At 61.6% G+C, this 56358-nt stretch carries 52 protein-coding genes (2 of these 52 only partly in view); 35 read left to right on the top strand and 17 right to left on the bottom strand.

Annotation, left to right across the window (positions count from 1 at the left end; all coding sequences use genetic code 11):
• Positions 1-885, top strand: the 3' portion of a protein-coding gene (locus tag HF682_RS13185; RefSeq protein WP_168877787.1) for an NADP(H)-dependent aldo-keto reductase. The gene continues 159 nt to the left of window position 1, outside the view; the window shows 885 of its 1044 coding nt (coding positions 160-1044); its start codon lies off the left edge, out of view; it ends in the stop codon at positions 883-885.
• Between the two features lie 20 nt (positions 886-905).
• Positions 906-2306, top strand: coding sequence for a siroheme synthase CysG (gene cysG / locus HF682_RS13180; RefSeq protein ID WP_168877786.1), 1401 nt, complete (start codon positions 906-908; stop codon positions 2304-2306).
• On the opposite strand, the gene HF682_RS13175 is transcribed toward cysG, so the two are convergent.
• Positions 2303-4507 (bottom strand): hypothetical protein, encoded by a 2205-nt coding sequence (locus HF682_RS13175; RefSeq protein ID WP_168877785.1) that lies wholly within the window; start codon positions 4505-4507, stop codon positions 2303-2305. The two genes, cysG and HF682_RS13175, sit on opposite strands and share 4 nt — an antisense overlap.
• 8 nt (positions 4508-4515) lie before the next feature.
• Positions 4516-5718, bottom strand: coding sequence for a DUF3142 domain-containing protein (locus HF682_RS13170; RefSeq protein ID WP_168877784.1), 1203 nt, complete (start codon positions 5716-5718; stop codon positions 4516-4518).
• A 244-nt stretch (positions 5719-5962) separates the two neighbouring features.
• On the opposite strand from HF682_RS13170, the gene HF682_RS13165 reads away from it, so the two are divergent.
• The 20 genes from HF682_RS13165 to HF682_RS13070 all read left to right on the top strand — a co-directional run bounded on the left by HF682_RS13165 (position 5963) and on the right by HF682_RS13070 (position 23557).
• Entirely contained in the window at positions 5963-6421 is a 459-nt protein-coding gene (locus tag HF682_RS13165) for a hypothetical protein (RefSeq protein WP_168877783.1), read from the top strand.
• A 67-nt stretch (positions 6422-6488) separates the two neighbouring features.
• Positions 6489-7112 carry a beta-ketoacyl synthase chain length factor gene (locus HF682_RS13160; RefSeq protein ID WP_168877782.1) on the top strand — a complete coding sequence of 208 codons (624 nt, stop codon included), beginning with the start codon at positions 6489-6491 and terminating at the stop codon, positions 7110-7112.
• Entirely contained in the window at positions 7067-7888 is an 822-nt protein-coding gene (locus HF682_RS13155; protein ID WP_168877781.1) for a lysophospholipid acyltransferase family protein, read from the top strand. Before HF682_RS13160 ends, HF682_RS13155 begins: the two co-directional genes overlap by 46 nt.
• Positions 7875-8135, top strand: coding sequence for a phosphopantetheine-binding protein (locus tag HF682_RS13150; RefSeq protein ID WP_168877780.1), 261 nt, complete (start codon positions 7875-7877; stop codon positions 8133-8135). Before HF682_RS13155 ends, HF682_RS13150 begins: the two co-directional genes overlap by 14 nt.
• 26 nt (positions 8136-8161) lie before the next feature.
• On the top strand, positions 8162-8413 hold the full coding sequence (locus tag HF682_RS13145; protein ID WP_240947274.1) for an acyl carrier protein: 252 nt from the start codon (positions 8162-8164) through the stop codon (positions 8411-8413).
• Positions 8410-8988: a COG4648 family protein gene (locus HF682_RS13140; RefSeq protein ID WP_168877779.1), complete on the top strand. Its 579-nt coding sequence runs from the start codon at positions 8410-8412 to the stop codon at positions 8986-8988. The genes HF682_RS13145 and HF682_RS13140 overlap by 4 nt, the downstream gene beginning before the upstream one ends.
• Positions 8985-10244 (top strand): AMP-binding protein, encoded by a 1260-nt coding sequence (locus HF682_RS13135; protein ID WP_168877778.1) that lies wholly within the window; start codon positions 8985-8987, stop codon positions 10242-10244. Before HF682_RS13140 ends, HF682_RS13135 begins: the two co-directional genes overlap by 4 nt.
• The gene (locus HF682_RS13130; protein ID WP_168877777.1) at positions 10241-10606 is read left to right on the top strand and encodes an ApeI family dehydratase; all 366 of its coding nucleotides are present in this window, start codon (positions 10241-10243) and stop codon (positions 10604-10606) included. The genes HF682_RS13135 and HF682_RS13130 overlap by 4 nt, the downstream gene beginning before the upstream one ends.
• A complete protein-coding gene (locus tag HF682_RS13125; protein ID WP_205882083.1) occupies positions 10603-12282 on the top strand; it encodes a glycosyltransferase family 2 protein in 1680 nt (559 codons plus the stop codon). The genes HF682_RS13130 and HF682_RS13125 overlap by 4 nt, the downstream gene beginning before the upstream one ends.
• A 96-nt stretch (positions 12283-12378) precedes the next feature.
• On the top strand, positions 12379-13881 hold the full coding sequence (locus HF682_RS13120; RefSeq protein WP_205882082.1) for an HAL/PAL/TAL family ammonia-lyase: 1503 nt from the start codon (positions 12379-12381) through the stop codon (positions 13879-13881).
• The gene (locus tag HF682_RS13115) at positions 13865-14281 is read left to right on the top strand and encodes an acyl-CoA thioesterase (protein WP_168877775.1); all 417 of its coding nucleotides are present in this window, start codon (positions 13865-13867) and stop codon (positions 14279-14281) included. Before HF682_RS13120 ends, HF682_RS13115 begins: the two co-directional genes overlap by 17 nt.
• On the top strand, positions 14269-14886 hold the full coding sequence (locus tag HF682_RS13110) for a LolA family protein (RefSeq protein ID WP_168877774.1): 618 nt from the start codon (positions 14269-14271) through the stop codon (positions 14884-14886). The genes HF682_RS13115 and HF682_RS13110 overlap by 13 nt, the downstream gene beginning before the upstream one ends.
• Positions 14886-17219, top strand: a complete 2334-nt coding sequence (locus tag HF682_RS13105; RefSeq protein ID WP_168877773.1) for an MMPL family transporter — start codon at positions 14886-14888, stop codon at positions 17217-17219. The genes HF682_RS13110 and HF682_RS13105 overlap by 1 nt, the downstream gene beginning before the upstream one ends.
• Positions 17204-17764, top strand: a complete 561-nt coding sequence (locus HF682_RS13100) for a DUF3261 domain-containing protein (protein ID WP_168877772.1) — start codon at positions 17204-17206, stop codon at positions 17762-17764. Before HF682_RS13105 ends, HF682_RS13100 begins: the two co-directional genes overlap by 16 nt.
• Positions 17761-18951: a beta-ketoacyl-[acyl-carrier-protein] synthase family protein gene (locus HF682_RS13095; RefSeq protein ID WP_168877771.1), complete on the top strand. Its 1191-nt coding sequence runs from the start codon at positions 17761-17763 to the stop codon at positions 18949-18951. Before HF682_RS13100 ends, HF682_RS13095 begins: the two co-directional genes overlap by 4 nt.
• On the top strand, positions 18948-19415 hold the full coding sequence (locus tag HF682_RS13090) for an ApeP family dehydratase (RefSeq protein ID WP_168877770.1): 468 nt from the start codon (positions 18948-18950) through the stop codon (positions 19413-19415). The genes HF682_RS13095 and HF682_RS13090 overlap by 4 nt, the downstream gene beginning before the upstream one ends.
• Complete coding sequence (locus HF682_RS13085) at positions 19412-20143, top strand: 3-ketoacyl-ACP reductase FabG2 (RefSeq protein WP_168877769.1); 732 nt, start codon at positions 19412-19414, stop codon at positions 20141-20143. The genes HF682_RS13090 and HF682_RS13085 overlap by 4 nt, the downstream gene beginning before the upstream one ends.
• Positions 20140-21360, top strand: a complete 1221-nt coding sequence (locus tag HF682_RS13080; RefSeq protein WP_168877768.1) for a beta-ketoacyl-ACP synthase — start codon at positions 20140-20142, stop codon at positions 21358-21360. Before HF682_RS13085 ends, HF682_RS13080 begins: the two co-directional genes overlap by 4 nt.
• Before the next feature lie 3 nt (positions 21361-21363).
• Entirely contained in the window at positions 21364-22584 is a 1221-nt protein-coding gene (locus HF682_RS13075; protein ID WP_168877767.1) for a beta-ketoacyl synthase N-terminal-like domain-containing protein, read from the top strand.
• Positions 22585-22648: 64 nt separating this feature from the next.
• Positions 22649-23557 carry a DMT family transporter gene (locus HF682_RS13070; RefSeq protein ID WP_168877766.1) on the top strand — a complete coding sequence of 303 codons (909 nt, stop codon included), beginning with the start codon at positions 22649-22651 and terminating at the stop codon, positions 23555-23557.
• Positions 23558-23564: 7 nt separating this feature from the next.
• Here HF682_RS13070 and HF682_RS13065 read toward each other — a convergent pair whose 3' ends face one another.
• The 6 genes from HF682_RS13065 to HF682_RS13040 are packed head-to-tail and all read right to left on the bottom strand — an operon-like array spanning position 23565 to position 28225.
• Positions 23565-24722 carry an AAA family ATPase gene (locus HF682_RS13065; RefSeq protein WP_168877765.1) on the bottom strand — a complete coding sequence of 386 codons (1158 nt, stop codon included), beginning with the start codon at positions 24720-24722 and terminating at the stop codon, positions 23565-23567.
• A 4-nt stretch (positions 24723-24726) separates the two neighbouring features.
• Positions 24727-25089, bottom strand: coding sequence for an adenosylmethionine decarboxylase (speD, locus tag HF682_RS13060; protein ID WP_168877764.1), 363 nt, complete (start codon positions 25087-25089; stop codon positions 24727-24729).
• On the bottom strand, positions 25086-25238 hold the full coding sequence (locus HF682_RS13055; RefSeq protein WP_168877763.1) for a hypothetical protein: 153 nt from the start codon (positions 25236-25238) through the stop codon (positions 25086-25088). Before HF682_RS13055 ends, speD begins: the two co-directional genes overlap by 4 nt.
• Complete coding sequence (locus HF682_RS13050; RefSeq protein WP_168877762.1) at positions 25238-26764, bottom strand: DUF4178 domain-containing protein; 1527 nt, start codon at positions 26762-26764, stop codon at positions 25238-25240. Before HF682_RS13050 ends, HF682_RS13055 begins: the two co-directional genes overlap by 1 nt.
• Positions 26765-26768: 4 nt before the next feature.
• On the bottom strand, positions 26769-27809 hold the full coding sequence (locus tag HF682_RS13045) for an SPFH domain-containing protein (RefSeq protein ID WP_168877761.1): 1041 nt from the start codon (positions 27807-27809) through the stop codon (positions 26769-26771).
• A gap of 29 nt (positions 27810-27838) precedes the next feature.
• Positions 27839-28225 (bottom strand): DUF350 domain-containing protein, encoded by a 387-nt coding sequence (locus HF682_RS13040; RefSeq protein ID WP_168877760.1) that lies wholly within the window; start codon positions 28223-28225, stop codon positions 27839-27841.
• An 82-nt stretch (positions 28226-28307) separates the two neighbouring features.
• Between HF682_RS13040 and HF682_RS13035 the strand changes: the two genes are divergently transcribed.
• The 3 genes from HF682_RS13035 (at position 28308) to HF682_RS13025 (ending at position 32532) form a co-directional block, all read left to right on the top strand.
• The gene (locus HF682_RS13035; RefSeq protein WP_168877759.1) at positions 28308-29819 is read left to right on the top strand and encodes a polyamine aminopropyltransferase; all 1512 of its coding nucleotides are present in this window, start codon (positions 28308-28310) and stop codon (positions 29817-29819) included.
• Positions 29819-31426: an NAD(P)-binding protein gene (locus HF682_RS13030; RefSeq protein ID WP_168877758.1), complete on the top strand. Its 1608-nt coding sequence runs from the start codon at positions 29819-29821 to the stop codon at positions 31424-31426. The genes HF682_RS13035 and HF682_RS13030 overlap by 1 nt, the downstream gene beginning before the upstream one ends.
• Positions 31427-31530: 104 nt before the next feature.
• A complete protein-coding gene (locus HF682_RS13025; RefSeq protein ID WP_168877757.1) occupies positions 31531-32532 on the top strand; it encodes an alpha/beta hydrolase family protein in 1002 nt (333 codons plus the stop codon).
• Positions 32533-32541: 9 nt separating this feature from the next.
• Here HF682_RS13025 and HF682_RS13020 read toward each other — a convergent pair whose 3' ends face one another.
• On the bottom strand, positions 32542-33402 hold the full coding sequence (locus HF682_RS13020; RefSeq protein WP_277346197.1) for an ADP-ribosylglycohydrolase family protein: 861 nt from the start codon (positions 33400-33402) through the stop codon (positions 32542-32544).
• Positions 33403-33501: 99 nt separating this feature from the next.
• Entirely contained in the window at positions 33502-34896 is a 1395-nt protein-coding gene (locus HF682_RS13015; protein ID WP_168877756.1) for an FAD-binding oxidoreductase, read from the bottom strand.
• Positions 34897-35083: 187 nt separating this feature from the next.
• Here HF682_RS13015 and HF682_RS13010 point away from each other — a divergent pair, with 187 nt between their 5' ends.
• From HF682_RS13010 to HF682_RS12995, 4 genes are all read left to right on the top strand, one after another.
• Positions 35084-36289, top strand: coding sequence for an NAD(P)H-dependent flavin oxidoreductase (locus tag HF682_RS13010; RefSeq protein WP_168877755.1), 1206 nt, complete (start codon positions 35084-35086; stop codon positions 36287-36289).
• A complete protein-coding gene (locus HF682_RS13005) occupies positions 36264-36806 on the top strand; it encodes a hemerythrin domain-containing protein (RefSeq protein ID WP_168877754.1) in 543 nt (180 codons plus the stop codon). Before HF682_RS13010 ends, HF682_RS13005 begins: the two co-directional genes overlap by 26 nt.
• Positions 36807-36949: 143 nt before the next feature.
• Complete coding sequence (locus HF682_RS13000) at positions 36950-37285, top strand: cupredoxin domain-containing protein (RefSeq protein WP_168877753.1); 336 nt, start codon at positions 36950-36952, stop codon at positions 37283-37285.
• Positions 37286-37340: 55 nt separating this feature from the next.
• Positions 37341-38198, top strand: a complete 858-nt coding sequence (locus HF682_RS12995; RefSeq protein ID WP_168877752.1) for an FTR1 family iron permease — start codon at positions 37341-37343, stop codon at positions 38196-38198.
• Between the two features lie 52 nt (positions 38199-38250).
• Here HF682_RS12995 and HF682_RS12990 read toward each other — a convergent pair whose 3' ends face one another.
• Positions 38251-38838 (bottom strand): LexA family protein, encoded by a 588-nt coding sequence (locus HF682_RS12990; protein WP_168877751.1) that lies wholly within the window; start codon positions 38836-38838, stop codon positions 38251-38253.
• A 125-nt stretch (positions 38839-38963) separates the two neighbouring features.
• On the opposite strand from HF682_RS12990, the gene HF682_RS12985 reads away from it, so the two are divergent.
• A complete protein-coding gene (locus HF682_RS12985; protein WP_168877750.1) occupies positions 38964-39806 on the top strand; it encodes a hypothetical protein in 843 nt (280 codons plus the stop codon).
• A gap of 58 nt (positions 39807-39864) precedes the next feature.
• Positions 39865-41229, top strand: coding sequence for a prephenate-dependent tRNA uridine(34) hydroxylase TrhP (gene trhP / locus HF682_RS12980; RefSeq protein WP_168877749.1), 1365 nt, complete (start codon positions 39865-39867; stop codon positions 41227-41229).
• A 54-nt stretch (positions 41230-41283) separates the two neighbouring features.
• On the opposite strand, the gene HF682_RS12975 is transcribed toward trhP, so the two are convergent.
• The gene (locus tag HF682_RS12975; protein ID WP_168877748.1) at positions 41284-46866 is read right to left on the bottom strand and encodes a non-ribosomal peptide synthetase; all 5583 of its coding nucleotides are present in this window, start codon (positions 46864-46866) and stop codon (positions 41284-41286) included.
• Between the two features lie 227 nt (positions 46867-47093).
• On the opposite strand from HF682_RS12975, the gene HF682_RS12970 reads away from it, so the two are divergent.
• Positions 47094-47783, top strand: a complete 690-nt coding sequence (locus tag HF682_RS12970) for a pirin family protein (RefSeq protein ID WP_168877747.1) — start codon at positions 47094-47096, stop codon at positions 47781-47783.
• A 7-nt stretch (positions 47784-47790) separates the two neighbouring features.
• Here the strand turns inward: HF682_RS12970 and HF682_RS12965 are convergent, their stop codons facing one another.
• The 5 genes from HF682_RS12965 to HF682_RS12945 form a co-directional block, all read right to left on the bottom strand.
• Positions 47791-48588, bottom strand: coding sequence for a GNAT family N-acetyltransferase (locus HF682_RS12965; RefSeq protein WP_168877746.1), 798 nt, complete (start codon positions 48586-48588; stop codon positions 47791-47793).
• A 98-nt stretch (positions 48589-48686) separates the two neighbouring features.
• Positions 48687-49916 (bottom strand): glycolate oxidase subunit GlcF, encoded by a 1230-nt coding sequence (gene glcF, locus HF682_RS12960; protein ID WP_168877745.1) that lies wholly within the window; start codon positions 49914-49916, stop codon positions 48687-48689.
• 7 nt (positions 49917-49923) lie between these two features.
• Entirely contained in the window at positions 49924-50979 is a 1056-nt protein-coding gene (glcE, locus tag HF682_RS12955) for a glycolate oxidase subunit GlcE (protein WP_168877744.1), read from the bottom strand.
• 2 nt (positions 50980-50981) lie between these two features.
• On the bottom strand, positions 50982-52445 hold the full coding sequence (locus HF682_RS12950) for an FAD-linked oxidase C-terminal domain-containing protein (protein ID WP_168877743.1): 1464 nt from the start codon (positions 52443-52445) through the stop codon (positions 50982-50984).
• Between the two features lie 82 nt (positions 52446-52527).
• Entirely contained in the window at positions 52528-52728 is a 201-nt protein-coding gene (locus tag HF682_RS12945) for a DUF2061 domain-containing protein (protein WP_168877742.1), read from the bottom strand.
• An 88-nt stretch (positions 52729-52816) separates the two neighbouring features.
• On the opposite strand from HF682_RS12945, the gene HF682_RS12940 reads away from it, so the two are divergent.
• From HF682_RS12940 to HF682_RS12930, 3 genes are all read left to right on the top strand, one after another.
• Positions 52817-53413 carry a DUF1287 domain-containing protein gene (locus HF682_RS12940; RefSeq protein ID WP_168877741.1) on the top strand — a complete coding sequence of 199 codons (597 nt, stop codon included), beginning with the start codon at positions 52817-52819 and terminating at the stop codon, positions 53411-53413.
• A 201-nt stretch (positions 53414-53614) separates the two neighbouring features.
• Positions 53615-55399, top strand: coding sequence for an ABCB family ABC transporter ATP-binding protein/permease (locus HF682_RS12935; protein ID WP_168877740.1), 1785 nt, complete (start codon positions 53615-53617; stop codon positions 55397-55399).
• Positions 55400-55484: 85 nt separating this feature from the next.
• Positions 55485-56358, top strand: the 5' portion of a protein-coding gene (locus HF682_RS12930) for a serine hydrolase (RefSeq protein ID WP_168877739.1). It continues 140 nt past the right edge of the window; the window shows 874 of its 1014 coding nt (coding positions 1-874); it begins with the start codon at positions 55485-55487; the stop codon falls past the right edge of the window.

The raw sequence follows: 56358 nt of genomic DNA, 5'->3' as shown, positions 1-56358 counted from the left end.
CCGGTACCGGCGCGTGCCGAGACTGCTGGTCGAACCGAGCAGTATTTGGGCAGCTGGTTGGTACAGCAGGCGCGGGACCGGTTCATCATCGCCACCAAGGCGGCAGGCCCCACCCGGGGTATGGACTGGTTACGCCCGCATGAGACCATCCAGTACACCCGGCAGCAATTGCAGCAAGCCGTCGACAATAGCCTGCGCCGCCTGCAAACCGACTACATCGACCTCTACCAGCTGCATTGGCCCGCGCGCTATGTGCCGATGTTTGGCGGCACCCGTTATCAAGCACAAAGTGACCCGGCGGATACGCCCTCGGTGCATGCCCAGCTGGAAGCCCTTTCCGCGCTGGTGGCGAGTGGCAAGGTGCGCTACATCGGGGTGTCCAACGAAACCGCGTGGGGGGTGATGCAATTCGTGCGGCTAGCCGAGCAATACGATTTGCCCCGCATTGTCTCCATTCAGAATGCCTACAGCCTGGTCAACCGCAGCTTTGAGTCGGCACTGGCCGAAGTGGCGGACCGTGAGCGTGTACCGCTGCTGGCCTACAGCCCGCTCGCCTTTGGCGCACTCAGCGGCAAATATCTGGACGATCCGGCTGCAAGCGGGCGTTTGTCGGCCTTCCCGGCCTTTGGGGGGCGCTATCGCAAACCTCAGGCACAGCAAGCGATTGCCCGCTATGTGGCCTTGGCCCGTGAGCGGGGGCTGGACCCCGCGCAAATGGCACTGGCCTTTGTCCGCCAGCAACCCTTCGTCGCCAGCACCATCATTGGCGTGACCACCTGCCCGCAACTGCAGTCGGCGCTGGATAGCCAGCAGCTGACGCTGGATGCCGAGCTGCTCGCTGCCATCGACATGATTCAACAGGATTCCCCCAATCCAGCCCCCTGAAGGGCTGCTCAGGACTCAATATGGACTATTTCCCGGTTTTCTTTCAGCTGCGCGATCTGCCTGTGCTGGTGGTGGGCGGTGGCGAGGTGGCAGCGCGCAAGGCACGCTTGCTGCAGGATGCACATGCGAAGGTGGAGATTGTTGCGCCAGAGTTGTGCGACGCGCTGAGAGCCGAAGTCGCGGCAGGGCGCATGCGCCATCAGCCGGCCTGTTTCCTGCCGGAGCACCTGCAGGAAGTGCGGCTGGTGATTGCAGCAACCAATGACCCAGCGGTGAACCGAGCGGTATTCGAGGCGGCTGAAGCACAACGTATCCCGGTCAATGTGGTGGACCAACCCGAGCTGTGCCGTTTCATCATGCCCGCCATTGTCGATCGCTCCCCGCTGGTGATTGCCGTCTCGACTTCAGGTGGGGTGCCGGTGCTGGCGCGTCATCTGCGAACCCGGCTGGAAGGGCTGATCCCCCACGGCTATGGCGAGCTGGCCAAGCTGGCGGGCTCCTTCCGCAGCCAGGCCAAACAGAAACTGCCGGACCCGGCCAGCCGTCGCCTGTTTTGGGAGGACGTGCTGGAAGGCACGGTGGCCGAGCAGGTGTTCGCCGGTCAACTGGAGGCGGCCCGTGAGACGCTGACACGGCAACTGGAGGCGGCGGATGCCGCCCAGCTGCAGCAGGGCTGTGTCTATCTGGTGGGCGGGGGGCCCGGCAATCCGGATCTGCTGACCTTCCGCGCCTTGCGCCTGATGCAACTGGCGGATGTGGTGCTGTACGACAATCTGGTGGCCCCGGCTATTCTCGAGCTGGTGCGCCGCGATGCGGACCGGGTGTACGTCGGCAAGCGCAGCAACAACCACGCGCTGCCGCAACAGGACATCAATCTGCTGATGGTGGAGCTGGCGCAGCAAGGCAAGAAGGTGCTGCGCCTGAAGGGCGGCGACCCCTTCATCTTTGGCCGAGGCGGCGAAGAGATCGAAACCCTGGCCGAGCATGGCATCCCGTTTGAAGTGGTGCCAGGCATCACCTCGGCTGCCGGGGCCTCCTGTTATGCCGGTATCCCGCTGACACACCGCGACTACGCACAAGCCTGTACCTTTGTCACCGGTCATCGCCGCGAGGGAGAAACCCGGCTGGACTGGGCGCGGCTAAGCCACCCCAGCGAAACGGTAGTGGTCTATATGGGCGTGGCACAGGCGCCGGACATCTGCCGTCAGTTGATCGAGCATGGCCGCTTGCCGGAAACACCGGTCGCCGTGGTTGAGCAGGCCACCACCCGGCAGCAGCGGGTACGCACCGGCACCTTGGCGGACCTGCCCAGCTTGATCGAGACGCACGGCATTCGCTCGCCGGCGCTGATCATCATTGGTGACGTGGTGCGGCTGCACGACAAGCTGCGCTGGCACGACGACCGCGCCGATCCGCTCTAACCCGGGCGACGCTTGCGCCAGCGTTGCCACAAGCCGGGGCCAGTGAGCAGCATCAGCAGCAGGCCCAGCCCGACCAGTGACACCCGGTTCTGTGCTGCCCACTGTCCGGCAGATTGCAGGTATTCGGTGCGTGCGGCCTGTGCGGCCGCGTCAAAGTCCGGCTCAGGGCAGTGGGTACCAAAGCGGATGTTCTCGCTGTCCAGCAGCATGCCCCCCTTGCCATCGAGCAAGGCGCCGTGCTGGAGATAGCGCAAATAGTAGGTACGGGATTGATCCGGATCGCTTCGTTGCACCCATGCTCCGGCCTTGCACAGCAGGGTGGCGTAGGCTTGTGTGTGAGAAGGGACGGCATCTGCCGCCTGCTCGGCCAGCCGGGCGGCTGTATGGCGATAGTGGAAACGCAGCTCCGGTGGCGCGCTCTCACGCCAGTTGGCGCGTCGTTCGCTATGTCCTACAAAGGCATCATTCGCCTCCAGCGGTACTTCGGGACCCTCGTACTGGCCGCCATTGGAGAAGTAATCTGGCGCCATTTCATAGCCCATCATCTCCATGCCGTGGTCACGCGCCAGCCGAGCCGCCCGGTATAGCGCTTCGGCGCGCCCGGCGCGGGTCCAGGCGCTACGACTGTCTGCCAGTGCTGACGCATAGGCGTCGACATGCTCCCTGACCTGCGGGTCCGCAAACCAGGCATTGTCCGCCGCGTGGAAGTAGGGCAGGGCCTCGGTGTAACGGCCATGCCGCACCAGCCGGCGTGCCAGCAAGTCCCGCAGCTGGGCGGCGGGCTGGGTGGCTGGCCAGCGCATGGCCGGGTTGTACTCGGGCTGCTTCTGGCCATCCACCATGCGGTACGCGGGTGAGGGTGGTTGCGGCACCTTGCGGTCCACAAACGCTTTCAGCTCCTCCACCGTCAAGACCCGCTCGGCCAGATACGCCGCATCCATCCAGTGCTGGTCGGCTTGCTGGTAGAGCAGCTGGAAGGCTTTAAGCGTTTCATCCCGCGAGAGGTGCAGCAGCGCGGCCTCGCCTTGCAGTTGCAGGCGGGTGCGGTCACTGTCGGCAGAGGTGAGCAGACGCAAGGCAGCTGCATAGTGTTGGGCTGCACGGCGCTGATTGCTTTCACGCAGGGCCAGCTTGGCCAGCACCCAGTGGTTCCACGCGCCTTTGCCACGTTCCGCCCAGGTTTGGGCCAGGGCATAGTCTCCCCCGCCGTAGGCGGCTGCGGCCAGACGGCCCGATTCGGGAAAGTCTGCCAGCCCGGCAGACTGGACTAGCAGGGTGAGCTGACGCAGTGGGGAGTCCTGGGTCCGCAAGTCGCTCAGATCGGGCTTATCGCCAAAGGTGGTTTCCCACTGCAGCCGGTTGCCGGCATGATCCAGCACATAGGCGGCCAGCAGACGTTGAACCAGTGGATTGTGCAGGATGAGGCGGGTGTCTTGCGGTTGTTGCAGCAGGGTGCGGGCCAATTGCTTGAGGGAGCTGCGCCCGCTGGCATCCCCATAGCTGGCCTGGGTGGCATACAGGGTGAGGGCGGCTTCCAGCTTGCCCTGGTCCAGCAGCAGGCGTGCCTCTTCACCATAGCTGGCCACCGCCAGAAACAGCGGGTCCGGCCAGCCTTGGGCGGCACGTTCCCGGCTGCGCGCAAATGCCGCGTGCGCCTGGGGGGCATCTCCATTCAGGCTGTAGAGTTTGCCCAGCATATAGTTCGCCCAGACGCCGCGACTGCGCTGTTCTGCCTCAGGTAACTGCGAGATGGCAGTAAAGCGCTGGAGAGCGGTATCAAAGCCATGTTCGCGATAGTCGACGGCGGCCGCGGTGTAGAGCCGTATGGCTTCCGGCAGGCCTTGACCCAGTGCGTAGGCGCGCTCACCGTTGCGCTCGGCGCGCATGGCTTGTACCTGTTTGAACTGACTGGCGCTCAAGGTTTGCTTGTCGATGGATTCCCGATCCGGCAAGGGAGGCAGATCATACAACCCTTGCTCCCACTCTTTTTCCAGATCACGCCCTACGGGTAATTTCAACGCGGGCTTGGGCACCAGCCGCTGCGCATCGTGGCGAAAACCGCTGCTCGGGGGGGCTTGCAGGGTGAAACGCCGGTCGCTCAGCAGCAGGTTGAATTCCGGACCGCAGGCATAGACCACCAGTCCAAGCAGGACGGAGCTGGCCAGCAACAGGCGTGGGGACAGCGGGAGACGAAGGCGCATGGGTGGGCTCAGTCGTGAATGATGAGGGAGGAAGGTGGGGCGCTGCAGCGTAACCAGCCAATATTGAGCCGCTGGCTGGGGCGTAACAGACCGGCTTGCTGACGTTGCAACAGCAGGCCGTTGACACCCTCTTGCGCGCGGTAGGGGCCGATGCCATCACCCGTGCCGCAGGTGGAGGGGGCTTCCAGCATGGCAGGCAGGGGCGCATCCACATTGCCATCGTTGATTAAAGTCAGGTCGTGCAGTCCCGCGCTGTCACGGGCCGTCAGCCCGACCCGTATCCGGGGCAGCAAAGGCTGGTTGTGGATCACCGCTTGCAGGGTAGCCAGCTGCCAGGCACGCTGGTCCTCGCGCGTGGGCAGGCGAAACCAGACGAAGCCGCTCAGGCCTTTGGGCGGGTCCTGTCGCAAGCGCTGCAGCAAGGCGGCAACCTGGGCGGGCGGTACAATCAGCTCCTGGCGTTGTGCGCCGGTCACGCCGGTGCGGGCTTCACTCTCAATACCGACCAGATTGCCCCAGTCATCAAAACTGACCATCGAGCCATAACTGGGCAAGGCAACCCGAAACGGTTGATCTGTCGAGCGGGACAGGCGGCGAATCCAGTCTTCGGCCTGTTGCGAGTGAAACAAGCCCTTGCGCGGGTTTTGCACGGCATGCACCTGCAGTACGCGCTGATCACTGGCCGCGATGATGTGGCCCAGCTGCGGGCTATCCAGCCAAGCAGGCAGCATGGTGATCGACAGCGGTAACTTGCCTTTGAGCTGTTGCCGCAGGGTCTGCAGAAAGTGGGCATAGCCGGGCAGGCTGTTCTCACCACAGTCATGGTCGATTTCCAGCCCGGCCAGCGGAATACCCAGACTTTGCCACTGCGCCAGGGTGTCCATGATGGTGCGCAGGGTGTCCGCCGCATTGTATTGGCCGAGCGCCCCGTTCATCCGCACTACCAGCCACACCGGGTGCGCCGAGTGTTGCAAGGCGGCAGCCTCCACCTTGACCCGGTACCAGCTGCCGGACCGTGCGTCGCCCTCCAAACCTAGCACCCGCCACTGCTGGAACAACGCCCCGCCCTCTTGCACCGACTGCAGCAGTGCCGGACGCCAGGCACGCTGCCAGATATAAGCATCATGCCCCCACTGCGGAGCGGCCTGCTCCGGCTGGCACGCCAGCAACAGGCAGCACGACAAACCGCACAACAAACGATAAAACCACATGAGGCCAACCCGGAGCAGACGCAGTGAACCAGAATGCGCTGAGTATAAGGGCTGCCACCGTGACACGGTGTGAAGGTTTACGCCGGGGGCGTGAGAGGGGCTTAACAGTCTACGGTCATGGCTGGCATGACATGCGTTAGAAAAAAAATTGCTTGTCATGAACGAGTTGGAAAAGAGTCATAAATCCATGTTATAGTTGTGGGTTTATATATTTCTTTGGCTTAACTTCAGGAGTGTGTACGACATGAAAGCAATTTTTGCCGGTTTACTGTTGACCTTGGGCGTGATGTCTGCCGCGCAGGCTCGCCAATCGGCCCCGGTGATTGACTGGATTGACATCCCTGTGGCGACCGCGTCCGGCAAGCCGGTCAAGGCTGAGCAAGTGCGTGAGGCGATCATCGCAGCAGGAAACGGGCTGACTTGGGAAGTGCATTCCAACCCGAACGGCAAAGGGCTGGTGGCAACTGTGCTGGTGCGTAACAAGCACACAGCTGTCGTGAATATCCCCTACGATGCAACCAAATACTCCATCCTGTACAGCAGCAGCATTAACTTGAACTATGAGGTGTCCAATCTGGATGTTTATCGGCAGATGGCTCCGAACGACAAGTCTCCCGACGGTATTCGCGTGATTCATCCGAACTACAACAGCTGGGTCAATAACCTGCGCATGGCTATTCAGCGGGAACTGAACAAGCTGTAAGCGGGGCTGCACGGTGTTGAGATGGCAAGCACCCCTGCTGGGCTGGGCAAGTTGGCCAGATCCAGCGATGGATGCCAAATTGGCCGGGGCGGAGATAGAGCCCATGTTGCGCCGCAGATTGTCGCCTTTGGCGAGGGGCGCGTCATGGGCCGCCGCTCAGTGCTGGGGGGGCTTGTCGTCTGTTGAATTGGTTTATGCCTCACGTCACGGCGAACTCAAACGGACGGTAGAGGTGGTGCAGGGATTGCTGAAAGGCGAGGCGGCATCGCCTACGCAGTTCAGTTTGTCAGTGCTCAATGCGCTGCCAGGCATCCTGTCGATTTCCCGACAGGATACTTCGGCCATCACTGCGGTATCGGCCGGTGCGGAAACCTTGGGCTGGGGGTTGCTGGAGGCTTGCATTCGCAATGAGCGCAGCCCGTCCAGGCCGATATTGTTTCTGTTTGCGGAAGAGCCCGCACCTCAGCCGTTTGCTGCGCAAAAGGCAGATCCTGCCACGCCTTGCGGGCTGGCTGTGCTGCTGGGCGGGGGAGATGGGGCTCGGTTGCAGCTGACCTTTGATGCCAGTGTTTGCGAGGATAGTCCGCTGCCCGCTGCTCAAGTTGACGCGTGCCTCACGGCGCTGCAGGGTAAAGGGGCCGCCACGTGGACCGGCCAGCGTGGCTCATGGACTTGGACCTTGCTTCCATGAGGACTTTGAGCCGTATGTGGCGCACCGGTATTCAAATCGCGTGCTTCAGCTTTTTTGCCATAGGTGGCATTGGCGTGTCCACCTTGTGCGTGTTGTATCGACTGTTATGGCCGGGCTCGGTGCAGAAGAAGCAGCGGCATGCCCGCAAGATGGTTAACTTCTTCTTCCGGGGTTTACTCGGCACATTGCGGGTTACCGGCTGTATGCAGTTGGTGGTGCACGATGTGGCGCAGCTGGCAACGCTGCGGCAGAGTCTGGTGCTGGCCAATCATCCCAGCTACCTGGATGTGGTCGTATTGCTGGCGTTGATGCCGGAGGCCAATTGTCTGGTAAAAGGGGCGTTGTGGAAAAACCCCTTCTTCTGGGGGATCGTGCGGGCGACAGGGTATGTGCAGAACACATCGCCGGAGCAGGCGCTGGATGCGTGTGCCGAGGCCATTAGCGCAGGTGATGCGCTGATCCTGTTTCCGGAAGGGACGAGAACGGTGCCTGGTGAGTCCATGAAGTTCCAGCGTGGCGCGGCGCATGTGGCCTTGCGGGCTACGGCCAGGGTTGTGCCGGTGTTGCTGCACTGTACGCCACCGACGCTGACCAAGGGCGCATCCTGGTGGCTTGCGCCGACGCAACCTTTTGTATTTACGGTTCGTGTCCTGGCACAGACCGATGTATCGCAACTGATCGGTGAGGTTGCCAATCCCTCCATCGGCGCACGCAAGCTTTCCGAAGCATTGCATGCCCTTTTCCAATCGAGACTGACTGAGTATGGATACGCTTGAACACGAGATCAAACAACTGCTGATTGATGCCCTCAGCCTGGAGGACATGACCCCGGAGGACATCGTGACGGACGCCCCGCTGTTTGGCGAGGGTTTGGGGCTGGACTCGATTGATGCGCTGGAACTGGGTATTGCCCTCAAGAAGAAGTACCAGATTGAGCTGGAAGCCGGAGATAGCAGTACCCGGGAACACTTTCGCAGTATTGCAGCGCTGGCGGCCTTGGTACGCCAGCAAGCACACCAATAAAAACAAACGTATTGGAAGTACCTACCATGAGCATGACAGATCAAACCATTCTCGATCATATCAAGCAGATACTGAGTGAGAACTTCGAAATTGAACCAGAGCGGGTGCACGCTGGCGCCAATTTGTTTACAGAATTTGATCTGGACAGCATTGATGCTGTCGAGTTGGCCATCGGCTTGCAGAAGTTGACGGGTCGCCGCATTCAACCGCAAGACTTCAAGGAAGTCCGCACGGTTGGCGATGTGATTGCTGCGGTTCAGCAACTGCTGGCTGCATGACCTTGCGCGGGCATCGTCTGCTCAGTGGTCTGCTGGTACTGCTGAGTCTGGCTTACCCGTTTGCAGTGTACTATGGCCTGCAAACCATACAGCCGCGCTGGCTGGGCCTCATGCTGCTGACCCTGCTGGTGTTGCGCTATGGGCTGATGGGGTTGCGCTTCGTCATGGACATGGCGTGGGTGGAGTGGTTGGGCGTCATGCTGCTGGCCAGCCTTGCCACAGCCATTTCACTCAGCAACCGGGCTGAACTTCTGCTGTATTACCCGATTGCCGTCAGCAGCATCATGTTGATGCTGTTTGCCCGTACGCTCTGGGCCCCTCCCAGCATGATCGAGCGTTTTGCCCGCTTGCGTGAGCCTGCATTGCCCCCTGCTGCCGTGCATTACACCCGGCAGGTGACCAAGGTATGGTGTGGTTTTTTTCTGCTCAATGCCTTGGTGGCGCTGGCCACCACACTGCATTCACGGCAGGCCTGGCTGGTGTATAACGGCTTGGTCTCGTATGCGCTGATGGGGGTATTGTTTCTGGGCGAAATGCTGGTGCGCAAACGTGTCAAAGCAGGGGCTGCGGCATGACGCTCCCCTTGTTGGCACGCTTGGCGCCTGGCCTGCTTCCCGACAGCGTGGTGGCCTGTGCCGGCTCGCAGCGCATTACCGCATCGGTGTTGCATGAGGCCGCCCGCCAATCTGTGCGGGGTGATGGCCGACCGCGGCGCCGCCTGCTCACGGCTGCTGAGCCGTTGGCGTTTTTGTCCGCGTTGATCGCGGCATTGGCGGATGGCGATATTGCTGTCATTCCGCCCAATTTTCAGCCAGCGACCCTGGCTGCCTTGCAGACGCTGCCGGAGCCCACCCCGGCAGATGTACATCAGATCGAGTTATACACATCCGGAAGCAGTGGCGAACCCAAGTGCGTGCCAAAGCAGCTGGATCAGCTGCTGCGTGAGTGTGATGTGCTGGAACAATGCTGGGGTTCACAGCTGGGGCGAGCACCTGTACTGAGCACGGTGCCGGTACACCATGTTTATGGCTTGCTCTTCCGTTTGCTGTGGCCATTACGTGCCGGTCGAGTGTGGGACAACGACGTCGTCAGCGAGCCAGCCGGATTGATGGAGCGGCTGGAAGCCTTGCCTGGCGCCATACTGGTTTCTTCCCCTTCGCAGTTATCCCGCCTGCCGGAGCTCCTCCGGCCCGAGCAGGTGGCAGGGCGACTCAAGGCGGTTTTTTCCTCCGGTGGCTTACTGTCGAGCATGGATGCGTGTCGGCTGCAGCAAGCCTGGCAACTTCCGGTACTGGAGGTATTGGGCAGCACGGAAACCGGAGGCATGGCCTGGCGTGACCAGCAGCAAGATGCGCGCTGGCAGGCGTTGCCCACGGTGTTTCTGGATGCCAATGCGCAAGGCGCACTGCGGGTACAGTCCCCATTTTTACCGCCGCCGGGTGTCTGGCAAACCGAGGATGCGGTACGTTTTGCCCGTGATGGCCGGTTTGAGCTGATGGGGCGGCTGGATCGTATCGTCAAGATAGCCGAAAAGCGGGTCTCGCTGGATGCGATGGAAACCCTGCTGCGGCAACATGATTGGGTTCAGGAGGCTGCCTTGGCGCCAGTTACCCTGGGCGGGCGAGCCGTTCTGGGGGGCGTGCTGGTACCCTCGCAGCTGGCGCCGCTGGTGCGCACAGAGCTGCTGTCTGCCCTGAAAACCCACCTGTTGCAACATTATGACCCGGTATTGCTGCCGCGCCGTTGGCGACTGTGCAAACAATTGCCGTATAACGAACGCGGCAAGCTGGTTCAGGCTGATCTGGTGCGCTTGTTGCAGGAGCCACAATGAGTGCATGGATGCCTGATGTGACGGTCATGACGGCGACGGCGGAGCATGTGGCGTTGCAGTTCCAGGTCAGCCCGACCCTTCGCTATTTCGAAGGTCACTTTCCCGGCATGCCCATCTTGCCGGGGGTGGTGCAGCTTGATTGGGCCGTCCGGTTGGCACGGCGGCATTTGGGGCTGCCACTGATCGCCATGTCTGGCATGAAAGCCCTCAAGTTCACTGCCCCTGTGCTGCCGGGCGACGAACTGCGCTTGCTGCTGTCCTGGCAGGCAACGCAGGCCCGGCTCGACTTTAAATACCTGGCGCTGGACAGCGACAAGATTTTTTCCATGGGGCAACTGCAGTTCGCTCCGGCTGAGGCATGATGCGTTTCAACCCCTGTATCATCATCCCGATCTATAACCACAAGGACACCATCGCGGCTGTGGTAGACCGGCTGTCCGTGTACGGCTATCCGGTGTTGATTGTCGATGATGGTTCGGACCAGGCAACCCGGCATACCCTGGTCCAGCTTGCCGAACAGCAGCCCACCGTCACGCTGTTTCATCTGCCGCAGAATGCGGGCAAGGGTGCTGCCGTCCTGCATGGCATGCGTCAGGCGCACCGGCTGGGCTTTAGTCACGCCTTGCAGGTGGATGCGGATGGCCAGCATGATCTCGATGATGTGCCGGCCTTCATGTCCGTGGGCGAAAGCAACCCCTGGGCGGTGATCTCGGGCAAGCCGATCTACGATGCTTCGGCCCCGGCGGGGCGTCGCTATGGCCGATTGGTCACCCATTTCTGGGTGTGGGTAGAAACCCTGTCATTCAGCATCGGGGATTCCATGTGCGGCTTCCGGCTATACCCGGTCGCGCCCACCGTTCAGTTGATTGACCGGGTCCGCATCCCCTCCCGCATGGCGTTTGATATCGAGATCATCGTCCGACTATTCTGGGCGGGCTTACCTGTCATCAACCAGCCGACCCGGGTGATTTACCCGGAAGGTGGCCTCTCTCACTTTGACATGCTGCGGGACAATGTCCGGATTTCAGCCATGCATACCCGGCTGTTCTTTGGCATGCTTTGGCGCAGCCCCCTGCTGCTGTGGCGCAAATGCTTCCCTCGCCGTTTTGAAGAGCAACATTGGTCGCGTCAGGACGAGCGTGGAACCTCGCTGGGGCTGCGCCTTGTCATGCTGACGTACCGGCTGCTGGGGGATGCCGGTGCGCGGGCCTTGTTGCGACTGATCGTCCTCTGGTTTGCTTTGACCAGTGGACGTGCTCGGCGCGCTTCATATGAATACCTGTCACGCTTGCATCAAGTCAGCGGTGGCGTGACCCCCGCGCCCGGCTGGCGCAATGCCTACCGGCACATCCTCAGCTTTGCCGAGTCGGGGCTGGACAAACTGGCGGCCTGGACCGGGCGGGTGGCACACCGCGCCATCCGTTTTCCGCAGCAGCCCGCGTTTGAAACCTTGCTGGCCAGTGGCAAGGGTGCGGTCTTGCTGGGTGCGCACCTGGGTAATTTGGAAATGTTGCGTGCCTTGGCCAATCTGAATGGCATTGCGCGTGTCAATGCGGTGGTGTACACCGAGCATGCCCAGCGCTTCAATGGTGCCTTGTCCAGTGTGAACCCGCAATTTCAGGTCAACTTGCTGCAGATTAGCGATATGGGGCCGGATACCGCCATTCGTCTGCGCGACAAAGTAGACCAGGGTGAACTGCTGGTGATCGTGGGGGATCGTACTCCACCGGCGGACAATGGCCGAGTGGTGCCCGCCCAGTTCCTCGGGCACGAGGCATTGTTTCCGCAGGGACCTTTTATCCTGGGCGCACTGCTGGAGTGTCCGGTCTACCTGTTCTTCTGCCTGAAAACCGACACCGGTTATCAGGTCGAGTTCGAGGCATTTGCTGAGCAACTGGTGTTGCCGCGTGGCGAGCGACAGCAAGCCATTTCCCGGTACGTACAGCAATACGCTGACCGTCTGGCCTGGTATTGCCAGCAAGCACCATTACAATGGTTCAATTTTTTCGACTTCTGGGCACGGAACCGGAAGCAATAAAGACAAAGTGGCTGAGTCAAACCGATGAAAACTGAACACTTCACAACGCTACCCGGCGGTACTCAAGCGAGCCCGGTGACGGTAGGCGGACAACGTATGACCATTGCTGAAGTGGCGGCTGTGGCGCGTGGGGCACGTGGGCTTTGCCTGTCTGACGATGCTGAATTTCAGCGGCAGATCCGGGCGGGGGCCGCGTATCTGGAAGCCCTGCTGGCGGATGGTGGCACAGTGTATGGTGTGACGACGGGTTACGGCGACTCCTGCACTGTGACTGTACCGCCTGAGCTGGTGGCTGAGCTGCCCTTGCATCTGACCCGTTACCACGGTTGTGGTTTGGGGGAGTACTTGTCTCCGGAGTGGACGCGCGCGGTGCTGGTGGCTCGGCTGGTGTCTTTGGCGCAAGGCTACTCCGGCGTGCGCTGGGCGTTACTGGAGCGGTTACAGCAATTGCTGGCTGAGGATGTGTTGCCTTTGATTCCGGCGGAAGGCTCGGTGGGGGCCAGTGGCGACCTGACGCCCTTGTCTTACGTGGCGGCGACGCTGGTAGGGGAGCGACAGGTTCGGTTCCGGGGTGAGATCTGTGATGCGTTGCCGGTCTTGCAGTCGCTGAACTGGGCACCGCTCAAGCTGGCACCGAAGGAAGGGCTGGCCATCATGAACGGTACTGCTGTGATGACCGGTCTGGCGTGTCTGGCCGTGGAGCGTGCAGAGTATCTGACACGGCTGTGCAGCCGTATCACGGCGCTGGCTTCCATCGCCATGCAAGGCAACCCGGGTCACTTCGATCCACGACTGTTTGCGGTCAAACCGCACCGGGGGCAGATCGAATGTGCCCAATGGATCTGGGAGGATCTGGCATCCCAGTCTCAGGCGGAGCAAGTCCGGTTGCAAGACCGTTACTCCATCCGTTGCGCCCCGCATGTCATCGGCGTCGCCCGTGACGCGCTGGGCTGGATCCGTCGCGATGTCGAGAATGAGCTGAACAGTGCCAATGACAACCCCATCATCAATGGTGATGAAGAATGGGTGTTGCATGGCGGGCACTTCTACGGCGGCCATATCGCCTTTGCCATGGATGGCCTGAAAACGGCGGTGGCCAACCTTGCGGACTTGATGGACCGGCAACTGGCGCTGTTGGTGGATAGCCGTTATAACCATGGCTTGCCGCAGAATCTGTCTGGCGCCAGCGGCCCAAGTGCTGCGATCAATCATGGTTTCAAGGCCATCCAGATCGGCGCCTCTGCCTGGACCGCGGAAGCCTTGAAGCTCACCATGCCAGCCTCGGTGTTTTCTCGTTCGACCGAATGCCATAACCAGGACAAGGTCAGCATGGGAACCATCGCGGCACGGGATTGCCTGCGGGTGCTGGAGCTGACCGAGCAGGTGGCTGCTGCGCTGGTGCTGGCTGTGACGCAGGGTATCCAGTTGCGCTTTGCCGAGAGCGAACCGATGTTGACGGCAGCTTGTGCTGCGTTCTGTCAGGAAATCCGGCAGCATGTGGCCTTCCTGGATGAGGACCGCCCGATGGAGCATGACCTGCGTCGCATGGTGGCCTGGATTCAGTCTCGTACATGGGCATTGTATGACGCCGCTGCATGAAACCATCTGGGTCGACGTCCCTTTCCATGATATTGATACCATGGATGTGGTCTGGCACGGGCACTACATCAAGTATCTGGAGATCGCCCGCTGTGCCTTGCTGCGCAAGCTGGATTACGACTACCCGCAGATGAAGGCTTCAGGCTTTGCATGGCCCGTGGTCGAATGCAATCTGAAGTATGTGCGACCTGCACGCTATGGGCAGCGCCTGGCGGTGACGGCGACACTGCTGGAGTACGAAAACCGGCTCAAACTGTCCTATGAAATTCATGACGAACAGGGTGCGCGCCTGACCAAAGCGGTCACCACCCAGGTGGCCGTCTGTCTGAAAACAGGGGAAATGCAGTTCGTTTCTCCCGCCTGTTTGCTGGAGCGAGGCAAAGCCTTATGCGATTCCTGATCGTCACCCTGCTGCTGATAAGCCAGCCGCTGTACGCCGCTTTGCCGCTTGCTGACGAATTGGCGAGCCGCTTCAGCCAGCGCTTGGACAAGAAACCGGTGTTACGGGCTACCTTTGTGCAAGAGAAGCAGATGGCTGCATTCAAAAAGCCGCTGATCAGCAAGGGGCGCTTTGTGTTTGTGGCGGGCAAGGGCGCACTGTGGAGCCTGGAGTCACCCATCAAGGTCAGCTACATCATGCAGGATGACCGGGTGATTGAAATTGATGAGCAAGGCAAGCGGCTGGTCCGGACCAGCAAAGAGGTGCCTGCAATCGCCCAGGTCAGCAAGGTGTTCCGGAGCCTGTTGGGTGCACAGACGCAATCCTTGCAAGACCTGTTCATGGTGCAGGCCAATGGTCAGATAGACGCTTGGCAGATGCAATTGCAACCCAAGCCGGGGCCTGTAGCCCAATTCATGAAGCAGGTGCACATGACGGGGGGGCGTAATGTTGAGCGCATCCGCATTGAGGAAACCAGCGGTGATGCAACCGTGATTACATTTCAGGGTGTTACCGAGGCGGAGCAGCTGACTGGCGATGAACGTGCGCTGCTGGGACAGCCTTGATGCGGCGGTGGTTACCGTGGTGGTGGCTGGCGTTGGCGGGCTTGTGTGGCGCCTGGGTGTTGAGTGCCTTCCTGCGTGGCGGTGTGCTGGAAACCGATTTGCTGCGCCTGCTGCCTGCGACCGAGCAGAACAGCCACGCTGAGCAAGCGGTCAATGCCCTCTACGGGCAGTTGGGCAACCGCATCCTGCTGCTGGCAGGGGCGAAGGATGCGGCGCAAGCACATGCCGCCGCGCACCAGCTGGCGAGCGTGCTGCGCCACAGCCCGGCGTTTCGTCGAGTGGTGCTGGAGGTCCCGACCTTCAATGCCCAACAACTGCTGGATACCTATCTGCCGTATGCACCGGGTCTGCTGACGGCGATTGATCGGCAACAACTACAACAGGCCACACCGGACGTACAACACCAGTTGCTGCGTCGATTGGGGGCACCTTTTCAGGATGGGATTCCGACCCCCCCTTCACTTGACCCCTTCGGCTACTTGCAGCGCTGGCTGGGGCAGTTGCCACTGGCGCAAACCCGCCTGCAGCAAGAGCAAGGGGTGCTGGTCGCACGGCAGTCAGGTCAGACTTACGTGCTGCTGGTGCTGGAGCCACAAGGGGCGGCGTTTGATGCGGCGACGCAACGGGCCGTCATCACGGGTTTGCAGCAGGCTGAACGAGAGGTCAAGGCTCAGCACCCCGGGGTGCAACTGTTACGCACCGGCGCCCTGTTTTATGCCAGCAGTGCTCGGGAGCAGGCCAGTCATGAGGTGGACCTGATCGGAGGTGGTTCACTGCTTGGGGTTCTGCTGTTGCTGTGGTTGCTGTTCCGCTCGATCAAGCCTTTGCTGCTGGGCATGCTGACGGTTGGGATTGGCATGGTATTCAGCTGTGCGGCCGTCTTGCTGGTTTACGGCAAAATTCACCTCATCACCCTGGTGTTTGGTGTCAGCCTGATTGGCGAGGCCATTGATTACGCCATTCAGTATTTTGCTGCGCATCTGGAGGCCGGATCACGCTGGGAGGCACGCCAAGGCATGCGCCGCGTGTTACCTGGATTATTGGTCGCCCTGTGTACCAGCCTGCTGGGGTATGGGGCGCTCACCTTGACGCCATTCCCGGCCATCAGCCAGATTGCCCTGTTTGCGTTTGCCGGCTTGGTTGCCGCCTGGTTATCGGTCGCACTGCTGTTGCCACGATGGGTGCAAAAGCCTGGTCAGCATGATGGATTGCGGCGGGTGCGCTGGCCTGCGGCCGTGTTGCATTGGTGGCTGGCCAGGATGACGCTGGGGCGAGGCGTCCTGTTGGTAGGCGCTTTGCTGCTGGCCTGTCTGCCGGGCTGGCTTCGCTTGCAAGGCAATGATGATATCCACCTGCTGGTATCCCATCCTGCGCAGCTGGTTGCGGAGGAGCGGCAGGTTCGACAGCTGGTAGGCATCAGTGAAGCCAGTCGTTTCTTTTTGACCGAAGGTGCGGATGCCGAGCAGGCCTTGCAGCGTGAAGCCGTGTTGGTCAGCCGCCTGCGCGAGCACCTTGGGCAGGGGGTGTCCGGGTTCACCGCCGTATCGGACCTCGTGCCGCCGGTGGCACAGCAGCGTGGAGACCAGGCCTTGTTACGCCAGCGCTTACCGGCATCAGCAGTGCTGCCCGTCATGCAGGCACTAGGTTTTCCAGACGAGGCCATGAACCGCTGGCAGTCCCGCAGTACATGGCCGGTACTGACGCTGGATCACTGGATGCAGCAGCCACTTGCCGGGGTATACCGCCACCAGGTGATGCCTTTGCCGGGAGGGCAAAAGGGCTTGATCCTGATCCTGCAAGGTGACGATGGACGACTGGACCTGGATGCCGTGGCACGCGGCCTGCCCGGAGTGACGGTGGTCAACAAGGCCAGAAGTGTATCCCGCATGTTTCAGCAGTATCGACAATTAGGCTATTACTGGCTGCCAGGTGCCATGGGCATGGTGTTGCTGGTCTTGCTGGTACGCTATCGGCTGCGAAATGCCTGTGCCATCATGCTGCCCAATCTGGTGGCCCTGGCGGTCTCCTTGTCAGCGTATGGTTTGACCGGGCAGCCGTTTACCCTGTTCAGTCTGATGGGCTTGATGCTGGTGCTGGGCGTCGGGGTGAATTACGCGATTTTCTTGCTGGAGGCCGGGGTTCGTAATCCGGTGCCCTTCGCCGGGGTCTTGCTGTCGGCCGCGACGACTGTGTTGTCATTTGGCTTGCTCAGTCTGTCGAGCATGCCTGCCTTGAACCAGTTCGGCACCGTACTGCTGTTTGGCATTATCTGTTCGGTTCTGCTGGCTCCGCTGTCGCTGACATTTGGGAGGGCACGATGCGCTGGTGCATGATGATGATGCTGACGGCCCTGTTACCCGCATGCATGAGCCTGCCGGAGCACTGCAGTCGGCTGTCGATTTCAGCACACTATTGCCTGAGTACCCAAGCAGGCCCTGCGATGGATGCGGATGGTCTGACTCAAGTGGCGCACGGTGATGACCGTTTCCAGTTGCTCAGTCGTTTGCAAGTCAGCGGGCCGCGGATGCAGCTGGCCGGGGTGAGCCCCTTGGGCCAGACCCTGCTGAAAGTCGATTGGGACAACGGGCAATTGAGCGTATGGCAGCTTGACGCGCTGAAAGGCAAATTGCCACCCGCCCTTTTGCCTGCGCTCATGCAGCTGGCGTTCTGGCCGGTAGAGCAGGTACGGCGGGGCTTGTCTGACGGTGTACAACTGGTCGAAGACGCGGGTGGAAGACGACTGATGCAAGATGGGCAGGATGTGCTGCGCATTCAGTGGCAAGGATCACACCCGCCTTATTCGCGCTTGCGTTTTGAGTTGCCTGCTGCAGGCGTGATCGTGGATACCCGGCAACTGGAGGAGGGGAACGGCCCATGAAATCTTGCTATCTGACGCGCCCCGGTCTGCTGTGTGCGCTGGGTGCGGATACGGATACCGTTGCTGAAGCGCTGTTTGCGGGTCAGCAGCAGGGGCTGGTGCTGGAGCAGGGCTGGCTGGCTCATGATCACAATGCCGCTGTACGGGTCGGGCGTGTGGCGGCAACGTTGCCGATACTACCGCCAGCCTGGCAGGCCCGGGCCAGCCGGAACAACCGCCTGCTGCTGGCTGCGGTACAGCAGATCATGCAAGAAGTTGAGCGCTGCAAGCAACGCTACCCGGCACACCGCATCGGTGTGGTGCTGGGAACCAGCACCTCGGGGGTAGACCACGCTGAATGGGCGCTGGAAGCACATGCGGCACAGGGTCAGTTGCCCGAAGGGTTCCAGTTTGAACAGATCGACCTAGGTGATCCGGCACGGTTCCTGGCGGACTGGCTCGAGCTGACCGGCCCGGCGTACTGTATCTCCACCGCTTGTACCTCCGGGAGCAAGGCGCTGGTCAGTGCGCGAAACCTGGTGCAGAGCGGGATGTGTGATGCGGTCATTACTGGCGGCGTGGACACCTTGTGTCGTTTGACGTTGAATGGCTTTACCGCCTTGGAATCCACCACCAGTGAACTGACCAACCCGCTGTCCCTCAACCGGGCAGGGATCAACATCGGCGAAGGGGCGGCGGTGTTCATCCTGTCAGCCGAGCCGGGGGCAGTGCAACTGCTGGGTGCCGGGGAAAGTAGCGATGCCTATCACATCTCTGCACCAGAGCCAGAAGGGCTCGGTGCAAGCGCTGCCATGCAGGCCGCATTGCGCGATGCGGGGCTGGATGAAACGTCCATCGGTTACCTGAACCTGCATGCCACCGCCACGATCAAGAATGATGCCATGGAAAGCAAGGCGGTGGACCGTGTTTTCCCGCATGGGGTGCCGGTGAGTGGCACCAAGGGTATGACGGGCCATGCATTGGGGGCTGCCGGGGCGCTGGAGGCCGCATTTTGCTATCTGAGTCTGACGGATACCCAAGGCCGACTGCCTCCGCACTGCTGGGATGGTGTCGCGGATCCTGCGTTGCCTGCGCTGCCTCTCGTGCAAGTGGGGCAACAATGGCGTCCAGGGCCGCGCTACGCGATGAGCAATTCATTTGCCTTTGGTGGCAACAACCTGAGCCTGATCCTGGGAGGTGGCGCATGACAAGCTATCCAGCGATTGAAACGGTGCTGGGCCACCGAGGCGATATGCTGCTGGTGCATGCTATTGAGCATGTGGATGCCACACAGGCATGCTGCACGGCGAAGACTGATTCAGCCGCATGGTATGCGTCCGAGGCCGGAGACATGCCGGCCTGGATTGGTATTGAGTTGATGGCACAGACGGTGGGGGTGCATGTTGGCATGCTGGCACGAATGCAAGGTCGCCCGCCGCGCCTTGGCGCACTGCTGGGGACACGGAAATATACGGCCATGATGGCATGTTTGCCTGCCGGAAAAGGATTGCGGATTCAGGCGACCCAAGCTTTTCGAGACGACACCGGAGTGGGTGCGTATGACTGCCGCATCGAGCTGGCCGACGGTGGAGAGACGGTGGCGGAAGCGACGCTGACGGTGTTCGAGCCTGACGACTTCCAGGCGTTTTTATACAAGGAGCGTACGCTGTGAGTGTGCGTCGAGTGTTGGTGACGGGTTCCAGCCGGGGTATCGGCAAGGCGGTTGCGCTACAGTTGGCTTCAGCAGGCTTTGCCGTCACCGTGCATTGCCGGCAACAGCGGGATGAGGCAGAGCAGGTCGCCCAGCAGGTGGCTAGCCTGAGTGATCAGTCCGCCCGCGTGCTGCAATTTGATGTGTGTGAGCGGGATACTGTCCGTGCGGTACTGGAGGCGGATATTGAAGCGAACGGGGCATACTGGGGCGTGGTGCTGAATGCCGGCATCAACCGCGATCAGGCCTTCCCGGCATTGACCGCACCAGACTGGGACCAGGTGATTGATACCGGTTTGAACGGGTTTTACAACGTTCTGCATCCGCTGACCATGCCCATGATCCGGTTGCGGCAAGGGGGCCGGGTTGTGACCCTGGCCTCCGTATCCGGCTTGATTGGCAACCGGGGGCAGGTCAACTACAGCGCGGCCAAAGGCGGGCTGATTGCCGCGTCCAAAGCCTTGGCCCTGGAGCTGGCCAGCCGGAAAATCACGGTGAACTGTGTGGCTCCCGGGCTGATTGAAACCGATATGGTGGCGCAACTTCCCACCGAAGACATGATGAAATTGATCCCGATGGGGCGCATGGGCAAGCCTGAGGAGGTGGCAGCGACCGTGGGTTTTCTGTTCTCGGACGGCGCGGCCTATCTGACCCGGCAAGTGATCAGCATCAATGGGGGGCTGGCATGAGGCGCGTGGTGGTAACGGGCATGGGCGGTGTCACTGCCTTGGGCAGTGATTGGGCCAGCGTTGACGCCCGGCTGCGCGAAGGGCGTAATGCGGTACGACGCATGACGGAATGGGCGGATCTGGAGGGCCTGAATACGGTGCTTGGCGCGCCGGTATCGTTTACCGTGCCCCCCCATTACCCACGCAAGCAGATTCGCTCCATGGGGCGTGTGTCTTTGCTGGCCGTACGCGCGACGGAGCTGGCCCTGACCCAGGCGGGTCTGCTGGAAGATGCTGTGCTGAAGCAGGGACGAACCGGGATTGCCTATGGCTCCTCTGCGGGCAGCATGGAGCCGGTACGTGCCTTTGGCGCGATGTTCGACCAGCGCAGCATGATGTCGCTGAATGCCACTTCCTACATCCAGATGATGCCGCACACCACGGCGGTCAATGCGGCCCTGCATTTTGGTCTGACTGGGCGTGTGATTCCGACCTCCAGCGCCTGTACCTCCGGTAGCCAAGCGATTGGCTATGCATTTGAAACCATTCGCATGGGCAAGCAGGACATCATGCTGGCGGGTGGGGCGGAAGAGCTGACAGAGGCCTCCGCCGTGGTGTTTGATCTGCTGTTTGCCACCTCGGTTCGCAATGATGAACCCCACATGACGCCGCGACCCTTTGACCGAAACCGGGATGGACTGGTGACCGGCGAAGGCGCAGCGACCCTGGTGCTGGAAGAGCGGGAGCATGCCTTGGCCCGTGGTGCCACCATCTATGCAGAAGTCATTGGATTTGCCACCAACTCGGATGGTGCCCACATCACCCAGCCGGAGTCGGACACCATGGCAGAGGCCATGCTGATGGCGCTGGATGATGCCGCTCTGCCCGCGTCGGCCATTGATTATGTCAGTGCCCATGGCACGGCAACCACCCGTGGTGATATCGCTGAAAGCCATGCAACCCAGCGCGTACTGGGCGAGCAGGTACCGGTCAGCAGCATGAAGAGCTATCTCGGACATACGCTGGGGGCCTGCGGTGCGATTGAGGCATGGTGGTTGATTGAAATGATGCGGGGCAAAGCCTTTGCGCCCACCCTCAACCTGACGGATCCGGACCCGGCCTGCGCAGCGCTGGATCATATTGTTCAGCAGCATCGCAGTCTGGATACCGAATACACCATGAGCAATAACTTCGCCTTTGGTGGTATCAATACCTCTTTGATTTTTGCCAGGGTATAAGACATGCGGCGGGTATGGGTGACCGGCATGGGCATCGTCTCTTGCCTGGGGAATGATCTGGCGACGGTGACGCGGGCCTTGCAGACCGGCCAAAGTGGTATCCGGCAGGTCCCCGCGTTTGCGGAGGCCCAGTTAAGCAGCCAGGTGGCCGGAGTGCCGGATCTGGGTGGACTGCCCACGATTGACCGCAAGTTACGCCGCTTCATGGGTGATGCCGCCGTGTATGCTTATCATGCCATGCAGCGAGCGGTGGATGATGCTGCTTTACCGTCAGCGTTGTTGCACGATAGCCGAACAGCCTTGTTCATTGGCTCTGGCATGTCAGCGCCACAACAGTTTGATGAGGCGCTGGGCACCCTGCGCGGGCGCGGTATCGACAAACTGCGGCCTTATTACATTCCGCAAGTCATGTCGAGTACGGTGGCGGCCAATCTTGCACAGGCGTTTCAGATCAATGGCCCCAGCTTTGGCATTACCGCGGCATGTGCCACGTCTGCGCACTGTATCGGGACAGCATGGGCGATGATACGCAGCGGTCTGATTGACCGGGCCTGGGTGGGCGGTGCGGAAGAGGTGAGTGCGGTCGCCACGGCTTTGTATGAACCCCTCGGGGCCCTGACCACCCGCTATAACCACACCCCAGCGCAGGCATGTCGCCCCTTTGCGCAGGACCGGGACGGGTTCGCCATTGCAGGCGGTGCAGGTGTCCTGCTGCTGGAGGCGGCCGATTGTGCCCGGCAACGCAAGGCGCGGGTCTATGCTGAGCTGAGCGGCTATGGGGCCAGCAATACGGCATCGGACATGGTTCAGCCTGATAGCGATGGCATTCTTCAGGCCATGCAGCAGGCGCTGGCGCTGGCGCAGGCCGGTGAGCCGGTGGTGGACTACCTGAACCCGCATGCCACCGCCACGGTGCTGGGCGATCGTGCGGAAGTGCAGGCCATTCGCCGCCTGTTTGGCGAGCATATGCCCCTTGTTTCGGCGACCAAGGGCCTGTCTGGCCACTCGATTGGGGCGATCAGTGCACATGAAGCCATTTTTTGCCTGCTGATGATGCGACACGGCTTTGTGGCGGGCTCAGCCAACCTGGATCAACTTGACCCTGAGTTTGCCGATCTACCGATCGTTCGCCAGCACACTCCATGTCGGCTGGGCACGGTATTGTCCAACAGCATTGGCTTTGGTGGCACCAACGCCAGCCTGCTGTTTCAGCGCACCGACTGAGATCAGGCTTGCCCTTGGGCGGGCTTTCGGGCAGGCTCGGGGTTTGTGTGTGGTAAAGCGTCGCATGAATCGTTCGTCTTTGCGTGCCGATGGCCTGATGTTGCTGGCGGCGGCTATCTGGGGTACCACCTTTGTCGCCCAGCGTCTGGGCATGGATGTGGTGGGGCCGTTTCTGTACACGGCATCGCGCTTTCTGCTGGGGGCTTTGTTGCTGACACCGCTGGCACTGCAGCGGCGGGCGCATCCGCCTGGAATGGCTGCAACGTCACGTCGCAGCTTGTGGCTGGCTGGTCTGGTGCTGGGTGCGGTGGTGTCGTTTGCCATCAATTTCCAGCAAGTGGGCCTGCTGTCTACCAGTGTAACCAACGCGGCGTTCATTACGGGCTCTTACGTGGTGCTGGTGCTGCTGATTGGCTGGGTGCTCAAGCATCAGGCTGGCGCCGGGGTTTGGCTGGGCACGGGGCTGACGGTGGTGGGCATGTACTTTCTCAGCGTCACCGACCAGCTGACCCTGTCCTACGGCGATGGCCTGCAGATGGTCAGCGCCGCAGTATGGGCGGTGCATGTCTTGCTGGTGGGCTACTATGCGCGGCGGCATGATGCCCTGCAACTGGCCTGTATCCAGTTCTGGGTCTGCGGGCTGCTCAGCCTGCTGGTTGCGCTGTGGCGCGAGCCGGTCAGCCTGGTGGCGTTGTGGCAGGCCAAGTATGCCATTGCGTATGGCGGGGCCTTGTCGGTGGGCCTGGGCTATACCTTGCAGATGGTGGCTCAGCGTCATGCTATTCCGTCGCATGCCGCCATTATCTTCAGCATGGAAGGGGTGTTTGGTGCGCTGGCGGGCTGGTGGGTGCTGGGTGAACGCTTGACCGGGCGCGGCTGGCTGGGCTGTGGGCTGATGCTGGCAGGCATGCTGACCGCACAGTTGTGGCCACGCAAGGCAGCTGGCCCGGAGGCCGATTTGCCTCGGCACTGAGGGGGTCTCAGCGCTCGGGCCATTTCCAGGCGGCGCTGTCGATATCTTCCTGCAGCAGGGTCTCGCCCAGTCGCTTCTCCAGCATCAGGTGATGGCAGCGACCCTCCCGCTCCAGTGTGGCGATCAGCCGAGGCGCATGGGAGACCACCAGCAGCTGGCTATACTGGCTGGCGTGGATGATCAGCCGCCCCAGCGCGGGCAGCAGGTCCGGATGCAGGCTGGTTTCCGGTTCGTTGAGCACCAGCAATTCGGGCGGGCGTGGCGTCAGCAGTGCAGCTACCCACAGCAGATAGCGCAGGGTGCCATCGGAGAGCTCCGCGCTGCGCAAGGGGCGCAGCAGCCCATGTTGCTGCATCTGCAGCTCAAAGCGGCCTTGCTGATTGTCGATGTGAATCCGCGCACCGGGGAAGGCATCGCTGATGGCAGCCTGCAAGGCGGCATCATCCCCGATTTCCAGAATGGTTTGCATGGCAGCGGCCAGGTCGGCTCCATCACTGGCCAGTACCGGGGTGCGGGTACCGATCTGTGGCTGTCGGGCGGGGGCTTCGCTGTCGCTGCGGAAGTGATCATAGAAGCGCCAGCCGCGAATTTTCTCGCGTAGAAGCAGCATCTCCGGGGCTTGCCGAGGGTCGGCCAGCTGGGTGAGCATGCTCTCATGCGTGGCCAGCCGCAGTGGGCTCACTGCCCAGTCCCCCTTGCCCTCACGCAGCTGTACATGCGCACCATGCCGGTCTACCAGCAAGCTGGCCCGACGGTAGACCGGGCCATTCCAGATACATTCGCGTTTGATGACGGGGTCTTGCCCAAAGTAAGTGGGTATCGGCTCTGGAAATCCCAGGTCGATTGCGTAGCTGTAATCCTCGCTGGCAAACCCCAGCAACAGTCGCACCACAGCATTCCGGCGTACGCCTGTGATCTCCTGCGTCCCCTGCAACATTTGACGAGAGAACTGCTCGGGTCCGGCCCACAGGGTGGAGCTGAGGCCCCCTTCCTGTGCCAGCGAGCTGATGATGCGACCCTGCGCCACGTCGGCCAGCAGCCGCAGTGCGCGGTACACACTGGATTTGCCGCTGCCGTTGGCCCCGGTTACCAGCGTGAGGGGCTGCAAGGGCAGATGCAGCTTGCGCAGCGAGCGGTAATTGGCAATCGCCAGGGTATGCAACATACGTTCAGGGCTCGACTGCTTGTGGGCCGCGCTGTAGCTGCCGCACCTGGAAGGCTGCCGCCTGCAGTTGCGCTTGCAGCACCGCCAGCGCGCGGTCTGGCGCAGCGTGCCCGCACATGAACAGGTCTACCGCAGCGTAAGCCAGCTCCGGCCAGCTGTGAATGCTGATGTGCGATTCGCGCAGCAGCAGCATGCCGGTGACGCCCTGATTGGGCCCAAAGTGGTGAAAGTGGGCGTGCACCACATGCGCACCGGCGGCCTCGGCGGCGGCACGCAATGCGTGCTCAATCTGTGCCGGGCTGGCCAGCCGTGCTGGGTCGGCTTGCGAGAGTTCAATCAGCCAGTGCTGCCCCACGGCTGCCGTCATTTATGCCCACCGGAGAACCAGCCGCTGCTGCCGCTAGAACTGCGCGAGCTGCTCCAGCCGCGTGCGCTCTGGCCAGTACCGCTGTGGTTATAGCTGGTGACGGCGATGACGATGATCACCGCATAAATGGTATAGAGGCCCCGTAACATCAGTCGTCATCCTCATCGGCACTGTCGGATTTGGGTGAGGTCAGCCAGATCGGCAGCCAGATCAGCGCCAGACCGATCAGCACGGCCACGCCGGCAGAAGACAATGTGGATTCACCGTCGTCATCGTATTCCAGCCAGCCGGAGGACAGGTTCAGCACCAGCAACAGTATGGACATGCCAATCGCCAGCCAGATGAAGGTGTTGCGGGCCGAGGCGGTGTCGGGGTCACTGGCCGTGGCGGCAGCGACTTCCTTGCCAAACCAGCCTGATACCACGCTGGATGGCACCGTTTTGGCGGCACTCCAGGTCAGCTCATGAGCAGTGTATTCCGCATACAGGCGGTCTGGAGGCGTGCCGGTTTTGCCATCCAGGCGGTAGCTGGCGATACGGGTCTGGTCACCCACCTGCACTTGCCAGTTAAAAGCCCCGGCGGCATAGCAGACCTCTGCCCCATATTGATACTCGCTGGTATACAAATTGTCACCGTAGCGAACACCGCCGCGATTGACTTGTCGTGGCCAGCGATTCAATACCTCGATCCACTCCCAGCGCTCATCACTCTCACTCAGCCAGCAGAAGCCGCGCAAGGGATTGAACAGCAGGTACTCCCACCACAGGCTGTACGCATCACTGTCCAGCTCTCGGCATTGCTGCAGGCCAATCACCGTCCATTGCAGCTGGTTGATGCTGGCCTGATCGCCCAGCGACAGGGAGCCATGTTGAGCCTCATGCTGCTGGTGTTGCTGCACCAGTTGCAGCGTGCCGCCTTCCTGTACGCTCTGGCTGTGGCAGGCCGGGCAGATCAGCTGGGTCGCCAGCCCGGCGGGCAGGGTAATACCGCTGCCGCAACCGGGGCAACTCAGGGTGCTGAGCTCTCCGCGTACTGCTCCGGCTTGTTGCTGTATCTGCTCCTCTGTACGCAGGTTCTGGCATTGCAGCTCCTCCAGCCGGACGGCATCACCCAGATAGCCGATCAGCTGGCCTTCGGAATAATCCAGGGTCAGGAAACGGCTGTCGCAGCGGAAATCGGCAACGATGGCCTCCCAGCCTGCGCCCACGGTAAACGGCAGCTCGCCTTGTCCGGCGACGCACTGCGCGCGGCGCACGTCGGCCGCGCTATAGCGCTTGTTGTCGAGGATGAAGTCGCTGCCTGGCTGCAGGCTGTCAAAAGAGGGTGCATTGGGAACGTCGGGCAGCGGGCGGGTCAGCACATACTGGCCGTTGGCGTCGGATAGCCAGCCGGTGCTGCCGTCGTCAAACCACAGATACCACTCGTTCCATACCCCGCGTTCGTACTGCAGCTGGATGCGGCCGATCAGGCTGAAGTCCAGACCCAGATAGCGGCCACTGCTATGAATCTGCAGCGGGGAGAAATCTTCCAGCACCGCAGATTGCTTGCCCAGGTTGCGCACGCTGTCCGCATCGCGGGCAACGGTGCTCTGGCAGTATTTGCAGATGGCCAGCACCGAGGTAGCCGAGCGAAAGCTCAGCTCGGCACCGCAACCGGGGCAGGCGGCCTTGAACATGGGCTTAGCCGATCAGCTGTTTGAGGATTTCCGCTTTGGCGCTGTCGTAATCCGTGGCGGAGATCAGACCTTTGTCCAGCAGGCCCTTCAGCTTTTCCAGCCGGGCTTCCGGCGAATTGGGGTCCGCAGCGGGGGCGGCAGCTGCAGCGGCGGGTGCCGGGGTGGCTGCGGCCGTTGCGGCAGCCATATTGCTGGCGGTGCTGTTGGCCATCATCTGCCCGAACTGCAGGCCCGCCGCGAGGCTGGCACCAATGCCAGCAATGCCACCTTCGTTCTGCGCCGCCAGCGGGATGGCCTGGGCGGTCTGGTACTGGGCGTAGGTACCCATATTACCGATCATGCCCATCGAAATCCGGGTGTCGATGGCTTTTTGCAGCTCTTCCGGCAGCGAAATGTTCTCCACCACAAAGGCATCCAGTGCAATGCCGTAGTTGGCGAACGGCTCCACCAGATGCTGCTTGACGGCGTCGCCCATCAGCAGCTGATTGCCTGCCATGTCAAGGAAAGGCACTTCCGACGCCGCCAGTGTGTTGGTGATGGTCGCCAGCACCAGATTGCGCAGCTGCACTTCCAGCTCGTCGCGGGTATACTCCTCGCGGGTGCCGCTGACAGCGGAGAACAATTTGGCAGCATCGGTCACCGAGTAGCTGTAGCTGCCGAAGGCGCGCAGACGCACCATGCCGAAATCCTTGTCGCGGATGGTGATCGGCTGCGGGGTGCCCCATTTGCGGCCAAGCTGTAGCCGGGTGCTGACAAAGTAGACATCCGACTTGAAGGGGGACTCGAACAGTTTGTCCCAGTTCTGCAGATAGGTCAGCACTGGCAGGGTCTGGGTGGTCAGGGTGTGCATGCCGGGGCCGAACACATCGGCCAGCTTGCCTTCATTGATGAACACCGCCTGCTGGCTTTCCCGCACGGTCAGGCTGGCACCGTACTGGATTTCGTTGTCCTCCATCGGGTGCTTCCACACCAGCACGCCGTCGCCATCCTCTGTCCACTGCAGGATGTCTATAAACTGCTTCTTGATAAACGATCCGAGACCCATGGTCGGCGTCCTTTCGAAAAGAATGAGGTTCAGTACAGGCAGGCGGCGTTGAGGATGCCGACCGCCAGTGAGGCCATGCCCAGCAATCCGGCCATGCCGGTATTGTTGTCGGCAATGGCGCGCTTGAGGTCCGGTACCAGCCGGGTCAGCGCGACATACAGCAGCAGCTGGATCAGCATGGCGATGCCCGCCCACAGCAGGAAGAGAGGGTAGCTGTCGTTGTGCATGATGCTGGACGCCAGCGCCAGGGTCACCCCCAGCACCGCCCCACCCAGCGACAGCAAAGGCGCTGTCTCTCCGGCACGCAGCAGCTTCAGCTCATCGTAGGGGGTGAGCTTGAGGTAGATCAGGGTAAACAGAAACAGCAGGGCCATCGCGGTCAGCAAGTACAACAAATAGGCTTGTAACGGGGGCATGGTCAACTCCTGCGAAACGATCACATGCATTTAGCCAGCATTTTGCGATACCCTCAAGCGTTTGCCGAACGGAATGTGAGTAATGCGTGACCGGATCCTGATTCTGTCCGTGTTTGTGGTGGCCTCCTGCGGACTGGCCTATGAACTGATTGCGGGTGCGCTGGCCAGCTATCTGCTGGGGGACTCCATCCTGCAGTTCTCCAGCATCATTGGCTGCTACCTGTTTGCCATGGGCGTGGGCTCGCATCTGGCGCGCTATGTGCCGGATGAGGACCTGTTGGGGCGCTTTGTCGATATTGAGTTGCTGGTAGGGCTGTTTGGCGGTGTGGCAGCCACCCTGCTTTTTGTGCTGTATGCCTGGGATGCCACCCCGTTTCGCACGGTGCTGTATGTACTGGTCTTCATCATTGGCTGTCTGGTGGGGATGGAGATCCCGCTGGTCATGCGGATCTTCAATCAGCGGAATACCGCTTTCCGGGAGCTGGTCAGCCGGGTGCTGACCTTTGATTACCTGGGGGCACTGGCGGTGTCGCTGGCCTTCCCGCTGGTGCTGGCGCCCCACCTGGGTCTGGGCCGCAGTGGCTTTCTGTTCGGTGTGCTGAATGCCGGGGTGGCATTGTGGACCTTGCAGACCTTTCGCGGTGAGGTACACCAGTTGCCCTTGCGCCGCCTGCGCGCAGTGCTGGTGCTGGGGCTGCTGCTGGGCGGATTCTTCCTCTCTGAACGGCTGACCCATTGGGCGGAGCAGAGTCTGTTCGGCGACCCCATCATTCATGCGGAAACGACGCCCTATCAGCGCCTGGTGTTGACCCGCTGGAAGGACGACACCCGGCTGTACCTGAACGGCAATCTGCAATTCTCTTCGCGCGATGAATACCGCTATCACGAGGCTTTGGTGCTGCCGCTGATGGAAAACCTGCCGTGGGCGCGACGGGTGCTGGTACTCGGTGGCGGCGATGGTCTGGCAGTACGCCAGCTGCTGAAATATCCGCAGTTGCAGATTACGCTGGTGGACCTGGACGCGGCGATGACCGGTCTGTTCTCCCGCTCACCGGATCTGCTGGCGCTCAATCAGCGTGCGCTGCTGCACCCCAGGGTGAAGGTGATCAATGATGATGCCGGACGCTGGCTGGAGCAGAGCAGCGAGGTGTTTGACGCCATCATCGTCGATTTTCCCGACCCCTCCAGCTTCGGGCTGGGCAAGCTGTACTCGGTACCGATGTACCGCTTGATGTCGCATCACCTCTCGGTCAATGGCTTGATGGTGGTGCAATCCACCTCGCCCTATTTCGCGCCACGCTCCTACTGGTGCATTGAGGCCACCTTGCGTGCGGCCGGGCTGCAAACCTGGCCGTATCACGCCTACGTGCCCTCCTTTGGCGAGTGGGGGTTCATCATGGCCGGGCCGATGACTGCCCGCTTTGCGCCTCCCGGGCGCTACCGGGTACCGACCCGCTTCCTCAATGCCGAGTCGACCCGCCTGATGTTCAGCTTCCCGCCGGACATGCCGCGCTGGAAGGTGGAACCCAACCAGCTCAATACCCAGGCGCTGGTGCATTATTTTGAGCAGGACTGGCGGCAGGTGTTGCGCTGATGGACCGCCGCCGGTTTTTGATTGGTCTGTCCAGCCTGGCGCTGGCGGGGTGTGAAGCGGGCAGCTGGCTGGAGGTGCCGACACGGGTCTATCAGCCGGGGATGGCGACGGGGCACGCCTTGCGCGATCTCAAGCAACTGCCGGAGCCGCAAGCCGTCTGGTGTACCGATACGCTGATCCTCGGCAGTGGTGCGGCTGGCCTGAGTGCAGGCTGGCAGCTGCGGCGGCAGGGCTATCGCAACTTTTTGCTGCTGTCGGGGCCAGAATGGTACGGCAATGGGGCATCCGGCCAGATGGGAGAGGTGCCCTACCCGCGAGGCGCACATTACCTGCCGCTCCCCTCGCTGGCGTCCTCCCATGTGCGGGAGATGCTGGCCGAGATGGGGGTGTTGCGCGGTGATCCGCAGGCGTTACGCCCGGAATACGACGAGCAGGTGCTGGTGCAGGCACCAGACGAACGCGTGTTTGCCAATGGGGTATGGCAAGAAGGGCAGCTGCCACAGCGTGGCCGCAGTGCGGACAGCCTGGCACAGCAGCAGCGCTTTCTGGCGCAGGTGGCTCGTCTCAAGCGGCAAGTGGGGCGGGATGGTCGGCCGGTGTTCAGCGTGCCGCTGGCGCTGTCATCGCAAGACCCGCAATGGTTGGCGCTGGATCGACTCAGTTTTGCGGCCTGGCTGGATCAGCAGCAGTTGACCGACCCCGTGTTACGGCGCTGGCTGGATTACAGCTGCCGCGATGACTATGGCGCGCCGTGCGATGAAGTCTCGGCATGGGCCGGACTGCATTACTTTGCCGCGCGCGGTGGGCATGCCGCCAATGGTGAGGATGGCGCAGTGTTGACCTGGCCCGATGGGCTGAATCCCGTGCTGCGCCACTTGCAGCGCGCGCTGGAACAGGATGGGCAGCAGCGGCTGCATCAAGGCACGGCATTGCATATCAGGCTGGAGCAGGGCAAGCCGGTCGTACTGTGCCGGATGGACGCCAAAGTGGTGCGCATCGAGGCGCAACAGCTGATCTGTGCCATGCCCTTGCATGTGCTGCAGCATGTATTGCCCACCTTGCCGGAGTACGGCTATCAACGGCAACAGGCGTTACCGCACGCGGCCTGGCTGGTGTCCAGCTTTGGCTTGAACCGGTTTCCCGAAGAGGCTCGTGGGGTGGAGCTGGCCTGGGACAATATCCTGCACGAAGGGCCGGGCCTGGGCTATGTGGTGGCGACTCATCAATGGTTGCGCACCGCCAAGCCGCAACATACTGTGTTTACCGCCTATCAGGCCCTGTCCCGACAGGGGCCGGGCGACGCCCGCCGCTGGTTGCTGCAGGCTAACCGTGAGGTGCTGTACGACATGGCCATGTGCGACCTGCGGCAGGTCTATGGCCGCATGGACTGGTGGCGTGCTGCACGCGAAGTGGAGATCACCGTGCGGGCCCACGGCATGTCCACTCCCCGCCCCGGTTTCCTCACCCATCCCGGCCTGCGGGCATTGCGTGACCACACGGGCCCCATCCTGTTTGCCCATTCAGACCTTTCCGGCCTCTCCTTGTTTGAAGAAGCCTCCTGGTGGGGCGTGCAAGCGGCCAACCGGGTACTGGGGAATGCGGCTTAAGGTGTGGCTTGCCGTCCGCTTTGGTTCATTTTAGGTTTTCTCTTCTAGTCTTGCGGTTGTTCAAAGAGGTCAAGTCAAGCGTGGGTACGAGGGTTGGGGCATGGGTGCGCAAAAAGTGGCTATGGGTGGTCGCCATACTGCTGTCGCTGCTGTGCTGGTTGCTGTATCAGCACAGTTACGCCTTTGATGAGCAGCAGCACGTGGTGCGCTTTGCGGATGGGCGCACGCTGGACATCACGGTCACCCTGCCGCAGGGCAGTGAGCACAAGCCGGGGGTGGTGCTGTTCATTCATGGTGATGGCCCGGCTAACGCCAGCTATGACGACTACTATCAACCGCTGTGGGAATCGCTGGCTCAGGCAGGCTATGCCTCGGTGTCATGGAGCAAGCCAGGTATCGGCGGGTCCAGCGGTAACTGGCTGCAGCAAAGCATGGAAGACCGTGCCAAAGAGGCGCGGCTGGTGCTGGGCTGGGTAAGGCGGCAGCCCCAGTTTGATACTCGACGTATCGGCCTGTGGGGGAGCAGTCAGGCGGGCTGGGTGTTGCCCAAGGTGGCAGCACGTGACTGTTGTATCCGCTTTGTGATTGCGGTCAGCCCGGCCATCAACTGGTTGCAGCAAGGGCGCTATCACAGCGAGACCACCTTGCAGCATCAACAAGCAGATACCGCAACCCGTCAGCAAAGCGTACAGCGGCGCCAACAGGTGCTGGCCCTGCTGCAGCAGGGCGGCAGTTATGCCCAATATCTGCAAGTCGCCGGCAGCGAGCCCATGAGTGCAGACCGCTGGCAGTTTGTTCGCCGCAACTGGCAAGCCGATGCCACCCTGGATCTGCAAGCGCTGGCAAAGCGCCCGGTCCCGGTATTACTGCTGCTGGGGGCGCTGGATCGCAACGTGGATATCCGCAATACCGAACAAGGTTATCGCCAATGGCTCCCGGCCAGCCGACTGACCGTGATTCACTACCCGGATACCTACCACGCCATGACACGGCGGCAGGTGGAAGACAGCGCCACGGTGGGCTGGCTCACCAGCCTGTTCCGGCCACGTGCAGTGTATAACCCGGACTACCTGCGGGATTTGCAACGGTATGCCGCACAATTCTGATTACAACCATTACACGCGCTGATCCAGGAGCCGATCGGCCAGATCTTTAATCTCTTTGCCCATGAACAGCCGCGATTGCCACGGCTCAGGGATGCTGTTGATGCCATAGTAGGCCCCTGCCAGCTGACCGCAGATTGCTGCGGTGGTGTCGGCATCGTCCCCCAGATTAGCCGCACGTAATACTGCAGAAGCATAGTCTGTCGTGTGCCAGAAACACCACAGTGCAGCTTCCAGCGAGGCGATGGCGTAGCCGGTACCCATGATTTGTTGCTCAGATTTGGTTTGCCAACTCCCCCTTGCGAGATTTTGGACTGTGATTGCAGGCGTGCTGAAGTCCGTGATCTGGCAAATCTGAGTCTTATCCGCACCCTGCAGGGCCAAGCGGATCTGCTGCGCAAAGAGCCGGGTAGCTTCGATTGCTTCTTCTGCACCATGCGTGGTTCGCGCGCTATTCGCGGCCATCTCATCCAGTTGGGCGGGGTCATGCCAGAAGTACATCGGCACGGGGGCGAGTCGCATCAGACTACCATTGCCTGCAGTGTGGGGGTTGGACTCGCCACTGTATGGGTCACCGGACTGTTGATAGCGCTCCAGTGCGCGGGCAATGGTCATACCAATGTCGAAGCAGCGTCCGGTGCTGCTCATGTAGCCATGTGCTTGCCAATTGCAATAGCGGTTCATCTGGTCCGTCGGGTTAAACCCCTTGCAATACAGCAAGCTGTGCGCCAGGCACAACGCCATGCTGCAGTCGTCGGTCCAGGCGCCTGCGGGCAAATCAAACGGACCACCGCCGACCATGTCCGTGATCGGGGTAAAGCTTCCTCGCGGGGAGAACTCCAGCGTCGTGCCAAGGGCATCGCCACAAGCCAGGCCTACCAGGCACCTTGGTAGCGTTCGGATTCACTCAGTTTTGTCATGGGCACAGGTCTTTGAGGTATTGTGAGTGGGGGGGCGATGACAGTCTTGGGGCTAGACCAGGACCTTGCCCGGATTCATCAGGCCTTTGGGGTCGAGGCTGGCTTTGAGCTGGTGCATCAGTTTCAGTTCCAGGGCGGACTTGTAGTGGGGCAGGGTGTCGCGCTTCAGCTGGCCGATGCCATGTTCGGCGCTGATGCTGCCACGGTAGTGTGCGACTTGGTCGTAAACAATGCGGTTGGCTTGGGCTTCGTCATCGAACAGATCGACATTGCCGGGGCGAGTGTGGCTGAGGTTGTAGTGCAGGTTGCCATCGCCAAGGTGGCCGAAGACCTGCAAGCGTACACCGGGGAAGGCGTGCTGCAGCAGGGCGGCGGTATCTTGCAGGAAGGCCGGGATGGCGCTGACGGGCAGGGCGATGTCGTGCTTGATTGACGGTCCGTCCAGCCGCTGGGCTTCCGAAATGCTTTCCCGTAATAGCCACAGTGCGCGTGCCTGTTGTTCGCTCTGGGCGATGGCGGCATCCTGCACCGGCGACTCCGCAAGGGTGGCGAGCAGGTCGCCTGCCAGACGGTCATCCGGCGCGCCGTCCGAGAGTTCCAGCAGGGCATACCAAGGGCTGGGGGCTTCCAGCGGTGAGCGGCTACCGGGGATGTGTTGTGTGACCAGCTGCAGGCACACGTCCGACACCAGCTCAAAGGCGGTCAGCCTGTCGCTGAAGCGCTGTTGCAGCTGTCCCAGCAGTTGCAGTGCATCCTCCGGCCCGCTGAGTGCCACCCAGGCGGTGCACTGCTGCAGTGGGCGCGGGAACAGCTTGAGGGTGGCTGCAGTGATGATGCCGAGCGTGCCTTCCGCGCCGATAAAACAATGCTTGAGGTCGTAGCCGGTATTGTCCTTGCGCAGGCCACGCAGGCCATCCCAGATTTGCCCATCCGGCAGCACCACTTCCAGCCCGAGGGTAAGCTCGCGCATATTGCCGTAGCGCAGTACCTGGACGCCACCGGCATTGGTGGAGAGGTTGCCGCCAATCTGGCAGCTGCCTTCAGAGGCCAATGAGAGTGGAAACAGACGCTGCTGTTGCGCCGCTGCAACTTGCACCTCGACCAAAGTACAGCCTGCTTCGGCAGTGAGCGTCTGGTTGACCGGATCGACTTGTCGTATCTGCCGCAGACGGGATAGCGAAATCACCACCGCATTGCCAAGGGTATCCGGCACGCTGGCACCGCACAGGCTGGTATTGCCGCCCTGTGGCACCATCGACACACCGGCGTCATGACACAGGCGGACAATGGCGGCCACCTCGGCGGTGCTGGCCGGGCGCAACACTGCCAGCGCCTTGCCACGATAGCGTTTGCGCCAGTCGGTCAGATAGGGCTGTATGGTTTGAGGGTCGGTCAAGACATGGGTGTCACCAATCCGGTGAGCCAGTTGCGCAAGCAAATCAGACATAGTGATGGCCAAACAGGGTACGCATGCAGTCTAATCGCTGCGGGGCTTGGCGAACAAGGGCGACTGTGGTTTGATCGTCAGTTACACGGAAGATGAGAACCATTCCGTGAGCGTTGATTCAACTCAAAGCCAGCCAAGCCGATTGCTGGCAAGCTTGGGCATCCCGTTGTTGCCCGGAAAGGGTGTCATGTCTTCGCATCAATCGCCGTTCCCCATGCTGGAACTGGCAGGCAAGTCCGTATTACCAATCGTGCAGGGCGGGATGGGGGTCGGGGTGTCTGCACACCGACTGGCCGGTAGCGTGGCGCGGGAAGGCGCCATGGGCACCATTGCCAGTGTGGACCTCAAGCATCATCACCCGGACCTGCTGGCCCGCTGCCACAAGGTGCGCGATCAGGAAGTACTGGACCAGACCAATCTGGAAGCCCTCGACCGTGAGATTCGCATGGCCCGCGAGATTGCCGGGGGCAAAGGCATGGTTGCGGTCAACGTGATGAAGGCGGTGCTGGATAATGCCGATTATGTGCGGCAAGCCTGCGAAAGCGGGGCGGATGCCGTGGTGATGGGCGCGGGCCTGCCGTTTGATCTGCCAGAGATTACTGCCGAGCATCCCAAGGTGGCTTTGATTCCGATCCTGTCGGAAGTGCGCGGGATTGCGCTGGTGCTGAAAAAGTGGCTGAAAAAAGGCCGCAAGCCGGATGCCATCGTGATTGAGCATCCGCGTTATGCCGGGGGGCACCTGGGCGCGGCCCGGATCGAAGACCTCAAGGATGGTCGCTTTGACTTCCGGCTGGTGGTGGAAGGCGCTCGGGAGTTGTTCCGCGAGCTGGGACTGGAACGGGAGCCGATTCCGCTGATTCTGGCCGGGGGTATCAACAGCCACCAGAAGGTGAAGGAAGCCTTCGAGATGGGGGCGTCTGGCGTGCAGCTGGGTACGGCGTTTGCCGTGAGTCAGGAAGGGGATGCCCATCCCAATTTCAAAGCGGTGCTGGCTGGAGCGGGCCCGGAAGATATCGTCGAGTTCATGAGCGTTGCGGGCCTGCCTGCTCGCGGGGTGCTGACACCGTGGCTGAAAACCTACCTGCGCCGCGAGGCCTTGCTGCAGAGCAAGGCCAAGTGTGATTCGGCACGCTGCACCACGGGGCTGAATTGCCTGTCCGTGTGCGGCCTGCGTGATGGCTTGGCCAAGATTGGTCAATTCTGCATTGATACCCAGCTGGCAGCGGCACTGCGCGGCGAGGTCAGCAAGGGTTTGTTCTTCCGGGGCTCGGAGCCGCTGCCATTTGGTTCGGCCATCCGGCCGGTGCGTGAGTTGATTGACTACCTGCTCACTGGCATCAAGCCCGTCTTCACCCAACAGGAACACGATGAGCCTGCGCTTGCCGGGGCATGAAGAGCTCCCTTCACTGGAAACCCCGCTGGAGATGCTGCTGGCGTGTCACGGGCGGGTGCGCAAGTTTTGCCACGTGATCCAGCAGCTGGTGACGCATTTGCCGCAGCATGGCCTGACGGCCGATGCCCGCCAGGCGGCAGGGAATGTCATCCGCTACTTTGACCTGGCCGCACCACGCCACCATGCAGACGAAGAAGATGACCTGTTCCCGGCTTTGCTGCTGGCGGCGGGCGAACAGGTGGAGTTTGCGGCCATGAGGGCGGCCCTGCTGGCCTTGCAGCATGAGCATGAGCCGTTGGGCCTGCTGTGGCAGCAGCTGCGCCCGCGCCTGCAGGCCATTCATGATGGTCACTGGCTGGAGCTGAACGAGGGGGAGCTGGCCAGCCGTTTTGCGGCGGACTATATCGCTCACGCGGCACGGGAAGAGGCTGAGGTCTACCCAGCCGCCACACAACTGTTGAGCACTGATGTGCTGGCCCGGATTGCCGAGCAGATGGTGGCGCGCCGTCGCCATTGAGAACAGCAGGCAACCTGACAGCAGCTTGCCTGATAAACGGAATGATTCACATTTTGTTGGCGTTTGTTATTGCAGGCGCGGATAATACAAGCTGTCCAAGCGGGCAGCTTTTTCGGTTTTTCAATGTGATCAGGAGTGGCTTCATGTTGGTCAAGCGTTTTGCAGTGGTGGGTGCTTTGCTGTTGTCGGTGGGGGTTGCCCAGGCCGAAGACTTGTCGGTCAAAGTGGAGTTCAAGGATGGCGTGATGACGCCGCAAAAGCTGGAAGTACCGGCTGGCAAGCCCTTCGTGATTGAAGTGAGCAACACCGGTAAATCCGCTGCCGAATTCGAGAGCAAGACGCTGAAGCAGGAAAAAGTGGTTGCACCGGGCAAGACCGTGAAGCTGAAGGTCAAAGCCGTCAAGGCGGGCGAGTACAAGTTTGTGGACGAATTCCATGAAAACCTGCCGACTGCACAAGGCGTGATCATCGCCAAGTAAGGCAGTACACCGGGCCCGGTGCCCGGTGGTTTCAAATCAGCAGCGGGGCAGCCGTATGGATCAGGTTCTTTTCATCGTCTGGCGGGAAAGTGTGGAAGCGATGCTGGTGATCGGCATTCTCTACGCTTGGCTGCGGGGCAATCCCAATGCAGGCCAAGGCATGCGCTATCTGTGGGGTGGGGTGGCTGCCGGTCTGGGCTTTGCCTTTCTGCTGGGTGGCACCATCCTGCTGTTTGATGAAATGCTGCCGGAGGGGGCGCAGGATTACTTTCAGTTGGCCATGGTGCTGGTGGCGTCGGCCCTGATCGTACAGATGGTGCTGTGGATGAAGCGGCATGGTCGACACCTGAAGCGCACGCTGGAGCAGGGCATGCAGCAGAATGTAGACAACACCAATTGGTGGGGCATGCTGCTGCTGGTGGCCTTGGCGGTGGGCCGCGAGGGCAGCGAAACAGTCATTTTCCTCTACAGCTCCGGTGTGGCGCAGCAGGGCATGGCCTTGCTGCACTTCTGGCTGGCGGCTGCGACCGGGTTTGTGTTGGCACTGGTCACCTTCTGGCTGTTGCAGCTGGGTGGCAAAGTGTTTTCGTGGAGGCTGTTCTTCCGGGTCACAGAAAGCCTGCTGCTGCTGTTGGGCGCATCCATGCTGGTGACGGGTGTCGAGAAGATGATCGGGCTGGAATGGCTGCCTGCGCTGGTAGACCCATTGTGGGATAGCAGCGCCATGGTGCCGGATGATGGCCGTTTAGGCGGCTTGCTGTCGGGCTTGACCGGTTACCGTGCGCAACCGTCGCTGATGTTGCTGCTCTGCTACGCGGCATACTGGGCTGCAGTCTGGTTCCTGTTGCGCCGTGCGCAACGTGCCGCATCGGCCCCGCTGGCTGCCGCTGTGGCACAAGGTCAGCGCGCTTAGCGAATCACTTGATGCGAGCCCGGCAAATCTGGCCGGGCAAGGCTGATCAGCGTCAGCCCAGCTTGCGTACCAGACCGACCATGACCCCGAAAATTTCCAGGCTGGTGGTAGGCCGGATCACCGGGTAAGCCGGGTTGCCCGGCTTGAGGATGAACTGACCGTTTTCCTTGTCTAGGTATTTCAGCGTGAATTCGCCATCCACAATGGCGACCACAATGTCGCCCGGGCGGGCGGCGTGGCGCTTCTCCACCACCGCCAGATCGCCGTCCTGTATGTGGGCGTCGATCATGGAGTCGCCCCGCACCGTGATCAGGATGGTTTCTGCCGGGTTGTCGATCAGGTAGTCATCAATGGTGATGGCGTCGCGCATGCCATCATTAGCCAGGCTGGGCAAGCCTGCACGCACCACGTCTTCCATCAGCGGGCGGGCAAAAAAACGTTTGGTCGGCGCCAGCCGTTTGTCCGGCGTCATCTCCAGAAAATTTTGCAGCTGCAGCCGCTTGACCAGCGCAGAAACGGCCGATTTGGAGGCCAGTCCCAGCATTTGCCCCATCACGGCAAAGGAGGGCAGCGAGCGGTAGTCCGCATAATAACCCTGCAGCTTGGCCAGATACTCATGATCACGGTTCGGTGGGGGCATCGCCACTCCTTGGATAAACAAGAACGTTCGTTCCATATCATACTGCCGGGATGCGCCAGACGCAAGCTCGGGAACGTTTTACGGCGTATCCAGTCCTGTCGTAGATGGGGTTCAAAGGAGCATTCATGCGCAGTCTCTGGAAAGGGTTGATCATGCTCGGGGTGATGTCTTCAGCCGTGGCCGGTGAGCTTGGCTATGTACTGCAGCGGGATGCTTGCCCGGCATACCAGTGCAAAATGACGCTGCTGCGTTTGCGGCAAGGCAAACCGGAGGCGCATGCCCGGATTGATTGGCGTGTTCCGGCGTTACCAGGTGAGCCTGCGTGGTCCACATTTAAGCTGACAGCCGCTGTCGAGGCGCAAACTGCTTCGCTCCCCCAATGGCTGCTGGCACAGGATAAACAGCACGCGGTCAAGATCGGCTTGCAGACCTGGCCCGGCCAGCATGGCGGCGCATTGCTGACACTACGTTTCCTGGGGCAGCCTGCGAAAACCGTGGTGCAATGGTATGACGGTCCACCAGGCGTACTGGACTTGCAGGGACAGCTGGAAGTATCCGATGAGCCAGACCGTGCCTACAGGGTAGAGGTGCAGCCTCGCCGCCATCGGGACGGGCAATGGCACCTGGTGCAGGCTCGCTTTAGCCGTCCCCACGGGCAGCCCGTCTGGCAAGATTTGGCACTCTGGGAATGGCAACCGCAGCACGCGGAGCCATGGCGGCCGATTGCAGATGCGGGCTGGGGCGTGGTGTGGGCGGAGCGAGCTGCAGCTCCGGCCTTGGCTGAAGGCGTGCTGGTTGAGGGGCGGCTGCTGCAAGCGGCTGCTGCGGGGCATCAATACTTACGCTGGGCTGCTGATGCGGAGGCTGCACGCCGTTTGCAGATGCAACTGCAAGCGCTGATGCCAGCCGTGACCTTGCAGCGCATGCCTCTCATGAAGGGAACGGTAAAGGGTGCAGGAAGTTACTGATTCTTTTCTGTTTTTTCGTTAGAATAACGCCCCTTCACCACGCAATCCGGACCTCATCATGTTACGTGCCCCCGAACTGTTGCTGCCTGCGGGCTCTCTCGACAAGATGCACGCTGCTTTCGATTTTGGCGCGGACGCCGTGTACGCCGGTCAGCCGCGCTACAGCCTGCGGGCGCGCAATAACGAATTCTCCACGCTGGAGGTATTGCAGGCCGGTATCGAAGGGGCGCATGCGCGCGGCAAGCAATTCTTTGTGGCCAGCAACATTTTTGCCCATAACGCCAAGCTCAAGACCTATCTGCACGACATGGCGCCGGTGGTGGCGATGAAGCCGGATGCGCTGATCATGGCCGATCCTGGCCTGATCATGCTGGTACGTGAGAAATGGCCTGAGGTGCCGATTCACCTGTCGGTGCAGGCCAATGCGGTCAACTGGGCGGATGTGAAGTTCTGGAAGTCTGTTGGCCTCACCCGGGTGATCCTTTCGCGCGAGCTGTCGCTGGATGAGGTGGAAGAAATCCGCCAAACCTGCCCGGACATGGAGCTGGAAGTATTCGTGCATGGGGCACTGTGCATCGCCTATTCAGGGCGCTGCTTGCTGTCGGGCTACTTTAACCATCGCGACCCGAACCAGGGCACCTGCACCAACTCCTGCCGCTGGGATTACAAGGTGCAGAACGCCAATGAAGATGCCAGTGGCGACCTCGCCCGCATCCCGGTGGAAACCCTGCGGTTCAACTACCAGCAGGCGCTGGAAGAAGCCAATCAGTCCTTCTCGGCACTGGGCCAGCAGGCCCGCCACCCGCTGGCAGATCGTCCCTATTTTCTCGAGGAAAAAGAGCGGCCCGGTGAACTGCTGCCGATCTTTGAGGACGAGCACGGCACCTACATCATGAACAGCAAGGACCTGCGTGCCGTGCAGCACGTCGAGAGGCTGGCCCGCATCGGCGTGGATTCGCTCAAGGTGGAAGGGCGCACCAAATCGCTGTACTACGTGGCGCGCACCGCGCAGGTGTACCGACAGGCGATTGACGATGCGGTGGCGGGCCGTCCCTTCAACCCGGCATTGCTGGGTGAACTGGAAGGCTTGGCCAACCGTGGCTATACCGATGGTTTCTACCAGCGCCACCACACCCAGGAATACCAGAACTACCTCGCCGGGGTGTCGGAAGCGCATCGCAGCCAGTACGTCGGTGATGTCCGTCAGGTACAGGATGGCTGGGCCGAGGTGGTGGTGAAAAACCGCTTTGCAGTGGGCGACCGGCTAGAGGTGATCCACCCCAGCGGCAATCATCTGGTAGAGGTGCAGACCATGCGCGGGCTGGACGGGGCCCCGGTTGAAGTGGCTTCGGGCAGTGGTCACATCGTGCAGATTCCACTGGCGGCCGGGCTGGACAAGGCACTGTTGGCCCGCCTGTTGTAAAGCCCCGTGCCCCCTCTGCTACAGAGAGGGCACGGCAGGGTTCCCGCAGTCGGCTTAGTTCACCTTGTCCAGCAGGGCGGCGATCTCCTCATCCGACAAATGAGACAGTTCCGCCAGGATGGCGGCGGCCTCATCCTCTTCCGATACCTGTTGCTGCTCAAGCCACAGGGCCAGTTCCGCCAGTGTCGGGTGCTCAAACAGGGTGCGCAGGTTGAGGCTCAGCCCCAGTTCCGCTTCGATTTGAGCGATCAGCTTCATGGCCAGCAGGGAATGCCCGCCTGCGGTGAAGAAGTTGTCCTGGAGGCCAACCGGGCGCCCTAGTGCGTGTTGCCACAGTGGCTGCAGCCGTATTTCCATCTCGCTGCACGGCGATGTGGCCTCTCCCCGGTCCGGTTCTGGCCAGGGGAGTTGCAACAGGGCGCGGCGATCCACTTTGCCTTGCGCCGTCAGCGGTAATTGCGGCACTACCAGAAAAGAACTCGGCACCATGTAAGCGGGCAAGGCTTGCTGCAGCTGCTGCTTCACCAGGCTGACCTCCGCGTGCCCTTCCAGGCAGGCAACCAGCATCGGCTCACCCTGTTGCTCCCGAATGAAGGCGACACATGCCCTGACACCCGGACAACGCTGCAGTGCGGCCTCCACTTCACCCGGCTCGATGCGGAACCCTCTGAGTTTCAGCTGTTGATCCAGGCGCCCGAGGAAGTCCAGCTCGCCATCGGCTCGCCAGCGAACCCGGTCTCCGGTGCGATACATGCGCTGGCCGGGCAGGTAGGGGTCGGGCAGAAAACGTGATGCTGTCAGCTCGGGCTGGTTCAGATAGCCTTGCGCCACACAGGGCCCACTGATGTAGAGCTCGCCTGCCACACCCACCGGCACCGGCTGGCCGGACAGGTCCAGCACATGCAGCGGGCTGTTGGCGAGCGGGCGACCAATGGCGTGCCAGTTGCTGCCATCCGGTCGGGGTTCACACAGCGTGGCGTTGATGGTGGTCTCCGTGGGGCCATAGGCATTGAGCAGCCGAGGCAGGGGCTGAGGGCGTGCAAACCAGGCTTGCAAGGCCACCGGGCTGACGGCTTCGCCGCCAATCAGGATCAGGCGCAGGCTGGGTGGCAGGCTGAGCGAGGCCTCCTGTGCCAGTGTGGACCAGAATGCAGTGGGCAAGTCTGCCACGGTGATTGCTGCCTGGCTGGCCGCGCTGACCCAACGCGGCAGACTATCCATCCAGGCCTCTTCGCGTAGCACCAGGCAGGCCCCTGCCGACCATGCCATGAAGATTTCGCCCACCGAGACATCGAAGGTCAAGGCTGCGCTTTGCAGTACCCGGTCCGCTGTGCTGAGCGTGTAATGTGCCTGCAGAGCGGCCAGCTGGTGCAGGACCTGCTGGTGTCCGACCATGACCCCCTTCGGTGTACCGGTCGAGCCCGAGGTGTAGAGGCAATAGGCCAACCCGGCCTGATCCAGCGCCAGCGGGCGGCTGTCCTGACCGGGCAGCGCCGCCTGCCATGCAGCAAGCGGGAGCTGCCGGACTGAGCACTGTCGCAAGGCGTCAACCCCCAGCAGCAAGACCGCCGCACTGTCGTGCAAGACCGCCTGCTGGCGTTCGGCAGGCCAGGCCGGGTCGATGGGCACATAGGCAGCGCCGGCTTTCAGGATGCCCAGCAGGGCTATCAGTTGCCACGGGGAGCGGGGCAGACAAAGGGCAATACGGCTATCCGCTACCTGCGTGTGAGGCTTCAAGAGCCGTGCCAGCTGATTGCTCTTCGCTTCCAGCTCGGCATAACTCAGGGTGTGCGCGCCGTGTTGCACAGCACACGCCTGGGGAGTGTTGCGGGCGTGACGTGCCAAGGCCGCAGCCAGATGCATATCTTGCACGGCAACCGGTTGCGGTCGCCCCAGTTGCATGGTGGCCGCCTGCAGGGCAGCATCCTGCAAGGGCAGCTGGCCGATTGCACATTGCCGGTTCACCACCACCGCCTCAAGCAGGCAGAAGTAGCTGTTTATCATGCGACGAATGGTGGCATCGTCAAACAGGGCTGTCTGGTACTCCCAGATCAGGGTGATGGCCTCTTGCGTGGTACCCCGTTGCTGTTCCACTCTCGGGATGGCGACCACATCGAGCGCGAACTTGGCGGAGCCATTATTGATGGCCTCTTCGATGTCGACTTCCAGGCTACCCCACTGGCGGTCTGGCATCGGAGCATCATGGAAGCTGAACAAGGTCTGGCAAACCGGGGCATGGCTGAGGCTACGCACCGGCGACAGTGCTTCCACCACCCGATCAAAGGGCAATTCCTGATGGGCAAACCCTTGCAGGGTTTGCTCACGTACTTGTTGCAGCAAACCGGTGAAAGACTGGTCTGGGCTAAGCTGATTGCGCAGGGCAATGGTATTGACCAGCATGCCCATCATGCCCTCGCTGGCTTTGAGCTGCCGGTTGGCGACGGCGGTACCTACGCAGAGATCATCACTGCCGGTCAGCCGATGCAGGAGGACCACATAGGCGGCATACAGGCCGACAAACAGGGTAACGCCCTCCTGCTGGCAAAGCTGACGCATGGCATTGGCCAGTCTGGCAGGTAGCTCTACCCGCTGGGCCGTGCCCTGGAACCGTTGTACGGGCGGTGCAGGCCGATCGGTCGGCAGTTCCAGCAGGGGAGGTGCGCCCCGCAGCAGTTGTACCCAGTAGTCCAGCTGGGCTTGGGCATGCGGGGTGTTCAACCAGTTGCGTTGCCAGTGCACATAGTCAATGTACTGAGCGCTGACAGGTGGCAACTGTGGTGCCTTGCCGGTACTTCGGGCCAGATAGCAGGCACGCAGCTCATTCAGGAAAATACCGAATGACCAGCCGTCATGGACAAAATGGTGCTCGACATGCAGCAGCACATGCCGCTCTTCGGCCAGCCTGAACAGATACCAGTAGGCCAGGGGCAGCTGGTCCAGCTGGAAGCGCTGGCGGACTCGCTGCTCGATTTCCTGTTTCAGCCGAACCTGCTGCTCATCAGCCGCCAGCATGCTCAGATCGAGCAGCGGCAACGGTACCTGCCACGCTGGGGCTACACGCTGGACTGGCTCGCCCCGTCCGCTGTGAAATGTGGTCCGCAGGATGTCATGCCGCTCGACCAGATCGGACAAGGCCTGTGCCAGTGCATCCACCTGCAAGGGACCTTGCAGGTGGAACGCGGCCTGTGCGTTATAGGCCAGCAGGTCGGTATTCAGGGTCTCCAGAAACAGCACCCGCTCTTGCGATAGCGACAGTGGGTGATCGCCTTCCCGTGCGCAGGGGCGGATGTCTTCCAGTACAGGGCGATTGTGTTGCAGCCGCTCCAGGAGTTGTCGAACGCTGGGCCAGGCCAGTGTGTCGGCCACTGAGAGCTCGAAGCCCAGTTCATTGCGGATGCGCGCGGTAATCTGGGTGGCGCGCAGCGAGTGTCCACCCAGCGCATAGAAATCATCGTTCATGCCGATGGGTGCAATGTCGAGCACCGCCTCCCAGATGGCGGCCAGTTGCTTTTCCAGGACGGTTTCTGGCGCCACATACGGGGTGGTCAGCACCGGGCGGGAACGGCCGGGCGCGGGCAAGGCGGCGTGATCCACCTTGCCGTTTGGCGTGCGCGGCAAGTTGGGCAGCAGCACATAGGCCGTGGGCAACATGAAGGCGGGCAGTCGTGCCGCAAGCGCTGCCCGGATCCTGTCGCGGGTGGGGGCAGGGGTATCGGTGACCAGATAGGCGACCAGCTCCGGGGGGGCGCTGTCCTGCCGTACCACGACAGCCACTTGCCGGATAGCAGGCAGGCTGGACAGCGCTGCTTCAACTTCCGGCAACTCGACCCGATAACCTCGTACTTTGACCTGATGATCCTGCCGTCCCACAAACAGCAATACACCGTCTGCGCGTTGTCGCACCAGATCGCCGGTGCGGTAAAGGCGTGCACCGGGGCGAAAGGGGTGGTCGATGAAGCGGGCTGCAGTGAGTTCAGGCTGCTTGAGGTAGCCGAGTGCCAAGCCATCCCCGCCGACATACAGCTCGCCGGTCACGCCAGGCGGCAGCAGCTGTAGTTGTTCGTCCAGTACCAGGCACTCGGAATTGCCAATCGCTTTCCCGATCGGCAGGCTGCCTGCCGGCAAGGGCAGGGTAAGCCGGCAGGCCGTACTGGCGGTGGTGTTCTCGGCAGGGCCGTAGCCATTGACCAGTTGAGCGCCCGGCAGCGCTTCCAGAAAGCGCTGGGCATGGGCGCGGGACATGACCTCGCCCCCGGCAATCAGACGCTTGAGGCTGCCCAGTTTGGGCAGGTGCTGTTCCACCAGCTGGTGGAACAGGCCGGTGGAGCAGCCCAGATGGCTGACCTGCTCGCGAGCAATCACATCAGCCACACTTTCTGCCGTGATCTGTCCCGGTGGCATCCATTCCAGCCGTGCACCATTCAGCAGTGTGCCCCAGATTTCCCAGGTGGAGGCGTCAAACGCCATCGACGACGATTGCAGGCAGACTGCATCGGGCGGAAAGGGCCAACCGCTGCCCATGGCCAGTCGCAGTACACCCCGATGTGTGACCATGACCCCTTTGGGCACGCCTGTCGAGCCCGAGGTATAGATGCAGTAGGCGGGGTCTTCTGCCTGTGTCTGGCCATCCGGTACATGCAGAGGCTGTGCGGCACTGTGTGCAAGCAGCGACTCTACCTGCAGCACGGGGCAGGCCGGGGCTGGCATGCGTTCAGCCGTGGTGTGGTCCAGCAGCACCCAGGCGCACTCGGCAAAGGCCAGCATCCAGTCAAGTCGTTGTACCGGGTAGTCCGGGTCGAGCGGTACGTAGCAGGCCCCTGCTTTCAGAATGGCAAGCAAGCTGAGTGGCAGGGCCAGGCTGCGTTGCAGACAGACACCGATGCGCATGCCGGGCTGAATGCCGTGTTGCAACAGCTGGTGTGCCAGCTGGCTGGACTGCCTATTCAGTTCGCCATAGCTCAGTTGAGCACCCTGCTGGCTGACTGCAATGGCATCGGGCTGGCGCATGGCGACCTGATGAAATTGCTCAGCAAGATGACTGTCTCGTGGGTAAGGCAGGGCAGTCTGGTTCCATTGCACCAGCTGTGTGGTGCGCTGAGCTGGCGTCAACATCTCCAGCTGACCCACAGGTGCATCCGGCTGCGTCAAGGCAGCAGAGAGCAAGGTCCAGATCTGATCTGGCGCAGTACGCAGGAACGGGCCATCCAGCACGGAGGCATCACAGGTCAGCTCCAGAGCGAGTGGATCAAGGCTGAAACGCAAGCCCAAGGCCAGACCCTCCGGCAAGGGAGCGTCCAGGGTTGAGAGTTGCCAGTAGGCGGCCGTGTCTCTGGCGGCGTTTTCCGGCAGGCCTTGGTGTAGCAGGTACTGCAGGCTGTGCTGTGGGCTCAGCTGCAGGTGAACCACCCGCATTCCGTCCGGGTGTTGCCAGCGTACATGCTGCTGCTCAAAGTGGGTGCACCGTGCCATCCAGATCAGGCCCGCATACTGCAGTACCTGTGGCGCCCACTGTCCGGACGCTGCGCAGTAGCGCTGCAGCTGTGCTTGCAGCTCAGTGGGGGCGGGTGAAGTCCATTGCTGCACACGAGAAGTGGTGGCTGAGGTTTCAGCGCGTGGCAGTGCTGGCAGCAAGCGCATTGAGGCAGCATGGGGTGCTGATGGGGGCATGTCGTCCTCTGGGTATGGTTTTTTGCTGGAAATGCTACACGAATTGCATGGGCGTGGGAGTGGAAATTTTAGCCTTACCTAATTTTGATGGGATGTGTTTTTGTTATTCAGGTGTGCTGAATGATTCCAGCAAAACCTTTAGCTAACGCTGCACATGGAGATCTGCCTACCATGCCAGCAACAGCAGGAGGGGTGTCATGCAGTGGCGGCGTGCGGCAGAGCGGGGCAAAGCGGATCATGGCTGGCTGCAAAGCTGGCACAGCTTTTCCTTTGCGGGTTATTACGACCCGGCCTTCATGGGGTTTGGGCCTCTGCGGGTGATCAATGAGGACATCATTGCGCCTGGTGCGGGCTTTGCCACCCATGGTCACCGCGACATGGAAATCGTCACCTGGATGCTGTCGGGCCAGCTGAATCATCAAGACAGCATGGGCCATCAAGCCAGTCTGCGGCCTGGTGAATTGCAGTACATGAGTGCGGGCAGCGGGGTGGAACACAGCGAATATAACGGTTCCACGACAGCGCCAGCACATTTGCTGCAAATCTGGATTGAACCCTGGGTACGCGGTGAAGCGCCGCGCTATCAGCAAACCCATGTGGATGCAGCGGCGTTGGCGCAAAGCTGGGTATTGCTGCTGTCACCAGACGGCGCACTGGGGTCGATCTCGATCAAGCAGGATGCCCGTGTCTATGCCTTGCGCCTGAGCGGTGAGCAGCGCGGCATGGTGCCTGCCGGATGTCGCCGCTATCTGCATCTGGTACGCGGGCTGCTGCGGGCCAATGGGCAGCCCATGCAAGCGGGGGATGCCCTGATGCTGGACCCCGGTGATGTGCTGATGCTTGATCAGGCGGAGCAGGCCGAAGTCTTGCGCTTCGACCTGCCATGAAGCCGCGTCAGACGGGCGGCTTCTCTAGCGCATAAGCCAGCCGGGCCACCCGAAAACCAACCTTGCGGTAGAGCGCCTGCGCGCCTGCGGCATCCGCCACGATGACCAGCTGACGTACGGGGAAGTGCTGCCGGACATGATGCCCGGCATCATGTACCAGGCGGGCGGCAATCCCTTGGCGTTGCCAGTCCGGGTGGGTGCCGACATTCTGATAGCGGCCATAGCCTTCCGGGCTGACATAAATCCCCAGGGCAGCGACCAGCGTCTCGCCATGGAATGCACCGTAGTAGTGGCCGCGACCATCTGCAGCCATGCGCCGGTAGCGGGCGTGCTGCCGCAGCTTGAACTCACGGTAGGTGTCCTCGGCATGCTGTGGGCGGCGGTTGACGACGTCCAGCTCCAGTGCTGCCTGCCAGTCGGCATCGCTGTGCAGTGGGCGGACTTGCACATGTGTTGCCACGTCGTCAGGCAGGGTCGGCTCGGTGCAGCTTAACTCCTGCGCCACCACCAAGTGGTAGCCCTGATCGCATAACTGCGCCGCCTCGCCTGCTTCGCCCAACCAGGCAAACACCCGATGGCTTGAGCCGGGCTGGCGCTGGCTGATCAACGCTGCAAACCGCGCCTCCCACTGCGGAAAGCGGCTAAGCGTGGGGGGCTGCGGGAAGATCAGGTAATTGCCCCACCAGAAGGTAGGATTATCCGGGGTGAGGATGCACCAGCAATCGGGATGTGCTTCCACCTGCCCGCTGTAGCGGTGAAACAGCATGGCGGTGGCTTCAGACAGCGAGCTTTCCAGAGAGAACATAGGGTATTCCGATCAATCAGCTTGCCATGATGGCAGTGCAGCAGCCCCGGTGTCCAGTTGCAGGATTTTGGCTTGAAGCGGGTCAGTGGCTCAGGCACTCAGTCCCGCAATCGCTCCGCCAGCAGACTGATCCAGTGTCGTACCGGTGTGCGGGTTCCGGCTTGCAGGTGGCACTGGCAGCCGATATTGGCGGTGGCAATCACCGCGGCCTGCTCCGCGCGCAATGCGGCCAGCTTGCGCTCGCGCAGCTGGCCGGACAGAGCGGGCTGCAACAGGCTGTAACTGCCGGCTGAGCCACAGCAGAGGTGGCTTTCGGCGACCGGTGCAAGTTGCCAGCCCAGCCGGACCAGCAGGTCTTGCAGCAGCGGCGCCTTGCGCAAGCCGTGCTGCAAGGTGCAGGGCGTGTGCAGGGTTAGTGCAGGACCGGCGGGTTTCAGCTGTGGCAGCAGCGGCGTCAGGTGTTGGCTGACCACTTCGGACACATCGCAAGCCAGTGCGCTGATCCGGGCCGCCCTCAAGGCATAGTCGGCATCCTGCGCGAGCAGTACAGCATATTCATGTAGTTGCACACCACAACCACTGGCGGTGGTGATGATGGCGCTCGCACCCGCTTCTACCAGCGGCCACAGTCTGTCTACCATCCGTCGCATGTCATCCCTACCCGCGTCCTGATCGTTCAGATGCCAGGCCAGCGCCCCGCAACACCCTTCGCGCGGCACGGTGTGGACCTGCAGGCCCGCCGCCTGCAACACGCGCAATGTGGCCTCGTGGGTGTCCGGTGCCAGTGCAGCTTGCACACAGCCTTGCAGCACGATGACGCTGGGGGCATTGGCGGGCAGCGCCGGTGAGGCCCACGCGGGCAGGGTGCGGCGCGGGGGGATGCCTGCGGTGGCGGTACGAAACAGGGGGCGCAGGGTACGCCCCAGCCAGACGGCGGTACCAAACAGGGCACGCTGCCGCAAGCCAGTCTGCAACAAACGCCGGTATTGGCGATCACGCCAGCGGCGTAAGCCTTGCCGCTCCAGCAGACCGCGCCCGATGTCGGCCAGTTGACTGTATTGCACCCCGCTGGGGCAGGTGGTTTCACAGGCCCGGCAGGTCAGGCAGCGATCCAGATGCTGCTGCGTGGCCACGCTGGCCGCTTCACCTTCCAGCAGTTGCTTGATCAGATAGATACGGCCACGCGGGCTATCCAGTTCGTTGCCGGTCAGCTGGTAGGTGGGGCAGGTGGCGAGGCAGAAGCCGCAATGCACACAGCGGCGCAGGATTTGTTCAGCCTGCTGGCTTTCGGTGGACGGGAGGAGGTCGCTGCGCAAACGGGTCTGCATGATCGGCCTAGAGGGTCGGGTAAAACAAGCCGGGGTTGAATACGCCTGCAGGGTCGAACCGGGCTTTGATGCGTTGCTGCAGTGCCAGCAGAGGGGCAGGTAGCGGATCAAACACCTGTTGTGGTGCGCCTTCCGCGCGCCAGCACTGGCAATGGCCGCCGAGTGCCTGCACCCGTTGCCGGATGATCGCTTCGGCACTCAAGGGTGCTTTCAGCCAGCGCAGACCGCCGCCCCATTCCAGCAGCGTCAGGCCGGGCAGTGCCAAGGGGGGCGCAGTGGGCGGCACACTCAAGCGCCAGAGGGCTTCGCCGGTACTCAGGGTTTGACGGGCAAAGTGCTGCTCACGCAGCGCGGACCACGGAGGCGCCTCGTCTAGGCCGCCCCCCAGCAGGCGGTGGGCTGCTGTCACACTGGCCGAGTGGCCGGACAGGCGTATCCAGAGCTGGCCATCCTGCCAGGCGCTACCCGACAAGGGTAGCGGCTGCCCGGCCCACTGGTTCAGCCAGGTGATGGCTTCTTGCTCATGTGCGGCAAACACCAGCGTGCGTTCCTCCTCCGGCAGCGGCCACACGCGAAAGGTCAGCTCGGTGAGGACGCCGAGGCTGCCCCGGCTGCCTGCCAGCATGCGGCTGATATCGAAGCCCGCTACATTTTTCATGACCCGCCCGCCAAAACGCAGCAGCTCACCCCGCCCATCAATCAACTGCGCTCCCAGCAGTTGATCACGCACCGGCCCCCGGTAGACCCGCCGCGGCCCGGCACTGGCGGTGGCGACCATGCCGCCGACGGTGGCTTGCCCGTCATGCTCAGGCGGCTCATGCGCCAGCATCTGCTGGTGCTGCGCCAGATGGGCGTTCACCACAGCGATCGGGGTGCCCGCCCGCACGGTGATGACCAGTTCCGCCGGGTCGTGCTGGACAATGCCCTGATAGTCGCTGACCTGCAGTGTGTGGCCGGGGCCGGGGGCAGGCAGCTGCCCGGCATGACTGCCACCCCCACGGATGGCTAGCGGCTGGCCGGCATGACAGGCTTGGCGGATTTGTGCTTGCAGGGCATCCAGCATGATCAGAACCGGGGTAAGTCAGGAAAGGGCAGTTGCCCGCCATGCACATGCAAGCGGCCATGCTCGGCACACCGGTGCAGCTCCGGGATCGCCTTGCCGGGGTTGAGCAGGCCCTGCGGATCAAAAGCCTGCTTCAACTGGTGGAAGCTGCTCAGCTCTGCGCGGGAGAACTGCACGCACATGGACTGTATTTTTTCCACGCCCACACCATGCTCGCCGGTGATGGCGCCACCCAGCGCGACACAGGCTTCCAGAATGCGGGCGCCAAAGGCTTCGGTGCGTTCAAACTGGCCGGGCGCGTTGGCATCAAACAAGATCAGGGGGTGCAGGTTACCGTCCCCAGCGTGAAAGACGTTGATGCAAGGCAGTCCAAACTCGGCAGACAGGGCCTCGATTTCCTGCAAGATACGCCCCAGCTGTTGGCGCGGGATGCTGCCATCCATGCAGTAATAGTCCGGAGCCAGACGGGCTGCAGCCGGGAAAGCTGCCTTGCGTCCGGCCCACAGCTGCAGGCGCTCGGCCTCGCTGTCAGATACCGTGAGTTGTGACGCACCACGCTCCTGCAAGACGCGCTGCATACGCTCAATATCCCCCGCAACCTCCGCCTCGCTGCCATCGGCCTCAACCAGCAGCACGGCGGCGGCATCGGTGGGGTAGATCGGGCCGACCAGCGGGGTGACCGCCTGTACGGTCGCCCGGTCCATCATCTCTACGGCGGCCGGGATAAGGCCGCTGGCAATCAGCTGCGCCACGGCATCGGCCGCCCGGTCCACCGTCGGAAAGGCTGCCATGATGACCCTGGCCAGCGGTGGTTTGGGGAGCAAGCGCACGGTGACTTCAGTGATAAAGCCCAGCAGGCCTTCGCTGCCAGTCAGCAGCGGCAGCAGGTCCAGCCCCGGTGCGTCGGGCGCCGTGCCACCCAGGCTGAGGACTTCACCCTCCATGGTGACCACCCGCAAGGCCAGCAGATTGTGGACGGTCAGTCCGTATTTGAGGCAATGCACGCCGCCCGCATTCTCGGCCACATTGCCGCCAATGCTGCAGGCAATCTGGCTGGACGGGTCGGGCGCGTAGTACAGGCCATGCGGCGCAGCGGCTTCCGAGATGGCCAGATTGCGAACGCCGGGCTGCAGCCGGGCGGTACGCGCCAGCGGGTCGAGTTCCAGCAGGCGGTTCATGCGGGAGAGCGACAGCAGGACGCCACCGGCCACCGGCAAGGCTCCGCCGGAGAGGCCGGTACCCGCACCGCGGGCGACCACCGGAACACGATACTGGCGGCATAGCGCCAGCGTGTGCAGCAGTTGCGCTTCATCCGCGGGCAAGACGACGGCCAGGGGCAATTGCTGATAAGCCGACAAGGCGTCGCATTCGAAAACGCGCATCCGCTCACGATCCACTACCCGAGCGTCAACCGGCAGGCTGGCGGCCAGATCATGCAGGAACAGGTCAGTGGTCAGGGCTGGCATGGTGGGCGGGTGATTTCCAATGCAGCCAGCTTGCGCCGGTCTGACGCGCCGGACAAGCTGGGGAAAACCCGCAATGCCTGGCTCAGGGTGTCATCGCGGTCGACGGGCTGGCGGGATGAACTTTACGATCCCATGCCCGATCAAAAAAATAATGTACCACGGTGTTGACGGCGGGTTCGACAAAGGTCACCGCACCGCTGACCGCCAGATTGCCGGTCAGTGCATAGGTCACCCCGAAAGCGGTACCGATGTGGACCAGCCCAAAAGCTGCACTTTTGGCCATGATGGTGCTCCTGTGTCGATCTTGGTGCTAATTGTGCGCGCAGTGCCTTTATTGGTAAATTTGATTGTATTTATGAGATAAATAGCCAATGGCTAAATTGACGGTAATCCGCTGGGTGGTGGCTGCTTGCCTGAGCTGGGGTCTGGCATGCCATTCCACGGCAGCCAGCCCGGCGCTGGTGCAGGCGGCCCGTGCGCAAGTGGGCAAGACCCTGATCTATGATCCGCGCTATCAGTCCTTGACGTACCCCAATGGTGATGTGCCGATCCTGCAGGGGGTATGTACGGACGTGGTGATCCGTGCGCTACGGCACGCTTACAAGGTTGACCTGCAGCAGCAGGTACATGAAGATATGCGTCAACGCTGGGCGACGTATCCCAAGCTCTGGGGCAGCAACGGCCCCGATGCCAATATCGACCACCGCCGGGTACCCAATCTGCAGGTGTTTTTCCAGCACAAGGGCATGGCCCTGCCGGTGGGTGAGCAGAATGCGGACTATCAGGCCGGGGATATCGTGACGGTACGTCTGGCCAATGGCCGCCCGCACATCATGCTGGTCAGTGACCGCAAGTCTGCCAGTGGCCGTCCCTTGGTGATCCACAACATCGGCTTTGGCGCGCGTGAAGAAGACTATCTGTTTCAGGACACCATCACCGGCCATTACCGCTGGCGGCTGGCGCGCTGAGCTTGCCGCACGTTTATTTCTGACGTGGCCAGGTCCACCAGACAATCCCGACCAGTAAACCCACCGCAATTGCGGCCTCCAGCAGCAGCCAGCCCATCCTGTATCCCTTTTTTGTGCAGGTTTGCCTTGCAGGGCGCGCCGATGCCCCCATCTGCATGAGATCATACCCGATCTCCCGCCATGCTCCACTGGAAGCTCCACATGCGCATTTCCCATACTGGCCCCGCCCCGGCACGCCGTAACGACTGGCATACCCTGAAAACCCTGTTGCCTTACCTGTGGCAATACCGGGGCCGGGTGATGTTGGCCATGTTGTTCCTGCTGCTGGCCAAAGTCGCCAACGTGGCCGTGCCGTTGATGCTCAAGGCCGTGGTCGACCACTTCGAGCATGCTCCCGGCCAAGTAGCCTTGCTGATTCCGCTGGGTGCCATCATTGCTTATGGTTTGCTACGCTTTGCTTCCAGCAGCCTGGGGGAAATGCGTGACGCTGTGTTTGCCAAGGTGACACAGGGTGCGATCCGGCGCATTGCCTTGCAGGTGTTTGAACACCTGCACCGCCTCTCATTGCGCTTTCATCTGGAGCGGCAAACCGGTGGCATGAGCCGGGACATTGAGCGTGGTACCCGTGGCATTGCCTTCCTGCTCAACTTCATGCTGTTCAACATCATCCCGACGCTGGTGGAAATCGTGCTGGTGGCTGGGGTGCTGCTCAGCCGTTACGACATCTGGTTCACCATTGTCACGTTTACCTCGCTGGCCATCTACATTGCCTTCACCCTGGGGGTGACCGAATGGCGCATGGTGTTCCGCCGCACCATGAACGACATGGATTCCAAGGCCAACAGCAAGGCCATTGACGCGCTGATCAACTATGAAACGGTGAAGTACTTTGGCAATGAAGCCTATGAGTCTCGCCGTTACGACCAGAACCTGCAGGTGTGGGAGCGGGCTGCCGTCAAGAATCAGGTGTCGCTGGCCTTCCTCAATGCCGGGCAGGCGCTGATCATTGCCACGGGCGTCACCGTGCTGATGTGGCTGGCCGCTCGCGGCGTGGTCAACAAGACCATGACGCTGGGGGATCTGGTATTGGTCAACGCCTTCATGATCCAGCTCTACATTCCGCTCAACTTTCTGGGCTTTGTCTACCGGGAAATCAAGCACTCCCTGGCCGATATGGAAAAAATGTTCGACCTGATGGGCGAGCCGCGCGAGGTGGAAGATGCGCCTGACGCGCGAGCCCTGAACAGCCGGGAGGTAACGGTCAGCTTCGAGCAAGTTGCCTTTGCCTATGAAGAAAAACGTCCCATTCTGCATGACGTGAGCTTCAGCATTCCTGCTGGGCGAACGGTAGCGGTGGTGGGTACCAGTGGCGCAGGCAAATCGACTCTCTCCCGCCTGCTATTCCGTTTCTATGATGTGCAGCAGGGGCGAGTTTGCATCAATGGCGAGGACATCCGTAGCCTGAGCCAGGAAAGCCTGCGCCGCCATATCGGCATCGTGCCGCAGGATACGGTGCTGTTCAACGACAGTATCTATTACAACATCGCCTATGGTCGCCCCGACGCCAGCCGGGAAGAGGTGATTGAGGCGGCGCGCGCCGCTCATATCCACGACTTTGTCAGCAGCTTGCCGGATGGCTATGACACGTTGGTGGGTGAGCGGGGCCTCAAGCTCTCGGGCGGCGAGAAGCAGCGAGTGGCGATTGCGCGCACCATCCTCAAGAATCCACCCATCCTAGTGCTGGATGAGGCTACTTCCGCACTGGATTCGCGTACTGAGCAGGCCATCCAGGAGGAGCTGCGGCAGATCGCCAGCAACCGTACCACCTTGATCGTGGCGCACCGGCTGTCCACCATCGTGCACGCAGATACCATTCTGGTGATGGAAGGCGGGCGCATCATCGAGCAGGGTACACACAGTGAATTGCTCGACCAATCAGGCACTTATGCGCGCATGTGGGCGCTGCAGCAGCAAGTTGAATCGTGATGTGTTACATAAAAATACTTGTATAAACCCTTCATTTTGTTTATTTTTATTGTATTGAGAATACTGAAATAGAGAGGGGCGAGCCATGGATGCACGCTTGACCTTCCCCCGATTGCTGCTGTTGGGCCTACTGGGTGGGGTGTTGACCCTGCCGGTCGCCGCACGTGATATCAAACCGGCCACTCGGCAGAAACCGGGTCACCGCGTCAGTGTGACCCTGCCGGGCAAGGCGCAGGCCGTCAGTCTGGACGCACGGCTGCCGACCGAGGCCATGGCCGAGAGCGAGGACACCCTGATCAGCTCGCTGGATGAGCTGCGCTCCTCCGCCGTACTGATCCAGCACGCCGATACTGGCGCAATCATTTATCAGCGCAACGCCAAAGTGCGGGTGCCCATTGCCTCGCTGACCAAGCTGATGACGGCGGTTGTGGTGCTGGATGCCCATCTGGCTCTGGATATGCCGGTGACGGTGGAAGAAGACGATGTCGACCAGTTGCGGCATAGCAGCTCACACCTGATGGTAGGGACCACCGCCAGCCGGGAAGACATGTTGCGGCTGGCACTGATGTCATCCGAAAACCGGGCGGCAGCGTTGCTGGCACGCACCTATCCGGGGGGTACCGAGGCCTTTGTGGCACGCATGAACCGCAAGGCACGCAGCCTGGGCATGGTGAACACCCACTTTGTGGATTCCAGCGGGCTGGGTAACGGCAATGTCTCCACGGCTGAGGATCTGGCCAAATTGGTAGACGCTGCCGCACGCTATCCGCTGATCCGCCAGTACACGACAACCGAGAGCTATGTGCTGAATCCGCTGGCGGGAGGCCGGGTGCGCCAGTTTGGCAACACCAACCCGCTGGTGCGCGACACGCAGTGGGACATCGACCTCAGCAAGACGGGGTTCACCAATGAGGCGGGCAAGTGTCTGGTGCTCAAAGCCCGTATCGACCGTACGCCAG

Source organism: Leeia aquatica (assembly GCF_012641365.1).
Classification (GTDB): Bacteria; Pseudomonadota; Gammaproteobacteria; order Burkholderiales; family Leeiaceae; genus Leeia; species Leeia aquatica.
This window is presented reverse-complemented; position numbering and strand designations above follow the sequence as displayed.

Excerpts from the sequence above, each read along its gene's own strand:
- HF682_RS13120 (WP_205882082.1), top strand. The coding sequence starts at position 12,379 with ATGACCATTGCTGAAGTGGCGGCTGTGGCGCGTGGGGCACGTGGGCTT.
- HF682_RS13150 (WP_168877780.1), top strand. The coding sequence starts at position 7,875 with ATGGATACGCTTGAACACGAGATCAAACAACTGCTGATTGATGCCCTC.
- glcF (WP_168877745.1), bottom strand. The coding sequence starts at position 49,916 with ATGCAGACCCGTTTGCGCAGCGACCTCCTCCCGTCCACCGAAAGCCAG.
- HF682_RS12965 (WP_168877746.1), bottom strand. The coding sequence starts at position 48,588 with ATGTTCTCTCTGGAAAGCTCGCTGTCTGAAGCCACCGCCATGCTGTTT.
- glcE (WP_168877744.1), bottom strand. The coding sequence starts at position 50,979 with ATGCTGGATGCCCTGCAAGCACAAATCCGCCAAGCCTGTCATGCCGGC.
- HF682_RS12985 (WP_168877750.1), top strand. The coding sequence starts at position 38,964 with ATGCGCAGTCTCTGGAAAGGGTTGATCATGCTCGGGGTGATGTCTTCA.
- HF682_RS12990 (WP_168877751.1), bottom strand. The coding sequence starts at position 38,838 with ATGCCCCCACCGAACCGTGATCATGAGTATCTGGCCAAGCTGCAGGGT.
- HF682_RS13135 (WP_168877778.1), top strand. The coding sequence starts at position 8,985 with ATGACGCTCCCCTTGTTGGCACGCTTGGCGCCTGGCCTGCTTCCCGAC.
- HF682_RS13030 (WP_168877758.1), top strand. The coding sequence starts at position 29,819 with ATGGACCGCCGCCGGTTTTTGATTGGTCTGTCCAGCCTGGCGCTGGCG.
- HF682_RS13040 (WP_168877760.1), bottom strand. The coding sequence starts at position 28,225 with ATGCCCCCGTTACAAGCCTATTTGTTGTACTTGCTGACCGCGATGGCC.
- HF682_RS13015 (WP_168877756.1), bottom strand. The coding sequence starts at position 34,896 with ATGTCTGATTTGCTTGCGCAACTGGCTCACCGGATTGGTGACACCCAT.
- HF682_RS13125 (WP_205882083.1), top strand. The coding sequence starts at position 10,603 with ATGATGCGTTTCAACCCCTGTATCATCATCCCGATCTATAACCACAAG.
- HF682_RS13035 (WP_168877759.1), top strand. The coding sequence starts at position 28,308 with ATGCGTGACCGGATCCTGATTCTGTCCGTGTTTGTGGTGGCCTCCTGC.
- HF682_RS13045 (WP_168877761.1), bottom strand. The coding sequence starts at position 27,809 with ATGGGTCTCGGATCGTTTATCAAGAAGCAGTTTATAGACATCCTGCAG.
- HF682_RS13130 (WP_168877777.1), top strand. The coding sequence starts at position 10,241 with ATGAGTGCATGGATGCCTGATGTGACGGTCATGACGGCGACGGCGGAG.
- HF682_RS13090 (WP_168877770.1), top strand. The coding sequence starts at position 18,948 with ATGACAAGCTATCCAGCGATTGAAACGGTGCTGGGCCACCGAGGCGAT.
- HF682_RS12970 (WP_168877747.1), top strand. The coding sequence starts at position 47,094 with ATGCAGTGGCGGCGTGCGGCAGAGCGGGGCAAAGCGGATCATGGCTGG.
- HF682_RS13170 (WP_168877784.1), bottom strand. The coding sequence starts at position 5,718 with ATGTGGTTTTATCGTTTGTTGTGCGGTTTGTCGTGCTGCCTGTTGCTG.
- cysG (WP_168877786.1), top strand. The coding sequence starts at position 906 with ATGGACTATTTCCCGGTTTTCTTTCAGCTGCGCGATCTGCCTGTGCTG.
- HF682_RS12940 (WP_168877741.1), top strand. The coding sequence starts at position 52,817 with ATGGCTAAATTGACGGTAATCCGCTGGGTGGTGGCTGCTTGCCTGAGC.
- HF682_RS13005 (WP_168877754.1), top strand. The coding sequence starts at position 36,264 with ATGAGCCTGCGCTTGCCGGGGCATGAAGAGCTCCCTTCACTGGAAACC.
- HF682_RS13050 (WP_168877762.1), bottom strand. The coding sequence starts at position 26,764 with ATGTTCAAGGCCGCCTGCCCCGGTTGCGGTGCCGAGCTGAGCTTTCGC.
- HF682_RS13080 (WP_168877768.1), top strand. The coding sequence starts at position 20,140 with ATGAGGCGCGTGGTGGTAACGGGCATGGGCGGTGTCACTGCCTTGGGC.
- HF682_RS12950 (WP_168877743.1), bottom strand. The coding sequence starts at position 52,445 with ATGCCAGCCCTGACCACTGACCTGTTCCTGCATGATCTGGCCGCCAGC.
- HF682_RS13095 (WP_168877771.1), top strand. The coding sequence starts at position 17,761 with ATGAAATCTTGCTATCTGACGCGCCCCGGTCTGCTGTGTGCGCTGGGT.
- HF682_RS13075 (WP_168877767.1), top strand. The coding sequence starts at position 21,364 with ATGCGGCGGGTATGGGTGACCGGCATGGGCATCGTCTCTTGCCTGGGG.
- HF682_RS13165 (WP_168877783.1), top strand. The coding sequence starts at position 5,963 with ATGAAAGCAATTTTTGCCGGTTTACTGTTGACCTTGGGCGTGATGTCT.
- HF682_RS13175 (WP_168877785.1), bottom strand. The coding sequence starts at position 4,507 with ATGCGCCTTCGTCTCCCGCTGTCCCCACGCCTGTTGCTGGCCAGCTCC.
- HF682_RS13070 (WP_168877766.1), top strand. The coding sequence starts at position 22,649 with ATGAATCGTTCGTCTTTGCGTGCCGATGGCCTGATGTTGCTGGCGGCG.
- trhP (WP_168877749.1), top strand. The coding sequence starts at position 39,865 with ATGTTACGTGCCCCCGAACTGTTGCTGCCTGCGGGCTCTCTCGACAAG.
- HF682_RS13000 (WP_168877753.1), top strand. The coding sequence starts at position 36,950 with ATGTTGGTCAAGCGTTTTGCAGTGGTGGGTGCTTTGCTGTTGTCGGTG.
- HF682_RS12935 (WP_168877740.1), top strand. The coding sequence starts at position 53,615 with ATGCGCATTTCCCATACTGGCCCCGCCCCGGCACGCCGTAACGACTGG.
- speD (WP_168877764.1), bottom strand. The coding sequence starts at position 25,089 with ATGACGGCAGCCGTGGGGCAGCACTGGCTGATTGAACTCTCGCAAGCC.
- HF682_RS13055 (WP_168877763.1), bottom strand. The coding sequence starts at position 25,238 with ATGTTACGGGGCCTCTATACCATTTATGCGGTGATCATCGTCATCGCC.
- HF682_RS13110 (WP_168877774.1), top strand. The coding sequence starts at position 14,269 with ATGCGATTCCTGATCGTCACCCTGCTGCTGATAAGCCAGCCGCTGTAC.
- HF682_RS13140 (WP_168877779.1), top strand. The coding sequence starts at position 8,410 with ATGACCTTGCGCGGGCATCGTCTGCTCAGTGGTCTGCTGGTACTGCTG.
- HF682_RS12945 (WP_168877742.1), bottom strand. The coding sequence starts at position 52,728 with ATGGCCAAAAGTGCAGCTTTTGGGCTGGTCCACATCGGTACCGCTTTC.
- HF682_RS12995 (WP_168877752.1), top strand. The coding sequence starts at position 37,341 with ATGGATCAGGTTCTTTTCATCGTCTGGCGGGAAAGTGTGGAAGCGATG.
- HF682_RS12975 (WP_168877748.1), bottom strand. The coding sequence starts at position 46,866 with ATGCGCTTGCTGCCAGCACTGCCACGCGCTGAAACCTCAGCCACCACT.
- HF682_RS13160 (WP_168877782.1), top strand. The coding sequence starts at position 6,489 with ATGGATGCCAAATTGGCCGGGGCGGAGATAGAGCCCATGTTGCGCCGC.
- HF682_RS13105 (WP_168877773.1), top strand. The coding sequence starts at position 14,886 with ATGCGGCGGTGGTTACCGTGGTGGTGGCTGGCGTTGGCGGGCTTGTGT.
- HF682_RS13010 (WP_168877755.1), top strand. The coding sequence starts at position 35,084 with ATGTCTTCGCATCAATCGCCGTTCCCCATGCTGGAACTGGCAGGCAAG.
- HF682_RS13065 (WP_168877765.1), bottom strand. The coding sequence starts at position 24,722 with ATGTTGCATACCCTGGCGATTGCCAATTACCGCTCGCTGCGCAAGCTG.
- HF682_RS13100 (WP_168877772.1), top strand. The coding sequence starts at position 17,204 with ATGCGCTGGTGCATGATGATGATGCTGACGGCCCTGTTACCCGCATGC.
- HF682_RS13145 (WP_240947274.1), top strand. The coding sequence starts at position 8,162 with ATGAGCATGACAGATCAAACCATTCTCGATCATATCAAGCAGATACTG.
- HF682_RS13115 (WP_168877775.1), top strand. The coding sequence starts at position 13,865 with ATGACGCCGCTGCATGAAACCATCTGGGTCGACGTCCCTTTCCATGAT.